Origin of the sequence: Pseudomonas sp. NPDC089758, assembly GCF_044748705.1 — a bacterium.
In the GTDB taxonomy this organism is placed as follows: Bacteria; Pseudomonadota; Gammaproteobacteria; order Pseudomonadales; family Pseudomonadaceae; genus Aquipseudomonas; species Aquipseudomonas putida_X.
The window spans coordinates 111,646-166,533 of record NZ_JBIVGN010000009.1 but is presented as its reverse complement, the minus strand read 5'-3'; the positions used below and the strand labels follow the sequence as shown (position 1 = coordinate 166,533).

Annotated in this window: 53 protein-coding genes, 4 tRNA genes and 1 pseudogene (2 of these 58 cut by a window edge); 35 read left to right on the top strand and 23 right to left on the bottom strand. The window is 63.3% G+C overall.

The genetic code is table 11. The features are described from left to right. The 3 genes in view from ACIPZH_RS14675 to ACIPZH_RS14665 are tightly spaced (at most 56 nt apart) and all read left to right on the top strand, a layout consistent with a single transcriptional unit that may run on beyond the window. A protein-coding gene (locus ACIPZH_RS14675; protein ID WP_241803177.1) for a lipoprotein-releasing ABC transporter permease subunit crosses the window boundary here: on the top strand, positions 1 to 447 show its final stretch. It extends 804 nt beyond the left edge of the window; 447 of the gene's 1,251 nt are visible here — the last part of the coding sequence; its start codon lies beyond the left edge, outside the window; the stop codon is at positions 445 to 447. Between the two features lie 7 nt (positions 448 to 454). Next, positions 455 to 1,138: a lipoprotein-releasing ABC transporter ATP-binding protein LolD gene (gene lolD, locus ACIPZH_RS14670; RefSeq protein WP_172655298.1), complete on the top strand. Its 684-nt coding sequence runs from the start codon at positions 455 to 457 to the stop codon at positions 1,136 to 1,138. Positions 1,139 to 1,194: 56 nt separating this feature from the next. Continuing rightward, entirely contained in the window at positions 1,195 to 2,436 is a 1,242-nt protein-coding gene (locus ACIPZH_RS14665) for a lipoprotein-releasing ABC transporter permease subunit (protein WP_241803178.1), read from the top strand. A gap of 41 nt (positions 2,437 to 2,477) precedes the next feature. On the opposite strand, the gene ACIPZH_RS14660 is transcribed toward ACIPZH_RS14665, so the two are convergent. Next, positions 2,478 to 3,815, bottom strand: coding sequence for a heavy metal sensor histidine kinase (locus tag ACIPZH_RS14660; protein ID WP_400636669.1), 1,338 nt, complete (start codon positions 3,813 to 3,815; stop codon positions 2,478 to 2,480). Next, on the bottom strand, positions 3,815 to 4,495 hold the full coding sequence (locus tag ACIPZH_RS14655) for a heavy metal response regulator transcription factor (protein WP_400636667.1): 681 nt from the start codon (positions 4,493 to 4,495) through the stop codon (positions 3,815 to 3,817). Before ACIPZH_RS14655 ends, ACIPZH_RS14660 begins: the two co-directional genes overlap by 1 nt. Before the next feature lie 151 nt (positions 4,496 to 4,646). Here ACIPZH_RS14655 and ACIPZH_RS14650 point away from each other — a divergent pair, with 151 nt between their 5' ends. Both ACIPZH_RS14650 and queF read left to right on the top strand, forming a co-directional pair. Next, a complete protein-coding gene (locus tag ACIPZH_RS14650) occupies positions 4,647 to 5,150 on the top strand; it encodes a plastocyanin/azurin family copper-binding protein (RefSeq protein WP_400636665.1) in 504 nt (167 codons plus the stop codon). A 68-nt stretch (positions 5,151 to 5,218) separates the two neighbouring features. Beyond that, a complete protein-coding gene (gene queF / locus ACIPZH_RS14645; protein WP_400636664.1) occupies positions 5,219 to 6,049 on the top strand; it encodes an NADPH-dependent 7-cyano-7-deazaguanine reductase QueF in 831 nt (276 codons plus the stop codon). Positions 6,050 to 6,124: 75 nt separating this feature from the next. Here the strand turns inward: queF and ACIPZH_RS14640 are convergent, their stop codons facing one another. Beyond that, a complete protein-coding gene (locus ACIPZH_RS14640) occupies positions 6,125 to 6,388 on the bottom strand; it encodes a DUF4404 family protein (protein ID WP_241803182.1) in 264 nt (87 codons plus the stop codon). 123 nt (positions 6,389 to 6,511) lie between these two features. Next, positions 6,512 to 7,075, bottom strand: a complete 564-nt coding sequence (locus ACIPZH_RS14635) for a phosphonoacetaldehyde phosphonohydrolase-related protein (protein WP_400627111.1) — start codon at positions 7,073 to 7,075, stop codon at positions 6,512 to 6,514. Positions 7,076 to 7,263: 188 nt separating this feature from the next. Between ACIPZH_RS14635 and ACIPZH_RS14630 the strand changes: the two genes are divergently transcribed. Beyond that, on the top strand, positions 7,264 to 7,971 hold the full coding sequence (locus ACIPZH_RS14630; protein WP_400627113.1) for a VacJ family lipoprotein: 708 nt from the start codon (positions 7,264 to 7,266) through the stop codon (positions 7,969 to 7,971). A gap of 291 nt (positions 7,972 to 8,262) precedes the next feature. Here the strand turns inward: ACIPZH_RS14630 and ACIPZH_RS14625 are convergent, their stop codons facing one another. Next, on the bottom strand, positions 8,263 to 8,562 hold the full coding sequence (locus ACIPZH_RS14625) for a PilZ domain-containing protein (RefSeq protein WP_267822315.1): 300 nt from the start codon (positions 8,560 to 8,562) through the stop codon (positions 8,263 to 8,265). 269 nt (positions 8,563 to 8,831) lie between these two features. Here ACIPZH_RS14625 and rssB point away from each other — a divergent pair, with 269 nt between their 5' ends. Continuing rightward, positions 8,832 to 10,016 (top strand): two-component system response regulator RssB, encoded by a 1,185-nt coding sequence (gene rssB, locus ACIPZH_RS14620; RefSeq protein ID WP_400636694.1) that lies wholly within the window; start codon positions 8,832 to 8,834, stop codon positions 10,014 to 10,016. Further along, positions 10,013 to 10,495, top strand: a complete 483-nt coding sequence (gene rssC / locus ACIPZH_RS14615; RefSeq protein WP_039602918.1) for an anti-sigma factor antagonist RssC — start codon at positions 10,013 to 10,015, stop codon at positions 10,493 to 10,495. The genes rssB and rssC overlap by 4 nt, the downstream gene beginning before the upstream one ends. 52 nt (positions 10,496 to 10,547) lie before the next feature. On the opposite strand, the gene ACIPZH_RS14610 is transcribed toward rssC, so the two are convergent. The 3 genes from ACIPZH_RS14610 to dusA form a co-directional block, all read right to left on the bottom strand. Continuing rightward, the gene (locus ACIPZH_RS14610; protein WP_400636663.1) at positions 10,548 to 12,407 is read right to left on the bottom strand and encodes an alkaline phosphatase D family protein; all 1,860 of its coding nucleotides are present in this window, start codon (positions 12,405 to 12,407) and stop codon (positions 10,548 to 10,550) included. A 143-nt stretch (positions 12,408 to 12,550) separates the two neighbouring features. Next, positions 12,551 to 13,477, bottom strand: a complete 927-nt coding sequence (tal, locus tag ACIPZH_RS14605; RefSeq protein ID WP_241803187.1) for a transaldolase — start codon at positions 13,475 to 13,477, stop codon at positions 12,551 to 12,553. A gap of 309 nt (positions 13,478 to 13,786) precedes the next feature. Next, a complete protein-coding gene (gene dusA / locus ACIPZH_RS14600) occupies positions 13,787 to 14,794 on the bottom strand; it encodes a tRNA dihydrouridine(20/20a) synthase DusA (protein WP_400636661.1) in 1,008 nt (335 codons plus the stop codon). A gap of 570 nt (positions 14,795 to 15,364) precedes the next feature. On the opposite strand from dusA, the gene ACIPZH_RS14595 reads away from it, so the two are divergent. From ACIPZH_RS14595 to ACIPZH_RS14555, 9 genes are all read left to right on the top strand, one after another. Then, positions 15,365 to 15,964, top strand: coding sequence for a DUF2491 family protein (locus tag ACIPZH_RS14595; protein WP_400636659.1), 600 nt, complete (start codon positions 15,365 to 15,367; stop codon positions 15,962 to 15,964). Between the two features lie 12 nt (positions 15,965 to 15,976). Then, on the top strand, positions 15,977 to 16,402 hold the full coding sequence (locus tag ACIPZH_RS14590) for a DUF350 domain-containing protein (protein ID WP_241803190.1): 426 nt from the start codon (positions 15,977 to 15,979) through the stop codon (positions 16,400 to 16,402). Positions 16,403 to 16,428: 26 nt separating this feature from the next. After that, on the top strand, positions 16,429 to 17,118 hold the full coding sequence (locus ACIPZH_RS14585) for a DUF1190 domain-containing protein (protein WP_400636657.1): 690 nt from the start codon (positions 16,429 to 16,431) through the stop codon (positions 17,116 to 17,118). Between the two features lie 2 nt (positions 17,119 to 17,120). Then, positions 17,121 to 18,278 (top strand): glutathionylspermidine synthase family protein, encoded by a 1,158-nt coding sequence (locus tag ACIPZH_RS14580; RefSeq protein WP_349974566.1) that lies wholly within the window; start codon positions 17,121 to 17,123, stop codon positions 18,276 to 18,278. A gap of 236 nt (positions 18,279 to 18,514) precedes the next feature. Beyond that, a complete protein-coding gene (locus ACIPZH_RS14575) occupies positions 18,515 to 18,997 on the top strand; it encodes a formate dehydrogenase subunit gamma (RefSeq protein WP_267822331.1) in 483 nt (160 codons plus the stop codon). Next, positions 18,991 to 20,550, top strand: coding sequence for a formate dehydrogenase beta subunit (locus ACIPZH_RS14570; protein ID WP_400636656.1), 1,560 nt, complete (start codon positions 18,991 to 18,993; stop codon positions 20,548 to 20,550). Before ACIPZH_RS14575 ends, ACIPZH_RS14570 begins: the two co-directional genes overlap by 7 nt. After that, complete coding sequence (gene fdhF / locus ACIPZH_RS14565; RefSeq protein ID WP_267822335.1) at positions 20,547 to 23,426, top strand: formate dehydrogenase subunit alpha; 2,880 nt, start codon at positions 20,547 to 20,549, stop codon at positions 23,424 to 23,426. The genes ACIPZH_RS14570 and fdhF overlap by 4 nt, the downstream gene beginning before the upstream one ends. Beyond that, positions 23,423 to 23,626 carry a formate dehydrogenase subunit delta gene (locus ACIPZH_RS14560; protein ID WP_241803196.1) on the top strand — a complete coding sequence of 68 codons (204 nt, stop codon included), beginning with the start codon at positions 23,423 to 23,425 and terminating at the stop codon, positions 23,624 to 23,626. The genes fdhF and ACIPZH_RS14560 overlap by 4 nt, the downstream gene beginning before the upstream one ends. Before the next feature lie 164 nt (positions 23,627 to 23,790). Further along, entirely contained in the window at positions 23,791 to 25,608 is a 1,818-nt protein-coding gene (locus tag ACIPZH_RS14555; RefSeq protein WP_400627131.1) for an ABC transporter ATP-binding protein/permease, read from the top strand. 16 nt (positions 25,609 to 25,624) lie between these two features. Here ACIPZH_RS14555 and ACIPZH_RS14550 read toward each other — a convergent pair whose 3' ends face one another. After that, positions 25,625 to 26,314, bottom strand: coding sequence for an SOS response-associated peptidase family protein (locus tag ACIPZH_RS14550; RefSeq protein ID WP_400636654.1), 690 nt, complete (start codon positions 26,312 to 26,314; stop codon positions 25,625 to 25,627). A gap of 138 nt (positions 26,315 to 26,452) precedes the next feature. Next, a complete protein-coding gene (locus tag ACIPZH_RS14545; protein WP_400636652.1) occupies positions 26,453 to 27,736 on the bottom strand; it encodes an arsenic transporter in 1,284 nt (427 codons plus the stop codon). 239 nt (positions 27,737 to 27,975) lie between these two features. Between ACIPZH_RS14545 and ACIPZH_RS14540 the strand changes: the two genes are divergently transcribed. The 4 genes from ACIPZH_RS14540 to ACIPZH_RS14525 all read left to right on the top strand — a co-directional run bounded on the left by ACIPZH_RS14540 (position 27,976) and on the right by ACIPZH_RS14525 (position 32,475). Then, complete coding sequence (locus ACIPZH_RS14540) at positions 27,976 to 30,216, top strand: TonB-dependent siderophore receptor (RefSeq protein ID WP_241803200.1); 2,241 nt, start codon at positions 27,976 to 27,978, stop codon at positions 30,214 to 30,216. Between the two features lie 125 nt (positions 30,217 to 30,341). After that, positions 30,342 to 30,629, top strand: coding sequence for an iron transporter (locus ACIPZH_RS14535; protein ID WP_400636650.1), 288 nt, complete (start codon positions 30,342 to 30,344; stop codon positions 30,627 to 30,629). After that, a complete protein-coding gene (locus tag ACIPZH_RS14530; RefSeq protein WP_400636648.1) occupies positions 30,626 to 32,146 on the top strand; it encodes a PepSY-associated TM helix domain-containing protein in 1,521 nt (506 codons plus the stop codon). Before ACIPZH_RS14535 ends, ACIPZH_RS14530 begins: the two co-directional genes overlap by 4 nt. Further along, positions 32,143 to 32,475, top strand: coding sequence for a DUF3325 domain-containing protein (locus tag ACIPZH_RS14525; RefSeq protein ID WP_400636647.1), 333 nt, complete (start codon positions 32,143 to 32,145; stop codon positions 32,473 to 32,475). Before ACIPZH_RS14530 ends, ACIPZH_RS14525 begins: the two co-directional genes overlap by 4 nt. 228 nt (positions 32,476 to 32,703) lie before the next feature. Here the strand turns inward: ACIPZH_RS14525 and ACIPZH_RS14520 are convergent, their stop codons facing one another. Continuing rightward, positions 32,704 to 33,303, bottom strand: coding sequence for a biliverdin-producing heme oxygenase (locus tag ACIPZH_RS14520; protein WP_400636645.1), 600 nt, complete (start codon positions 33,301 to 33,303; stop codon positions 32,704 to 32,706). Positions 33,304 to 33,444: 141 nt separating this feature from the next. Here ACIPZH_RS14520 and ACIPZH_RS14515 point away from each other — a divergent pair, with 141 nt between their 5' ends. Continuing rightward, on the top strand, positions 33,445 to 33,984 hold the full coding sequence (locus ACIPZH_RS14515; RefSeq protein WP_400636643.1) for a histidine phosphatase family protein: 540 nt from the start codon (positions 33,445 to 33,447) through the stop codon (positions 33,982 to 33,984). Positions 33,985 to 34,040: 56 nt separating this feature from the next. Here ACIPZH_RS14515 and ACIPZH_RS14510 read toward each other — a convergent pair whose 3' ends face one another. The 4 genes and pseudogenes from ACIPZH_RS14510 to ACIPZH_RS14495 all read right to left on the bottom strand — a co-directional run bounded on the left by ACIPZH_RS14510 (position 34,041) and on the right by ACIPZH_RS14495 (position 37,885). Next, a complete protein-coding gene (locus tag ACIPZH_RS14510) occupies positions 34,041 to 34,826 on the bottom strand; it encodes a sulfite exporter TauE/SafE family protein (RefSeq protein WP_241803206.1) in 786 nt (261 codons plus the stop codon). Between the two features lie 160 nt (positions 34,827 to 34,986). Next, positions 34,987 to 35,727: a methyl-accepting chemotaxis protein gene (locus ACIPZH_RS14505; RefSeq protein ID WP_372490481.1), complete on the bottom strand. Its 741-nt coding sequence runs from the start codon at positions 35,725 to 35,727 to the stop codon at positions 34,987 to 34,989. A gap of 114 nt (positions 35,728 to 35,841) precedes the next feature. Next, a pseudogene (mcpA, locus tag ACIPZH_RS14500) lies at positions 35,842 to 36,867 on the bottom strand (methyl-accepting chemotaxis protein McpA); the annotation flags it as partial. Between the two features lie 139 nt (positions 36,868 to 37,006). Then, positions 37,007 to 37,885: a LysR family transcriptional regulator gene (locus ACIPZH_RS14495; protein WP_400636642.1), complete on the bottom strand. Its 879-nt coding sequence runs from the start codon at positions 37,883 to 37,885 to the stop codon at positions 37,007 to 37,009. 102 nt (positions 37,886 to 37,987) lie between these two features. Between ACIPZH_RS14495 and ACIPZH_RS14490 the strand changes: the two genes are divergently transcribed. Further along, entirely contained in the window at positions 37,988 to 38,416 is a 429-nt protein-coding gene (locus ACIPZH_RS14490; protein ID WP_267822360.1) for a PACE efflux transporter, read from the top strand. A gap of 14 nt (positions 38,417 to 38,430) precedes the next feature. Here the strand turns inward: ACIPZH_RS14490 and ACIPZH_RS14485 are convergent, their stop codons facing one another. The 7 genes from ACIPZH_RS14485 to ACIPZH_RS14455 all read right to left on the bottom strand — a co-directional run bounded on the left by ACIPZH_RS14485 (position 38,431) and on the right by ACIPZH_RS14455 (position 46,167). Next, positions 38,431 to 39,492 carry a hypothetical protein gene (locus tag ACIPZH_RS14485; RefSeq protein WP_400636640.1) on the bottom strand — a complete coding sequence of 354 codons (1,062 nt, stop codon included), beginning with the start codon at positions 39,490 to 39,492 and terminating at the stop codon, positions 38,431 to 38,433. Between the two features lie 75 nt (positions 39,493 to 39,567). Continuing rightward, complete coding sequence (locus ACIPZH_RS14480; protein ID WP_400627153.1) at positions 39,568 to 40,248, bottom strand: GntR family transcriptional regulator; 681 nt, start codon at positions 40,246 to 40,248, stop codon at positions 39,568 to 39,570. Positions 40,249 to 40,264: 16 nt separating this feature from the next. After that, positions 40,265 to 40,969, bottom strand: a complete 705-nt coding sequence (locus tag ACIPZH_RS14475) for a FadR/GntR family transcriptional regulator (RefSeq protein WP_400636639.1) — start codon at positions 40,967 to 40,969, stop codon at positions 40,265 to 40,267. A gap of 42 nt (positions 40,970 to 41,011) precedes the next feature. Beyond that, positions 41,012 to 42,322, bottom strand: a complete 1,311-nt coding sequence (locus ACIPZH_RS14470; protein WP_241803213.1) for a C4-dicarboxylate transporter DctA — start codon at positions 42,320 to 42,322, stop codon at positions 41,012 to 41,014. Positions 42,323 to 42,609: 287 nt separating this feature from the next. Next, a complete protein-coding gene (locus tag ACIPZH_RS14465) occupies positions 42,610 to 43,095 on the bottom strand; it encodes an Lrp/AsnC family transcriptional regulator (protein WP_241803214.1) in 486 nt (161 codons plus the stop codon). A gap of 106 nt (positions 43,096 to 43,201) precedes the next feature. Further along, positions 43,202 to 44,266, bottom strand: coding sequence for an ornithine cyclodeaminase (locus tag ACIPZH_RS14460; protein ID WP_400636637.1), 1,065 nt, complete (start codon positions 44,264 to 44,266; stop codon positions 43,202 to 43,204). Between the two features lie 143 nt (positions 44,267 to 44,409). After that, positions 44,410 to 46,167, bottom strand: coding sequence for a sigma-54-dependent Fis family transcriptional regulator (locus ACIPZH_RS14455; RefSeq protein WP_400636635.1), 1,758 nt, complete (start codon positions 46,165 to 46,167; stop codon positions 44,410 to 44,412). Between the two features lie 223 nt (positions 46,168 to 46,390). Between ACIPZH_RS14455 and ACIPZH_RS14450 the strand changes: the two genes are divergently transcribed. From ACIPZH_RS14450 to ACIPZH_RS14425, 6 genes are read left to right on the top strand one after another with little or no spacing between them, the layout of a single operon-like run. After that, entirely contained in the window at positions 46,391 to 47,485 is a 1,095-nt protein-coding gene (locus ACIPZH_RS14450) for an ABC transporter ATP-binding protein (RefSeq protein ID WP_400636634.1), read from the top strand. Further along, on the top strand, positions 47,485 to 48,582 hold the full coding sequence (locus ACIPZH_RS14445) for an ABC transporter ATP-binding protein (RefSeq protein ID WP_400636632.1): 1,098 nt from the start codon (positions 47,485 to 47,487) through the stop codon (positions 48,580 to 48,582). The genes ACIPZH_RS14450 and ACIPZH_RS14445 overlap by 1 nt, the downstream gene beginning before the upstream one ends. Further along, entirely contained in the window at positions 48,579 to 49,442 is an 864-nt protein-coding gene (locus ACIPZH_RS14440) for a sugar ABC transporter permease (protein ID WP_349974545.1), read from the top strand. The genes ACIPZH_RS14445 and ACIPZH_RS14440 overlap by 4 nt, the downstream gene beginning before the upstream one ends. A 3-nt stretch (positions 49,443 to 49,445) precedes the next feature. Next, positions 49,446 to 50,246, top strand: coding sequence for a carbohydrate ABC transporter permease (locus ACIPZH_RS14435; protein ID WP_241803220.1), 801 nt, complete (start codon positions 49,446 to 49,448; stop codon positions 50,244 to 50,246). Positions 50,247 to 50,258: 12 nt separating this feature from the next. Continuing rightward, on the top strand, positions 50,259 to 50,531 hold the full coding sequence (locus ACIPZH_RS14430) for a DUF2160 domain-containing protein (protein WP_241803221.1): 273 nt from the start codon (positions 50,259 to 50,261) through the stop codon (positions 50,529 to 50,531). Positions 50,532 to 50,569: 38 nt separating this feature from the next. Further along, positions 50,570 to 52,309, top strand: a complete 1,740-nt coding sequence (locus tag ACIPZH_RS14425) for an ABC transporter substrate-binding protein (protein WP_241803222.1) — start codon at positions 50,570 to 50,572, stop codon at positions 52,307 to 52,309. Positions 52,310 to 52,407: 98 nt separating this feature from the next. On the opposite strand, the gene folD is transcribed toward ACIPZH_RS14425, so the two are convergent. Then, positions 52,408 to 53,262 (bottom strand): bifunctional methylenetetrahydrofolate dehydrogenase/methenyltetrahydrofolate cyclohydrolase FolD, encoded by an 855-nt coding sequence (gene folD, locus ACIPZH_RS14420; RefSeq protein ID WP_241803223.1) that lies wholly within the window; start codon positions 53,260 to 53,262, stop codon positions 52,408 to 52,410. A 259-nt stretch (positions 53,263 to 53,521) separates the two neighbouring features. Between folD and ACIPZH_RS14415 the strand changes: the two genes are divergently transcribed. The 6 genes from ACIPZH_RS14415 to tig form a co-directional block, all read left to right on the top strand. Beyond that, a tRNA-Arg gene (locus ACIPZH_RS14415) sits at positions 53,522 to 53,598 on the top strand. 42 nt (positions 53,599 to 53,640) lie between these two features. Further along, positions 53,641 to 53,716: transfer RNA gene (locus tag ACIPZH_RS14410), tRNA-His, on the top strand. A gap of 54 nt (positions 53,717 to 53,770) precedes the next feature. Continuing rightward, a tRNA-Leu gene (locus ACIPZH_RS14405) sits at positions 53,771 to 53,855 on the top strand. 50 nt (positions 53,856 to 53,905) lie between these two features. Continuing rightward, positions 53,906 to 53,981: transfer RNA gene (locus ACIPZH_RS14400), tRNA-His, on the top strand. 350 nt (positions 53,982 to 54,331) lie between these two features. After that, positions 54,332 to 54,631 carry a DUF6388 family protein gene (locus ACIPZH_RS14395; protein ID WP_241803225.1) on the top strand — a complete coding sequence of 100 codons (300 nt, stop codon included), beginning with the start codon at positions 54,332 to 54,334 and terminating at the stop codon, positions 54,629 to 54,631. 246 nt (positions 54,632 to 54,877) lie between these two features. Next, positions 54,878 to 54,888: the 5' end (the start) of a trigger factor gene (gene tig, locus ACIPZH_RS14390; protein ID WP_267822495.1), read on the top strand. Its footprint extends 1,303 nt past the window's final position; 11 of the gene's 1,314 nt are visible here — the first part of the coding sequence; it begins with the start codon at positions 54,878 to 54,880; the stop codon falls past the right edge of the window.

Below are 54,888 nucleotides of genomic sequence, written 5' to 3'. Positions count from 1 at the left end.
ATGGAAAAAGCCATGATCGGCCTGCTGTTGCTGCTGATCGTCGCGGTGGCGGCGTTCAACATCATTTCCACCCTGGTCATGGTGGTCAACGATAAGCGCGGTGACATCGCCATTCTGCGTACCCTGGGCGCCACCCCCGGGCAGATCATGGCCATCTTCATGGTTCAGGGCACGGTGATCGGCGTGATCGGCACCCTGATCGGAGCCGTGGTCGGTATCCTCGCTGCGCTCAACGTCAGCGCGGCGATTGCCGGCATCGAGAAATTGATCGGGCACAAGTTCCTCAACGCTGATGTGTATTTCATCGATTACCTGCCCTCGCAGATCCAGGCCCAGGACGTGTACATGGTCTGCGGTGCGGCGCTGGTCCTGAGTTTCTTCGCCACCCTGTATCCGGCCTGGCGTGCGGCCCGCACCCAGCCTGCAGAGGCGCTACGTTATGAGTGAGTCGCGCATGAGTGATAAAGCCGTTCTGAGTTGCCGCAATTTGGGCAAGTCCTACGACGAGGGCCCGGAGTCGGTGCAAGTGCTGGCCGGGCTCAACCTCGAGCTGCACGCCGGGGAGCGGGTGGCCATCGTCGGCAGTTCCGGTTCGGGCAAGAGCACCTTGCTCAACCTGCTGGGTGGCCTCGATCGGCCGACCCAAGGCAGCGTCTGGCTGGCCGGTGAAGAGCTGTCGGCGCTTGGCGAGCGGGCCCGCGGCCTGCTGCGCAACCGCGAGCTGGGCTTCGTCTACCAGTTCCACCACCTGCTGCCCGAGTTCACCGCCATGGAGAACGTGTGCATGCCGCTGCTGATCGGGCGCACCGCGATCCCCGAGGCCCGTGAGCGCGCCGAGGCACTGCTCAAGCGTGTCGGTCTGGGCCACCGCCTGCACCACAAGCCGGCCGAGCTGTCGGGGGGTGAGCGGCAACGGGTGGCCATTGCCCGCGCGCTGGTCAACCGGCCGGGCCTGGTCATGCTCGATGAACCGACCGGCAACCTCGACCACCACACCGCCCAAGGCATCCAGGAGTTGATGCAGGAACTGTCCAGCGCCTCGCGCACGGCATTTCTGGTGGTGACCCACGACCTCAACCTGGCACGGCAGATGGACCGTGTGCTGAAACTCGACGACGGTCATCTGGTGGCGATCTGAGCCGCGTGCACGGGGTGGCCTGAGCCGCCCCGCAACTTTTTCAGTGGGTGTTTTACATGTTCAGACCCTTGCCCTTGTTCATCGGTGCGCGCTACACCCGTGCCAAGCGCCGCAACCATTTCATCTCGTTCATCTCGATGACCTCGATGATCGGCCTGTCCCTGGGCGTGCTGGCGATGATCGTGGTGCTGTCGGTGATGAATGGCTTCCAGCGCGAGATGAGCTCGCGCATCCTCGGCCTGGTGCCACACGCCAGCATCCTCGGCGTGCAGCCGCTGGACGACTGGCGCAAGGCTGCCGATGCAGCACTGCAAAACCCAGCCGTGATGGCGGTTGCGCCGATCACCGAGATGGAGGGCATGCTCTCCTACAAAGGTGCAATGCAGCCCATCCAGGTCAGCGGCATAGACCCGGCCGAAGAAGGCAAGGTCTCGATCGTCGGCCAGCACATCGTGCAGGGGCGCCTGCAGGCCCTGCAGCCGGGTGAGTACGGGGTGGTGATCGGCGAGCTGACTGCGCGCCGGTTCCGTCTCAATACCGGCGACAAACTGACCCTGATCGTGCCGGAAATCAGCAAGGAGCCGGGCGGCATCACCCCGCGCATGCAGCGCCTGACCGTGGTCGGCATCTTCAAGGTGGGTGCCGAGCTGGACGGTTCGCAGGCTTACATGCATGTGGCCGACGCCGGCGAGATGCAGCGCTGGGCGCCCGGCCAGGTACAGGGCGTGCGCCTCAAGCTGCACGACCTGTATGCCGCGCCGCAAGTGTCCAAGGCCATTGCTGCCAGCCTGGGCGATGCCTACCGCGCCGATGACTGGTCGCACACCCAGGGCAGCCTGTTCAGTGCCATGAAGATGGAAAAGACCATGATCGGCCTGCTGCTCCTGATGATCATCGCCGTGGCGGCGTTCAACATCATCGCCACCCTGGTGATGGTGGTGAACGACAAGGGGCCGGACATCGCCATCCTGCGCACCCTGGGCGCTACCCCGGCGCAGATCATGGGCACCTTCATGGTTCAGGGCAGCCTGATCGGTATTGTCGGCACAGTGATCGGCGGCGTGCTCGGGGTGATCGCTGCGTTCAATGTCAGCCAGATCGTCGGCTGGCTGGAGCGGGTGAGCGGGCAGCACATCTTCACCTCGGATGTGTACTTCATCAGCAGTCTGCCTTCCGAGTTGCAGTGGGGGGATGTGGCGATCATCTGCACCGCCGGGCTGGTGATGAGCTTCCTGGCGACCATCTATCCGGCATACCGCGCTTCGCAGGTGCAGCCGGCGATCGGCCTGGCTGGCTGATCGGTCACTGAGATCATGGGGGTGCAATGCGCCCCCGGTCTCTATAGCGGCTCGCTGAACTCGATCAAAAACCGCGTCCAACCGTTATTGCACTGTGCCCGGATGCTCCCGCCATGTGCCTGGATGATCGACCGGGTGATTGCCAGGCCCAGCCCGGCATGTTCGCTACTGCTCTCGCGGCGCGCTGGGTCCACCCGATAAAACCGGTCAAACAGCCTGGGCAATGAAGCCGCCTCGATCGGCTTGCCGGTATTGGCCACGCACACCTGTCCACCAGGCCCCAGCGTCACGCATATCTGCCCGCCTGCCGGGGTAAACCGCAGCGCGTTATCGAGCAGGTTGGACAGTGCCCGGCGCAGCATATGCCGGTCACCCTTCAGCATCGCCTCACCCTCACGCAGCAGCTGCACTGCGTTGTCCTCGGCGAGGGGCGCGTAATACTCCAGCAGCGCGTCCACCTCGTCATGCAGCATCAGCATTGCCTGCCCTGGTGCCAGCAAGCCATGGTCGGCCTTGGCCAGGAAAAGCATGTCGTTGATCATCTGCGCCATCCACTGCAGCTCCTCGAGGTTGCCGTGCAGTGCTTCGCGGTACTGCTCAAGGCTGCGTGGGCGGGTGAGGGTGACTTGGGTGTGGGTCAGCAGGTTTGACAGCGGCGTGCGCAGCTCGTGAGCGATATCGGCCGAGAACGCCGACAGGCGCTGGAAGGCGTCATCCAGGCGCTGCAGCATGGCGTTCACGGTAGTGCCCAGTTCTGCCAGTTCTTCGGGCAGCTGCGCCACCGGCAGGCGGGTGGTCAGCGAGCGTGCTGACACGCTGGCGGCCACCTGGCCCATCTGCCGTAATGGCTTCAGTCCGCGGCGCGCGGCCCAGGCGCCAAGCAGTGCCGTGGCCAGCGCGGACAGGCCGACGGTGAACCAGATCAGGCGTTGCATGCCCTGCAGAAAATGCTGGTGATGGGTGATGTCGAGAAACAGCGTAAGGCGGGCGCTGTTGTTGAGCGGCACGGCCAGGCTGCGGTAGTCGATACCGTCGGCATGGAGCGTTGCCAGTCCCGGGTTGGCCGGCGCGTCTGGCAGCGCGCGGCGGCTGGCGTACCAAGGGCTGCCATCGCTGCCATTGATACGCAAGGCCAGGTCGGCCTGGTGGCTGAGCTCGTGGCGCAGGGCTGCCAGCTGCGCGTGCAGGTCGGCAGGGCGTTGCAGGCCGGAAAGCCGGGTGCGTAACAGCGACAGGCGTGATTCGAGCAGTTGCTGGTCCAGCTCGACGAAATGTTGCTCGCTGGCACGGTTGAACAGCAGCCCCGCCCCCAGCGAAACGGCAGCGGTACACGCGGCGAACAACAGGGCCAGGCGGCTGCCAAGGGAAAGCCTGCGCATCAGTCCTGGCGCTCTTCGAGCACATAACCCATGCCGCGTACGGTGTGAATCAGCTTGTTGCGGTGCTGGTCGTCGATTTTCAGGCGCAGGCGGCGGATGGCGACCTCGATGACGTTAGTGTCGCTGTCGAAATTCATGTCCCACACTTGCGAGGCGATCAACGATTTGGGCAACACTTCGCCTTGCCGACGCAGCAGCAATTCAAGCAGGGCGAACTCCTTGGCGGTCAGGTCGATGCGTTGGCCGGCGCGCTCTGCCCGGCGGCGCAACACGTCCAGGCGCAGGTCGGCCAAGGCCAGGTGTGTCTCTTGGCTGGGGCTGGCACCGCGGCGTAGCAGGCTGCGAACCCGGGCCAGCAGTTCGGAAAAGGCGAAAGGCTTGACCAGGTAATCGTCGGCACCCAGCTCCAGGCCGTGCACACGGTCCCCCACTGCGTCGCGAGCAGTGAGGAACAGCACCGGCGTGTCCAGGCCCGCCTGGCGCACCGCCTGGAGGATCTGCCAGCCGTCACGACCCGGGAGCATCACATCGAGGATCAGCAGGTCGTGGTCGCCGGTAAGCGCCAGGTGCTGCCCGGTTTCGCCGTCTGCGACCAGCTCGGTGGCGAAGCCGGCTTCGCTGAGGCCTTGGCTCAGGTACTGGCCGGTGCGGGCCTGGTCTTCGACAATCAGCAGTTTCATGCGGCGTCCAGATGGGCGGTGTAAGGGCTGAAATGATACGTGACTATGTCGGCCGCCGCCCAAGCTGACAAACTTGTAATCTTGCCGTCAGGTCGCTGCCAGTCAGCCCCTTCTAAAGTGGCCTCATATCCGCTGCAAGTCTGGAGTCATCATGAAACGCCTGTTCATCGCCGCTGCGCTTGCCCTGGTAAGCCTGCCCAACCTCGCCGACACCGGCAAAAGCTTCGCCTTCGGCGAGCCGGCCCCGGCGGCCAAGGCCACACGCACGGTCGAAGTTGTGCTCAAGGACATCGCCTTCGAGCCCGCCAACCTGCACGTCAAGGCGGGTGAGACGGTACGGTTCGTCCTGATCAACGAGGGCAAGCTGCCCCATGAGTTCAACCTGGGCGACAAGGCCATGCACGCCCAGCACCAGAAAGAAATGATCGCCATGCAAGGCAAGCTGTTCACCGCTGGCATGAATCACGAAGGGACGGGCCACGGCCAGGTGGACCATGGTGCCCACGGCCATGATGCTGGCAACACAGTCCTGGTGCAGCCCGGCCAGCGCGCCGAGTTGACCTGGACCTTCCGCCAGTCGGCGCCCATCGAATTCGCCTGCAACGTACCTGGGCATTACCAGGCCGGCATGGTCGGGCCATTGACCATCGAGTGACTGGCGCTCCAAGGCGGGCTGTAAAACCGGTAGACTAAGGGCATTTCCGAACCTTCAGGTCAGTTTCCATGCATCCCGCCGCCGAACATTCCCCGCTGGGCAAATCCAGCGAATACATTGCCACCTACACACCTTCGTTGCTCTTCCCTATCCCGCGCACGGCCAAGTGGGCCGAGCTGGGTGTGACCGCCCAGACCCTGCCGTGGCACGGGGTGGATTACTGGAACTGCTTCGAGCTGTCCTGGCTGTTGCCGTCCGGCAAGCCCGTGGTGGCGATAGGGGAGTTCGCCATCCCTGCCGATTCGCCGAACATCATCGAATCGAAGTCGTTCAAGCTCTACCTGAACTCACTGAACCAGACGGTGTTCGCCACCCTCGGCGAGTTGCAGGCATGCCTAGCGAAGGACCTGTCGGCCGCCGCTGGCAAGCCTGTGAGCGTGCAGGTGCGCAGCTTGGCAGAAGTAGAGGCGCAAGGCGTGGTGGCGCTGCCGGGGCAGTGCATCGATGCATTGGATGTGACCATCGATAATTACGAGCAGCCGCAACCAGAGTTGCTGCGCTGCAACCCTGAGCGGGTGGTCGAAGAAACCCTGCACAGTCACTTGCTCAAGTCGAACTGCCCGGTAACCGGCCAGCCGGATTGGGGCAGTGTGGTGGTCGAGTACAAGGGCAGGGCGCTGGACCATGCGAGCCTGCTGACCTACCTGATCAGCTTCCGCCAGCATGCCGATTTTCATGAGCAGTGTGTAGAGCGGATCTACCTGGACCTCAAGAAACTGCTTGAGCCGGAGCATTTGACGGTTTATGCACGCTATGTGCGGCGTGGCGGGCTGGATATCAACCCATACCGCAGCACCGGGGTGATCAGCCCTGAGAACGTGCGCCTGGTGCGCCAGTAAGGTTCGAGTGATTGGGGCCGCTTCGCACCCCATGCCGGCTTGCCGGCATGGGGTGCGAAGCGGCCCCTTGCAGTTTCAGATCCCCATACTGTGCAGCGAGTTGGCGATGCTGCGCAGGGTGGCGGTGAGGTCGGGATGCTCGGCCTCGAAACGCTCTATGGCCAGGTTCACACCATCGACCAGGTTGTTGTCTGGTGTGGCTTCTTCAAGCTTCAGTTGCGCCTCGATCTGTCTGGCTTCCTCATGCAGCGCGGCCAGCTCCTCATCGGTAAGCGGTACGTTTCGATCCAGTTGCTCGCGCAAGCTGTTCAGGCGCTCTTGCAATTCGCGGGCAGGCATTGGCTGTTCTCCATCAATGGCTTGGCAAGGCATGGACCTCAGCGAAGCGGCAAAGGTTCGCACCTGTCTTCTAGCGTAATCCACCCGCTGTTGCTTTGCATGATCCGTGTCAACGCTGCTGTATCAGGGTTTTTCACCCTTTCCGCGGCGCTGGGCGATGTCGGTCAGGCAGGTGTCTAGCGCTTCGAGGTGGTCGATCACCGAGTGCACGCCCAGACGGAACAGCTCCAGCGTGGCCTTGCCCCGTGCCAGCTCCTGCTGCTGCGGGGTCATGGCTTGCCATTGCTGCGAGCCGAGGTCGCAGGATGGGCTGCAGGCGGCCAGGCCGACTGTCCACAGCCCGGCGTTGAGGCCCGATTGCAACAGCCGCGGCTCGCCGCTGACCAATACGCAGCCGTCCAGGCGTTGGCTGTCCAGCGCCATCAGAGCCTGCCAGCAGGCATTGGGCGCCGGCCATCGCACGCCATTGGCCGTGTGCCCCGGTAACCAGTCCGGCAGCACGCTGGCCAGGCGTTTGCCCTGTGGGCTGCTCAGGTCATCGAGCCAGATGCATGGCACCTGTTGGCGGCGCAGGCCGGCCAGGGTATCGAGGGCGCCGGGTGCGGGTGAGGGGTCGCCATTGGCAGCCTGGACCAGGCAACCACGCAGGCCGAACAGCACAGCGGTGAAGGCAGGTGCGTCATGCATGTTAACCTCCCCAAATATGCCGCAGGCTATTCAGCGATTGTTACGTCTCTGTGACTTGTAGTAACTGCTCACAATTATTTAGGAAAACTGTGTAAGGGTGTTTATCAGCGCGCAAGCCTCTATACTGCCGCCTTACCTGCGGCGCATGCGTTGCGCCAGCGGCCGAGAAATTCGATGGAGAAACATCTATGCGTAGGATCGGTGCCGGTGTGATCGAGCGAGTCACCCAGGCCTGTGTCTGTGCCAGCTTGCTGCTGGCGCCTGTGGCGGCTACCCAGGCGGCCACCGAGGACGATCCCTGGGAGGCGGTCAACCGGCCGATCTTCCGCTTCAACGATATCCTCGACACCTATGCCCTCAAGCCATTGGCCCAGGGCTACCAGGCTGTCACCCCCCAGTTCCTCGAAGATGGCATCCACAATATCTTCCGCAACCTGGGCGATGTCACCAACCTGGCCAACAATGTGCTGCAGCTCAAGCCGCATGCGGCCGGCGTTGATACGGCGCGGCTGATAGTCAATACCACCTTCGGCCTGGGCGGCTTCTTCGATGTGGGCACCAAGATGGGCCTGCAGCGCAGCGACGAAGACTTCGGCCAGACGCTCGGTTACTGGGGTTTGCCCAGCGGTCCGTACGTCGTGATTCCGCTGTTGGGCCCGAGCACCGTTCGCGATGGCCTGGCGAAATACCCGGACGGCTACACCAAGCCGTACCGCTACATCGACCATGTGCCGACCCGCAACTCGATCTTTGCCCTGGATGTGGTCGATACCCGGGCCAGCCTTTTGTCGGCTGAAAAGCTGATTCAGGGCGACAAGTACATCTTCATTCGCAATGCCTACCTGCAGAACCGCGAGTTCAAGGTCAAGGATGGCGAGGTCGAAGACGATTTTTGATTGAGGAACACGAGGTCGGCGACCATCGGGTGATGGCTGTCAGCCGAGGGGCCTGGGGCCGCTGTGCGGCCCCATCGCCGGCAAGCCGGCTCCCCCAGGGATCGCGCCAGCTTTATAAGTTGAGCAAGACAATTGCTTCCACAGCTAAAGCGCAGGCCTGAAGCACTGCACGGTCGTGGTGGGAGCCGGCTTGCCGGCGATTGGGGTGCGCAGCAGCCCCACAGCAGCGCTGCAATAGCCCGGGCAGCGAGTATCTGGCATCAACCTCCGGCTCGCCTTTTTCGTAACAGATCAATGCATGGCCAAGATGCGCAGGCCAAATTTCTGCTGCCCGCCGGGTTGGTCGGCGATCCACACCACTTCGGCGCTGGCATGCAGGCCCTTGAGGGCAGGGTGGTCGGAATCGATCCGGACCTCCAGGGTGTCGCCTACTTGAAAACGCTGCGGCGCCTGCACCTGCATGCCGCTGCTGGACAGGTCCAGGCATACCGCTGCGATCACCTGGCCGGCATGCAGCAGGCTGACTTCGGTGTCGATGCGCATGCGAATGAAGTCGCGTTTCTCGCTGTGATTGGAGGGCGTGGTAGGCATGCTGCATCCTTCTCATCGGGTTGCACAGGTCGCTTTCTTATAACTCTCGGTGATTTCGCCTGTAAAGAGCACCGAACTCGACCCACGCATGCTTGAAACGCCTGGCGGATGGGAGTACCGTCTGCGCCTTAGACAGTACCTCTGCCGGTTGCCTGGGCCGTCTTCTTGGCCTACAACTCAAGTAGAGTGTCACCGCAGAGTATTCCAGCAGTCGGATGTCAGCCTTGCAGACGCCCCTGCACCAACCTAAATCGGCGCCGTTCGCCCACATGCAGAAAATCAGTGCAACGCTGCTGATCATCGATGATGACGACGTGGTCCGTGCGAGCCTCGCCGCCTATCTGGAAGACAGTGGCTTCAGCGTCCTCCAGGCCGGTAATGGCCAGCAGGGGCTCCAGGTCTTTGAAGAACACCAGCCCGACCTCGTGATCTGCGATCTGCGCATGCCGCAGATGGGCGGCCTTGAGCTGATCCGCCAGGTCAGTGAGCGGGCGCCGCAGTTGCCGGTGATCGTGGTATCGGGTGCTGGCGTGATGAGCGACGCGGTCGAGGCCTTGCGCCTGGGTGCTGCCGATTACCTGATCAAGCCGCTGGAAGACCTTGCCGTGCTCGAGCATTCGGTGCGCCGTGCGCTTGATCGTTCGCGTCTGGTAGTGGAAAACCAGCGTTACCGCGACAAGCTCGAGGCAGCCAACCGGGAACTGGAGGCCAGCCTGCACCTGTTGCAGGAGGACCAGACTGCCGGTCGTCAGGTGCAGATGAACATGCTGCCAGAGAGCCCCTGGGTTGCCGGGGAGTTCGCCTTCGAGCACCAGATCATCCCGTCGCTGTACCTGTCTGGCGACTTCGCCGACTATTTCCGCGTGGATGAACGGCGTATTGCCTTCTACCTTGCCGATGTCTCCGGGCATGGCGCGTCGTCGGCGTTCGTCACCGTGCTGCTGAAGTTCATGACCACCCGGCTGATGTTCGAATTCAAGCGCAGCAGCAAGCTGCGTGAATTCAAGCCTTCGCAAGTGCTCGGCCACATAAACCGTGGCCTGATCAACTGCAAGCTGGGCAAGCACGTGACCATGGTCGGTGGTGTGATCGATGAAGAAACCGGCCTGCTGACCTATGCCGTGGGCGGCCACTTGCCGCTGCCGGTGCTGTATACCCCAGGCCAGGCCCGCTACCTGGAAGGCCGTGGCCTGCCGGTGGGCCTGTTCGATGAGGCCACCTACCAGGACCTGGTGATGGAACTGCCCCCGCAGTTCAGCCTGACACTGATGTCAGACGGCATCCTGGACCTTTTGCCAGGGGACACGCTCAAAGATAAAGAAGCCGCCTTGCCGGAGATCGTCAAGGCAGCGGGTGGTAGCCTGGATGGGCTGCGCCAACGATTTGGATTGGCTACGCTTGGGGAGATGCCGGATGATATCGCCCTATTGGTGTTAAGCAGGAACCTTCAATGAGTACCGGTAGAATCCAGTTCGCCGAGCAAAGCGGTACCTTCGTGCTGAAATTCGTCGGTGAAGTGCGCCTGACCTTGTGTTCGGCACTGGATGCGACGATCGAGAAAATCTTCACCGCGCTGAATTTCTCGGCCATCGTCATCGACCTCACCGAAACCGAGAGCATCGACAGCACCACCCTGGGGCTGCTGGCCAAGCTGTCGATCCTGTCGCGGCAGAAGGTCGGCCTGCTGCCGACCGTGGTCACCACCAACCCGGATATTTCGCGCCTGCTGCAATCGATGGGCTTCGATCAGGTGTTCAACATCGTCGATCGCCCGGTGCCTTGCCCGGAATGCCTGACCGACCTGCCATCCCAGGACCAGAACGAAGAGGTGGTGCGCTCCAAGGTGCTGGAGGCGCACAAGATTCTGATGGGCTTGAATGACTCCAACCGTGAAGCCTTCCATGACTTGGTGAATGCGCTGGAGCGCTCCTGACCTGGCGGCTGTCTGGGCCCTTGGCGGGTAACCCGCCACAGGGCCGCATCAGCTAGTCCGGCCGCGCAAACTCCGTAGCCTCACCCCCCTTGGCATCCAGCTGAAACACCCGTGCCGGGCGCCCCTGCTCATCGAAGAACACCTGCCCCAGCCCCGCCCCATTCCACAGGCGCTCCCCAGCCTTGCTCTGGCTGGGCGTGCGCGGCACCACCTCCATCTCGCGCCGCCGGGTAAACCAGTTCAGCGGCGAGCGCGGCGAGTAAAGCCAGCGGTTGAGCCGGTCCAGCACGTCCAGCAAGCGGCGGGGGAATTCATTCTTGATCCCGCTACTGGTGACCTGCCACAAGTGCGGGCTGCGCTGGCGTTGGCGAATCAGCACCTCGTACACGAACGAATAATGCACGTCCCCTGACAGGATCACGTAGTGCCCCGGTGTGCGCGAGTGGCGGAAGATATTCAGGATCACCTGGGCGGCACCGCGGTGGGCCATCCAGTTCTCGGCATCTACCAGCAGCGGGTGGCCCAGCCAGCTGAACACTTTCTGCACCGTCTCGATCAGCTTTACCCCGAAGATCGGCGCCGGTGACACGATGATCGCCGAAGGGTGGTCGAGCAACGCTTGCTGCAGTTCGCACAACGCCTCCCAGTCCAGTAAGCCGGAAGGCTTGGCCAGGTCGCTTTCGCTGCGCCAGCGCCGGGTGCGGGTGTCCAGCACCAGCAGGGGCGGGTTGCTCGGCAGGTTGAACTGCCAGCCCTGAAAACGCAGCAGTTCACCGATCAGGTGGTCGTGTTGCTGGCTGTCCAGTTGCGGGCTGGCCAGCGCCTGGCACTGCCCGACCAACGCCTTGCAGCCTTGCGGGTCGTTGCCCCAGGCCTGACACAGCAGGTAGCCGAGCAGGGCATTGCCGATGATGCGTCGCGAGAATGGGTGGCCGTAGGCTGTTTCTTCCCACTGCGCCGACAGGTTCCAGTCATCGGTGATGTCGTGATCGTCGAAGATCATCAGGCAAGGTAAGTGCGCCATCACCCGCGCCACCTGGCCCAGGTTGTCGGCGAACGCCTGGATCAGCGGCAGTTCCTTGCGGTAGCGCGCCTGGTGCGGGTCGGCAAGGCCCGCAGGCATGTCGAGCGCTACCAGTTGCCAAGGGGTGGGTGACCAGACCAGCAGGTACATGGCCATGACCTCGGCGAACGTCACCAGATGGTTGTCGGCATTGCTTGAGGAGAAGATGGGTTTGCGCTTGCCGCCGAAGAATCGCTCGCGCAGGGTTTCGTTACGTTCCTGGGCCGGCAGCAGGTCGGCGCGATGGTAATAGCTGGCCGGGTGGTCATACAGCGACCTGCTGTCGGCCACGACTGCGCCGTCCAGGTGTTCATCGAACAGGCCTAGGCGCTCGATCAGCGAATGAATGGCCCGTAGCATCGGCCCTGCTACATCATCGGCGTAGACTTGGTCCCCGGTCATCAACAGCACGGCCGGGCGCTCTTCGGGGCGCGTACAGGCCTGTAGCAGCCTGTCTGCGCAGAGCAGGCCATCGGCAGCGGGGTGGTGCGGTTTGCGGCAAGAGCCGTGCAGCAGCTGATCCAGGCGGTCGCGCAGCACCAGGCTTGGCCGCTGGCGGCCTGGGTAGAGCAGGTGCGGCGCCCAGTCAGCGATACCTTGGCCGTCGATCAGCAGGTCGTATTCGAGTTCGACGTTGCAGGGCAGCGGTTGGGCAAAGTCGATGTCAAGCAGGTGGATGAAGGCGTGCTCACCGATCGGTACGACCTGGCAATCCACTTTGGCCGCGCCGTCCAAGCTGAACGCGAGGTGCAAGGGTTGGCTGCCGACCAGCCAGATGGCCAGGCGCTGAGGCTCCAGGCGGCGCAGTACAGGGCCGGCGAGAACAAGGGGCAAAGGGGAGGAAGTCATGGACAGCTCTGGTGGCTAATCGGCCCAGTCACGGCGAACCGTCGCGAACAGGCCTTTGAATTCAGAACGCTTGTTGCAAGGCTAAAGCAAAGCGGGCGGAAAATGCTGAACATTCACCGCCCGCCTGGCAAACCTAAAATGTATCAGGCTTTGTCAGCCATCAGCTTTTCCAGCTTCTCCTGGTCACGGGCGAACTGGCGAATGCCCTCCGCCAGTTTCTCGGTACCCATGGCGTCTTCGTTCATCGCCCAGCGGAACTGGCTTTCGCTGAGCACCTGCTTGGCCTCGCCGGCATTGCCCGGCTTGAGTACCTGCGGCAGCTCGCCCTGGTCATCGCTCAGTTGCTGCAGCAGCTCCGGGCTGATGGTCAGGCGATCGCAGCCAGCCAGTTGCTCGATCTGGCCGATGTTGCGGAAGCTGGCGCCCATGACCACGGTGTCGTAGCCGTTGGCCTTGTAGTAGTTGTAGATGCGTGTGACCGACTGGACGCCAGGGTCATCGGCGCCCACGTACTCTTGGCCGGTGCTCTTCTTGTACCAGTCATAGATACGGCCCACGAACGGGGAAATCAGGAACACACCGGCATCGGCGCACGCCTGTGCCTGGGCGAAGGAGAACAGCAGGGTCAGGTTGGTCTGGATGCCTTCCTTCTCCAGCTGCTCGGCGGCGCGGATGCCTTCCCAGGTGGAGGCCAGCTTGATCAGTACGCGGTCTTTGGAGATGCCGGCGGCCTGGTAAAGCTCGATCAGTTGGCGGGCCTTGCTCAGCAGTGCCGGTTCGTCGAACGACAGGCGTGCATCCACTTCGGTGGAGATGCGCCCAGGGATCACTTTCAGAATGCCCGCGCCCACCGCCACGGCGAACTTGTCGCACGCCAGGTCGACATTGCCCTTGGCATCGCTTTTGACCTGCTTGAGCAGGTCGGCATAGCCCGGGATGGCGGCAGCCTTGAGCAGCAACGACGGGTTGGTGGTGGCATCGACCGGCTTGAGGCGGGTGATGGCGTCCAGGTCCCCGGTGTCGGCGACCACGGTGGTGAACTGCTTGAGTTGTTCCAGCTTGGAAGTCATGGCGTGCTCTGTCCTGTGCGATGTCTCGACATTACCCGAGCCCCGACGGCCGCTCAAGGGGCCAGCGGGGCGGTGGCGAATTGTCTGGGGTGATGATTCGAGTCACCCGCCAGCACGAGGTTCCCCATCACCTTGAAAGCTTCACCCGCGATCTGTGGTAGCCGGCTTGCCGGCGATGGGCCGCAAATCGCTCGACTGAATGGCATCTGGGCTTCAATCCATTTTCTCCCACAGTTACAGCGCAGCGCTCGAAAACTGCACGGTCCCGGTGGGAGCCGGCTTGCCGGCGATAGGGCCCGCCAGGCCACCTTACCGCCCCTGCAACAACTCCGCCGCTTGGTCGAACACCGCCAGCGGCTCAGGCGCCTTGTGAATATCCGCCGACAGCAACTGCCGGAACCGCCGCGCCCCTTTGAAGCCCTGGCCCAACCCCAGAATATGCCGGGTGACGTGATGCATCGCACCGCCACTTTCCATATGCGCCACGATATACGGCCGCAACTGCGCCATCGCCTCGCTACGGCTGACCACCGGCGCAGCACTGCCAAACAGCAGCTGATCCACCTCAGCCAGCACATACGAGTTGTGGTACGCCTCGCGCCCCATCATCACCCCATCGAACGTCTCCAGGTGCATCTGGCACTCGGCCAAGGTCTTGATGCCACCGTTGAGCACGATCTCAAGGTCCGGAAAGTCCGCTTTCAGCTGCGCAGCCACGTCGTAGCGCAGCGGCGGGATCTCACGGTTTTCCTTGGGCGAAAGCCCTTCGAGAATCGCGATGCGCGCATGCACGGTGAAACTGCGACACCCGGCGTCCCGTACCTGCCCGACGAAGTCGCACAGTTCTGCATAGCTGTCACGGCCATTGATACCAATGCGGTGCTTCACCGTCACCGGCGTCGACACCGCATCACGCATGGCCTTGACGCAATCGGCCACCAGCGCCGGGTGGGCCATGAGGCAAGCGCCGATCATGTTGTTTTGCACCCGATCGCTGGGGCAGCCGACGTTGAGGTTTACCTCGTCATAGCCCGCTTGTTCGGCCAGGCGCGCGCAGGTCGCCAAGTCGGCTGGCACACTGCCGCCCAGCTGCAGGGCAAGCGGATGTTCGGACACATCGTGGCGCAGGAAACGGTGCGCGTCGTTGTGCAGCAGGGCACCGGTGGTGACCATTTCGGTGTAGAGCAAGGTGTGCCGGGATAGCAGGCGCAGGAAGAACCGACAGTGGCGGTCGGTCCAGTCCATCATGGGTGCAACGCTGAAGCGGCGTGACGGCTCAGGGCGCGAAGTTTGTGGGGTTGCAGTATCTAGGAGCATTCAGGTCTACGCATTTTTGTACCAATTTATTCGGGCTTTTGCTGTGAATCAGCCTCATTCACCTGGGTAACACCGAAAAAATGGCAAGGAATACAAGCAAGGAACAAGGCGGATGTGGCGGTGAGCGACCCCGTCAATACCAGCCTCATAAAAAGGATGTCCTAGTTTACCAAGAGCGCTGGATGTTCGCCTTTCATAGGCAAGTGAGGGCCGCGGAAAACGTGAGTGAACGATGTGAAAGGTCTCTGCCCATCTTCCCGCAGGATGGTTTTTAACGGTTTCCTACAGATACGGGATGCTAGCTTGTAGTCCGTTTCTGAATCAGCCTCTCAACACCCTTGAGCCATTGCAATGGAAATCCGAGCTCCCTAGTCTTGCTGGGCCGCTGCAAAAACTGCGGCCGGGCCTGCAAGCCCGAACTTGGATTTGACCGCTACCCAGCGATGAGACCAATAGGCCCCACCCATCACTAGCGTCAAACCTCCACACAGGGTCAGCCTTGGTCTTGGCACTGAAACCCGCTAATGTGCCGCCCTCAGCAAGGATAGCCGCGACCCCAGGGAGCTCTCTATGTCGCTTTTACACCAGGCCAGCCTGCCATTTGGCCTGCGCAGTGGCAGCACCTTCACGCCTGCCCCTTCACTGAAACCGTTGCTGGACGGCATCTCAGAGCTTCAGGTACCTGGCCCGGAAACAGTCTGGGCCGTTGGCGAGGTCGACCTCGGCCAATCGGTGCGCCTGGTGCGTTTTTACCTGGACAACCAAGACTACTGGTTACAGGTGCTGATGAACGGCGCCGAACCGGGCGATATCGTGCTGTTCGGCTACCACAGCGCAGTCGCCGTCAATGACCAGGAGCACCTGCAAAGCCTGACCGGTAGCGCACCGAAGGCCGGCATGCCGATCTTCGAACACGACGGTAATTTGTATTCCCGGCAATGGGGCCGCGAAGCAGGGCTCGCCGAATGGGTTGCGCTGTGCGAGGCGGTTACCAGCCCCGAAGCACGGTACCGCATCCAGCACCTGTGCATGCTCTATGCCCGTGACACCGGTTTGCCGTACCGGCGCGAATTTCTGCTGCTGTCGGTCGAAGAAGATGAGTACGGTGCGCTCACCTACACCACCTCGCTGGGTGTGACCCTATTCCCCACGGACTTTCACGTAACCTGACAAGGATTTCCCATGCTCGACGCTTTGCGCCTGTCCCTCAACGCCACGGCGGTGACTGGCTTCATCCTCTATATCAGTGTGGCCCTGCTGATGTTCTGGCTGTTCCAGTTCATCTACACCCGCCTTACGCCGCACCGCGAGTTCGCCCTGATCCGCCAGAACAACCCTGCAGCCGCTATTGCTCTGGGTGGTTCGCTGATCGGTTTTTCGCTGCCGGCCAGCAATATCATCGCCTACAGCGTCAGCATTCTCGACTTCGTCGCCTGGGTGGTGATCGCAGCGGTGGTGCAGTTGATCGCCTTCGGCCTGACCAGCCTGGTGCTGCGTGGCCTGTCCCAGCGCATCGCCCAGGGCGAGCTGGCAGCTGCCATCTACGCCGCAAGCGTGGCCATCAGCGTCGGTTTTCTGAACTCGGCCTGCATGACGCCTTCGGCCTGAGCAGGAGGGTGCCAATGAAATCGCCGATGAAACGCAGTTCCTTCAAGCTGGTACTGGCCGGTTCGTTACCACTGGCGCTGACGGCCTGTGGTCCGCAGGAAGAATTGTATACGGTCAGCCAAAAGACCAATTACGACAACGTTGCTGCCTGCGTAAATGACTATATGCCGATCGCTGTCTGCACCGATGCCTACCAGCAGGCGCACAGCGACTATCTTCGCCAGGCGCCGACGTTTGCGTTCCAGAGCGCATGTGAGGCGCAGTTCGGTGCAGACAATTGCCTGACCACCGTCGATGGGCGGTACATGCCCCGCATGAACGGGTTCGAGCTGGAAAGTGCCGTTGAGGTGACCCAGTCACAACTGGATGCTGGCTACGCTCAGGGTGGGGGCTATGGGCATATTGCCAGCGCCGCGGTGGCCGGTATGCTGCTCGGGCAGGCCCGGAGCCGCGACCGTCGTTTCCGCGCACAGCCTGTGTACGCCAACGGCAGTGCAACGCGCCCTGGGCTGCACAATGGGGCCTTGGGTGAAATCCAGCGTGCCAGGGAGGATGAACAAAGCAGCAGCGCAGGTTCGTCCGGCGGTGGCGGCAGATGGAGCCGCAAGGATCCTCACGCAGCCTCATCAGGGTCGATCACCCGGGGTGGCTTTGGCAGCCAGGCCACAGCCCGTAGCGGCTGGAGTGGCAAGTCCGGTAGCTTTTTCGGGGGGTGAGCATGCGCAAGGTAGAGCTGGCAGAGCGCCCCGACTGGCGCGCGACTGCCGAGCGTGAGGGGTTCGCCTTCCACACCATCGAAGGCCAGCGTTACTGGGACGAGAGCGGCTACTACCAATTCAGCGAAGCTCAGGTGGTTCGAGACCTGCAAGCGCCGACCGAAGCGCTGCACGCCCTGTGTCTGGAGGCGGTCGGGCGCATCGTCGACAGCGAAGCGCTCATGGCCCGCCTGGCCATCCCACCGGCCTTCTTCGACCTGGTGCGTAGGTCCTGGAAGCAGGCACAGCCGCACCTGTACGGGCGCTTTGACTTCAGTTACGACGGCAATGGCCCGGCGAAGCTCATCGAAGCCAATTACGATACGCCAACCTCACTGTACGAGGCGGCCGCCTTCCAGCTGATCTGGCTGGAGGAGCAGATAGCGCGCGGGCTGTTGCCTGCGCACGCCAGCCAGTTCAATACCCTGGCCGAAGACCTGGTGCAGGCGTTTGCCGCGATGCCGGGGCAGGGGACGTTCTATTTCTCGACCATCTCAGGCTCGCTGGAGGACCGTGGCACCACTGATTTCCTGCGCAGGATGGCTGAGCATGCGGGTGTCCGCACACGGCATATCGACCTGGAAGACATCGGCCTGCACGACAATGGCCGGTTCGTCGACCTCCAAAGCCAGCCCATCCAGCGCCTGTTCAAGCTGCATGCGTGGGAGCACATCTTCCATGAGGATTTCGGCCAGGCGATTACCGGCTGCGACACGCAGTTTGTCGAGCCGCCCTGGAAGGCACTGATCTCCAACAAAGGCATCCTGCCGTTATTGTGGGAGTGGTTCGAAGGCCATCCGAACCTGCTGCCGGCCTTTGTCGACGACAATCCACAGGCCCCTGTGCCCAAGGGCTGGGTGCGCAAGCCGTACTTCTCCCGTGAGGGCGCCAACGTGGATATCCATACCGAGGATGGGCGGCGGGTCTTTGCAGACGGGCCCTATGACGATGCGCCCTATATTCTGCAGGCTTTTGCACCTTTGCCGAAGTTCGCTGACAGTTACACGCTGATTGGTTCGTGGGTGATCGGCGACAAGGCCTCAGGGCTTGGCATTCGTGAAGATGATTCGCTTATCACCAAGGACAGTTCACGCTTCTTGCCGCATGTGGTTTTGGGCTGACCGCCCCTCTGGTCGGTTTCAGGATGCGCCTGGTCGCTCGCGTGCATCCGTTCGGCGCCACAAGTGCCATGCTTGTGAAATGCCCTTGAGCCCAGTGCGCGCAGACGCACGGCCAGCGGCAAGGAGGCCACCGACAACCACGCGACCGTGACGTGGGCGGTGTGCCGCAGCAGAACACGCCGGTCACCTGCCTACTACAACAATCTGGCGGGGGCCGTGATGCCGAGGTCCGCTGTATGCCTGATCAATTGCTTCACCTGCCCGTTATCCACGATATCCTGAGCCGCCACCAGGACACTCCTGGCGCACTCTTGCCGATCCTGCATGCCGTGCAGGAAAGCATCGGTTTTATCCCTGATGCCGCCGTCGCCGACATTGCCCATGCCCTCAACCTCAGCCTGGCCGAGGTGCGCGGGGTGATCAGCTTCTACCACGATTTCCGTACCGCGCCGCCGGCACGCCATACCCTGCGCTTGTGCCGCGCCGAATCGTGCCAGAGCCGTGGCAGCGAGGCACTGGCCGCACAGCTGCGTGAACAGCTGGCACTGGACGACCATGGCACCAGCGCCGACGGCGCCATCAGCCTGCGCCCGGTGTACTGCCTGGGCGCATGCGCCTGCTCGCCGGCCCTTGAACTCGATGGCCAGGTGCATGCGCGCCTGACCCCTGAGCGCCTTCGCGCGCTGGTCAACGGTTGCCTGGAGGGCACAGCATGCTGAAGCTGTTCATCCCCTGCGACTCGGTGGCCCGCGCCGTGGGTGCCGACCAGGTTGTCGAGGCGTTGCTGCGCGAGGCTGAGCAACGGCAGGTGGCGCTGGACATTCAGCGCACCAGTTCGCGTGGCCTGTATTGGCTCGAACCACTGGTAGAGTACGAGCGCGCTGATGGGCGGCAAGGTTTCGGCCCGGTCACCCCTGAGGATGTGCCTACGCTGCTCGATGCATTGGCGGCCGAGCCCGGCAGCCATTCGCTGGCGCTCGGGCCCGTGGAAGCGCTCCCTTACCTCAAGACCCAGCAACGCCTGCTGTTCGCCCGCGCCGGCATCACCCGGCCATTGTCGCTGGATGACTACCGCGCCCACGGCGGCTTTGCCGGCCTTGAGCAAGCCGTTGCGCTGGGCGGCGCCGACGTGGTGGCCGCCGTGCTCGATTCCGGCCTGCGCGGCCGTGGCGGTGCGGCGTTCCCGGCGGGTATCAAATGGCGCACCGTGCGTGACGCCGGGGCAGGGCAGAAGTACGTGGTGTGCAACGCCGACGAAGGCGACTCCGGTACCTTTGCCGACCGCATGCTGATGGAAGGTGACCCCTTCCTGCTGATCGAAGGCATGATCATCGCCGGCCTCGCGGTGGGTGCCGACAAGGGCTATATCTACGTGCGCTCGGAATACCCCGACGCGATCCGCGTGCTCGATCAGGCCTTGGTCATCGCCCGCGACGCCGGTTATCTCGGTGCCGACGTGGCCGGTAGCGGTCAGGCCTTCGACCTGGAAGTACGGGTGGGTGCCGGTGCCTATATCTGCGGTGAGGAAACCGCGCTGCTCGAATCTATCGAGGGCAAGCGCGGCATCGTCCGCGCCAAGCCGCCACTACCGGCCCTGCAGGGCCTGTTCGGCCTGCCGACGCTGGTGCACAACGTGCTCACCCTGGCTTCGGTGCCCACCATTCTGGCCAAGGGTGCGGCGTTCTACCGCGATTTCGGTATGGGGCGTTCGCTTGGCACCATGCCGTTCCAGCTGGCCGGCAACATCCGCCATGGCGGCCTGGTAGAGCGCGCCTTCGGCCTGACCCTGCGGGACCTGGTGGAAGGCTACGGTGGTGGCACCGCCAGTGGCCGGCCGCTGAAGGCCGCCCAGGTCGGGGGCCCATTGGGTGCCTGGGTGCCGCCCAGTCACTTTGACACCCCACTGGACTACGAGGCCTTCGCCGCCATGGGGGCGATGTTGGGCCACGGCGGCGTGGTGGTGGCCGACGACACCTTGAACATGGCCAGCATGGCGCGCTTTGCCCTGCAGTTCTGCGCCGAAGAGTCCTGCGGCAAGTGCACGCCCTGCCGCATCGGTTCTACCCGCGGGATGGAGGTGGTCGACCGCCTGATTGCCAGCAGCGACCTCACCGAGCGCCATGACCAGGCGCTGCTGCTGCGCGACCTGTGCGACACCCTGCAGTACGGCTCGCTGTGCGCCATGGGCGGTATGACCGCCTACCCGGTGGCCAGCGCCCTCAAGTACTTCCCGGCCGATTTCGGGCTGACCACCACGGAGGCCGCGCAGTGATCAATTACTTCGACCCCGAGACCGATCTGGGTACCCCTGAACGCCACAGTGATGTGCAGATCAGCCTGAACATCGACGGGCGCAGTGTCAGCGTACCGGCGGGCACCTCAGTGATGCGCGCCGCAGCCCTGCTGGGTACCAGCATCCCCAAACTGTGTGCCACCGACAGCCTGGAGGCCTTCGGCTCCTGCCGCATGTGCATGGTCGAGATCGATGGCATGCGCGGGTACCCGGCGTCCTGCACCACGCCTGTCAGCGAAGGCATGGTGGTGCGCACCCAAACGCCACGCCTGGCCGACCTGCGCCGCAACGTCATGGAGCTGTACATTTCCGACCACCCGCTCGACTGCCTGACCTGCTCGGCCAACGGCAACTGCGAACTGCAGACGGTCGCCGGCCAAGTCGGCCTGCGGGAGGTGCGCTACGGCTATGACGGCGCCAACCACCTGGCCGAGCAGAAGGACGAGTCCAACCCGTACTTCGATTACGAGCCCAGCAAGTGCATCGTCTGCAGCCGCTGCGTGCGTGCCTGCGAGGATATCCAAGGCACCTTCGCCCTGACCATCACCGGGCGCGGCTTCGAGTCGCGGGTGGCGGCAGCCGGTGGTGACAACTTCCTCACCTCCGAATGCGTGTCGTGCGGTGCCTGCGTGCAAGCCTGCCCGACGGCCACACTGACCGAAAAAAGCCTGGTGCAGATCGGCCAGCCGGAACGCGCGGTGATCACCACCTGCGCTTACTGTGGCGTGGGCTGCTCGTTCCGTGCCGAAATGAAGGGTGACCAACTGGTCCGCATGGTCCCGGACAAGAACGGCGGCGCCAACCACGGCCACGCCTGCGTCAAGGGCCGCTTCGCCTGGGGTTATGCCACCCACCCTGACCGAATCACCAAACCGATGATCCGCAAGCACCTGGATGACCCGTGGCAGGAAGTCAGCTGGGATGAGGCCGTCACCTACGCGGCCAGCGAGTTCCGCCGCATCCAGCTCAAGTACGGGCGCGATTCCATCGGTGGCATCACCTCCAGCCGTTGCACCAACGAAGAAGCCTACCTGGTGCAGAAACTGGTGCGCACGGCGTTTGGCAACAATAACGTCGACACCTGCGCGCGGGTTTGCCATTCGCCCACCGGCTACGGCCTCAAGCAGACCCTCGGTGAGTCGGCGGGCACCCAGAGTTTCGATTCGGTCATGCAGGCCGACGTGATCCTGGTGATCGGTGCCAACCCCACCGACGCCCACCCGGTGTTCGGCTCGCAGCTCAAGCGCCGCCTGCGCCAAGGCGCGCGGCTGATCGTGATCGACCCGCGGCGCATCGACCTGGTGGATTCGCCCCACGCCCGTGCCGAGCTGCACCTGCAACTGCGCCCGGGCACCAACGTGGCCATGCTCAACGCCTTGGCCCATGTGATCGTTAGCGAGGGGCTACTGGCCCAGCGCTTCATCGATGAGCGCTGCGAGAGTGAGGCCTTCGCCCGCTGGCGCGACTTCGTCAGCCTCCCGGAAAACGCCCCTGAAGTGCAGGGCCCCGTGTGCGGCGTGCCCGCCGAGCAGATCCGCGCCGCCGCCCGGCTGTATGCCACAGGCGGCAACGCAGCGATCTACTACGGCCTGGGCGTGACTGAACACAGCCAGGGCAGCACCGCGGTGATGGGCATCGCCAACCTGGCCATGGCCACCGGCAATATCGGCCGTGAAGGGGTGGGCGTAAACCCGCTGCGGGGGCAGAACAACGTGCAGGGCTCGTGCGACATGGGGTCGTTCCCCCATGAGCTGCCAGGCTACCGGCATATCTCCAACGAGGCCGTGCGTGCCGAGTTCGAGCAGGCCTGGGGCGTAACCCTGCAGCCCGACCCGGGCCTGCGCATCCCCAACATGTTCGAAGCGGCGCTGGACGGCAGCTTCAAGGCGCTGTACTGCCAGGGTGAGGACATCGCCCAGAGCGACCCCAATACCCAGCACGTCACGGCCGCGCTGCGGGCCATGGAGTGCGTGGTGGTGCAGGACATCTTCCTCAACGAGACGGCCAAGTTCGCCCACGTGTTCTTGCCGGGCAGCTCGTTCCTGGAAAAGGACGGCACCTTCACCAATGCCGAGCGCCGCATTTCGCGGGTTCGCAAGGTGATGCAGCCGCTGGCCGGCAAGGCGGACTGGGAGGCCACCGTCGCCTTGGCCAATGCCCTGGGCTACCCGATGAGCTACCGCCATCCGTCCGAGATCATGGACGAAATCGCCCGCCTGACGCCGTCCTTCCACCGCGTCAGCTACGCCGAGATCGACCGCCATGGCAGCCTGCAGTGGCCCTGCAACGAGGCCGCGCCCGACGGCACGCCGACCATGCACATCGATCAGTTCGTGCGGGGCAAGGGGCGCTTCATGCTCACCGGCTATGTGCCCACCGACGAGAAGGTCAACAGCCGCTACCCCCTGCTGCTGACCACCGGGCGCATTCTCAGCCAGTACAATGTCGGTGCCCAGACCCGGCGCACCGCCAACGTCGCCTGGCATGCTGCCGACTGCCTGGAACTGCACCCCACTGACGCCGAAAGCCGCGGCATCCATGACGGCGACTGGGTCGGCATCGGCAGCCGTGCGGGGCAGACGGTACTGCGCGCCAAAATCAGTGAGCGTGTGGCACCGGGGGTGGTGTACACCACCTTCCACTTCCCCGAGTCCGGCGCCAACGTGATCACTACCGACAACTCCGACTGGGCCACCAACTGCCCGGAATACAAGGTAACGGCGGTGGAGGTGGTCAAGGTGTTCCACCCGTCGCAGTGGCAAAAGCGCTACCAGGACTTCAGCGATGAACAGCGGCGCCTGCTCAAGGAGCGGCGCACGGCCGGCAAGCCTGAACAGGCCGAGGTGCGCCGATGAGCAGCGAAAACCTGGTCAAGATGGCCAACCAGATTGCCCATTACTTCGACAGCGAGCCTGATCATGCGTTGGCGGTGAAAGGGGTGCAGCAGCACTTGCAGAACTTCTGGACCCCAGCGATGCGCAGGCAGTTGGGGGAATGGGCCCAGGCCCATGCCGGTGAGGGCTTGGACCCCAAGGTGATGGAAGCCTTGGCTTAAGCGTTCGTCTGCGCGGCCCCGTCGCTAGCAAGCGCTTGCACCCCTGGGGTGCCGGCTTGCCGGTGATAGGGGCAGTGCCGACAACATGAAATGTCCGTCATGAATGCCTGACGACTGCCTGCGCAATGCTACGCTCGCGGAAACACTCGTTACGGGTATGCACCATGGACATGAACTGGCACCAGGCCCTGCAAGAGAGCCTGAGCTGGCTTGCAATCGCTTCACTCATCACCCTGATCGGCTTCACTGCCGCCGCTGCCTTGGCTGTGCGCTACACGCGCTGGGGCAGCCAGTTCTGGCAGCTTGCCGGGCCCTATTTCAGCTTCAGGCGCAGCTGGCGGCCGTTGCTGGTGTTTGCCGCACTGCTGGTGCTGACGCTGTTTTCGGTACGCATGAACGTGCTGTTCTCGTTCTGGTACAACGGCTTCTACAGTGCCCTGCAGGCCCTCGACCAGACCGCCTTCTGGTACTTGCTGGGCGTGTTCGCGGTGTTGGCCACCCTTCACGTGCTTCGTTCACTGTTCACCTTCTACGTGACTGAGGCGTTCAGCATCCGCTGGCGGGTCTGGCTGACCGAGCGCCTGACCAATGACTGGCTGCACGGTGACGCCTATTACCGCGGCCAGTTTCTCGCCGAGCCTGTAGACAACCCCGACCAGCGCATCGAACTGGACGTCACCGCCTTCGTCACCAACTCGGTAACCTTGGCGCTGGGCGCGGTCAGCGCGCTGGTGTCGCTGGTGGCCTTCACCGCCATCCTCTGGGGCCTGTCGGCGCCGCTGGCGGTAGCGGGTGTGGAAATCCCCCGGGCCATGGTGTTCGCCGTCTATGTATACGTGCTGATCGCCACCTGGATTGCCTTTCGCCTCGGACAGCCGTTGATCCGCCTGAATTTTCTCAACGAAAAACTCACGGCCAACTTCCGTTATGCGCTGATGCGCGTGCGGGAAAACGCTGAGAACATCGCGTTCTACCAGGGTGCGCAGGTGGAGCGGGGGACCTTGCTGGGGCGCTTCGGGGCATTGATCGTCAATGTCTGGGCACTGGTGTTCCGGAACCTGAAGTTCAGCGGTTTCAACCTGGGCGTCAGCCAGGTGGCAGTGGTGTTCCCGTTCATCCTCCAGGCACCGCGCTTCTTCAGTGGCGCGATCAAGCTGGGCGATGTCATGCAAACCTCCCAAGCGTTTGGCCAGGTGCAGGATGCGCTGTCGTTCTTCCGTGAGTCCTACGACACCTTTGCCCAGTACCGCGCCACGCTCGACCGTCTGACCGGTTTTCTCGATGCCAATCAGCAGGCCAGCACGTTGCCGCGGGTCAGCACTCAGCAGCAGGCGCATGCCCTGGATATCTCGGGGTTGCAGGTGATGCGCCCCGATGGCTACGCGCTGATCGCCGACCTCGACTTGCGCCTGCAGGCCGGCCAGGCGCTGCTGATCAAAGGCCCTTCGGGCAGTGGTAAAACCACCTTGCTGCGCGCCTTGGCGGGGCTTTGGCCGTACGCCGAGGGTGAGGTCAGGCGGCCCACCGCTACCGAGGCGCTGTTCCTCTCGCAGCGCCCGTACCTGCCCCTGGGCGACCTGCGGACCGCCATTGCCTACCCAACCGACAGCAAGCCTGAGGACGAAGTGCGCATGCAGCAGGCGCTGCGCCAGGTCAACCTGGCCCACCTGGCTGAGCGGCTGGCGGTCAGTTGCGACTGGTCGCATATCCTCTCGGTGGGTGAGCAGCAGCGGCTGGCGTTTGCGCGGGTGCTGTTCAACCGGCCGCAAGTGGTGTTCCTCGACGAATCCACCTCGGCGATGGATGAAGGCCTGGAACATGCGTTGTATTCGCTGCTGCGCAATGAGATGCCGCAGACCTTGCTGGTGAGTGTCGGCCACCGCAGCACGTTGGCCGGGTTCCATACCCACAGGCTGGAAGTGGACGGGCAGGGCGGTTGGTCGCTGCTGGAGCAGAAACCGGAGGTGGAATTGCAGGTCTAGGCGGCCCGCATTCTGTTCAGGGCTGCATCACGATCAACTGCGGCCCTTCATCACGCTCATCCGACACGTCCTTGCCTACCGCAAACCATTCAAAGGCCTCCACCGGCAGGCACCGCTCCCGTGCCAGCCGCTCGGCCTCCTCGGCAGGCACTTGCAGGTCGATCCACGTCCATGCATCCGCCGGCGCCAGTACCAATGGCCGGCGGTCGTGGCTATCGACCATTCCCGCTTCACTCGCTGCGGTCACGATGACGAACCCATCCCCTTCGTTCGGCTGCGATCCTGCACGTACCTGAGCCAGCGCAGCCATGAACATCGGTGCCTGGCTTTGCAGGCGGATGAAATAGGGCTGCTTGCGCTCGGGGTCGTGCGGGTCGCTCACCCATTCATACCAGCCGTCGGCCATGACCAGTGCCCGCCCTTGAGGCCAGAACGCCTTGAGAAACGTGCCGGTGGTCACGGCTTCTACCGGTGCGGTAGTCGGCGCAGGTTGCGGGCCCTTGGCCCAGAACGGTGCCCAACCCCAATGGCAGGGGTCGATGCGCAGGCCATTGCCCGGGTTGTGCATAACCAGTACGCGGCTGCCAGGGGCCACGTTGTAACGGCCAATGGGCATGTTGTCGTAACCGCTTATCACCTCCTGCCCGGCCGCCAGTTCACGCAGGTAATCGGCCTGGCCCTGATACTGAGCGAAGCGTCCGCACATGGCATGTCCCCCCATTGGTCGATATGGCGTGCACGCGACCGACGCAATCGGGGTCCCAACATCCCATCCCGCGGGGGGCGTTGTTCAACCTGCGTGCGCCGCACAGTCACCTGGTCAGGATAGACGGCGACAGCGTTTTCACAGGCTCAGGCGCAACGCCAACGCTGCCAAGGTCACCAGTAGCACCGGCACCGTCAACAGCACCCCTACCTTGAAGTAATACCCCCAGCCGATGCTCACGCCCTTGCGCGCCAGCACATGCAGCCACAACAGCGTAGCCAGGCTGCCGATCGGGGTGATCTTCGGCCCCAGGTCGCAGCCGATCACGTTGGCATAGATCATCGCCTCGCGCACCACACCCTGCGCCTCGCTGGCCTCGATCGACAGCGCGCCGATCAGCACGCTGGGCAGGTTGTTCATGGCCGACGACAGCAGCGCCGCAATCAGGCCGGTCCCCAGCGAGGCTGCCCACAGCCCTTGCCCCGCCAGCCAGCTCAACAGGTTGCCGAGCGAGTCGGTGAGGCCAGCATTGCGCAAGCCGTAGACCACCAGGTACATCCCCAACGAAAACACCACGATCTGCCACGGAGCCTCGCGCAGCACGCGGCGGGTGGAGATCACGTGGCCGCGGGCGGCGACGGCGAACAGTACCGCTGCGCAGGCTGCGGCCACGGCACTGACCGGGATCCCCATGGGCTCGAGCACGAACAGACTGGCCAGCAATGCCAGCAGCACCGCCCAGCCGACACGGAACGTTGCCCGGTCGCGCACGGCCATGGCCGGCACCTTGAGGTCTTCGGTGGCGTAGCGCAGCGGAATGTCGCGGCGAAAATACAGCCACAGCACCAGCAGCGTGGCTGCCACGGCCACCAGGTTCACCGGCACCATCACCGAGGCATAGGCGTTGAACCCCAGGTCGAAGTAGTCCGCCGAGACGATGTTCACCAGGTTGGACACCACCAGCGGCAGGCTGGCGGTGTCGGCGATGAAGCCTGCACCCATGACGAAGGCCAGGGTCGCCGCCGGGGAGAAGCGCAGCGCCAGCAGCATCGACATGACGATCGGGGTAAGGATCAGCGCTGCGCCGTCGTTGGCGAACAGCGCCGATACCGCTGCGCCCAGCAACACCATGAAGGCGAACAGGCGGCGCCCGTCCCCGCGGGCCCAGCGCGCCACATGCAGCGCTGCCCATTCGAAAAAGCCCGCTTCGTCCAGCAGCAGGCTGATGACGATGAGGGCGATGAAGGTGGCGGTGGCGTTCCAGATGATGGCCCAGACCGTGGGGATGTCATGCAGCGATACCACGCCGAACACCAGGGCCAGCACGGCGCCGAGCGTGGCGCTCCAGCCAACCCCCAGGCCTTTGGGCTGCCAGATGACCAGGGTGAGGGTGAGCAGGAAGATCAAAGCGGCTGGGAGCATGGAAACGCTGTCTCGTCTCATGGCGGGGCAGAAGTGACTGTACACGGGCTGATTACGCGTAGGAAAAGTTCCGGTGCAAACATGTAAGTTTCGTAAATAAGATTTAAACCCATTTGAGAATCACTATATTTACCAACCCTGTTGGCCCCCGAACAGTGTTTGCGAGGCCGGTGGGCGTGGGCCCTCCGGCTTCCTGGCAGGGATGTGCCCTTCGCTTACCCATCGCAGGAGATGTGTCAATGCAGTGCAGAACTTCACCCAACAGCCTGGCCCTGGCGTTCGTCGCGTTGGCGTCACCGGCCATGATGGCGAGCGCCGCCGAAACAGTGGAGCGCAGACCTGGTGAGGTGCTGGAGATGCCGGTGGCGGACGACGCACTGGTGATCCAGGACACCCTGGTCACTGCAGAACGCGAAGCGCGTCAGGCGCTGGGTTCGTCGATCATCACTGAAGAAGACATCAAGCGTCGCCCGCCGGCCAATGACTTGTCCGACATCATCCGTCGTGAGCCGGGGGTCAACTTGACTGGCAACAGCGCCAGTGGTGCGCGTGGCAACAACAGGCAGATCGACCTGCGCGGCATGGGGCCGGAAAACACCCTGATCCTCATCGACGGCAAGCCATCCAGCGCACGCAACGCGGTGCGCTACGGCTGGAACGGCGACCGCGACACCCGCGGCGAAACCAACTGGGTGCCGGCCGAGGCGGTCGAGCGCATCGAAATCCTGCGCGGCCCGGCGGCGGCGCGCTACGGCTCGGGTGCGATGGGCGGGGTGGTCAACATCATCACCAAGCGGCCCACCGAGGCGTTCAAGGGCAGCCTCAACCTGTTCACGCAAATGCCCGAGGACAGCGCCGAGGGTGCCAGCCGTCGTGCCAACTTCAACCTCAGCGGCGGGCTTACCGACAACCTCGGTTTCCGTTTGTACGGTGGCCTGGCCAAGACCGACGCTGATGACCTGGACATCAACGCCGACCACGCCAACAGCACGTTGGCCGCCGGCCGTGAGGGCGTGCGCAACAAGGACATCAACGGCCTGCTGAGCTGGAGGCTCAACGACGAGCACCGCCTGGAAGCCAGCGCCGGTTACAGCCGCCAGGGCAACCTCTATGCCGGCGACACCATGAACAGCAACGGCGGCAGCAATGTCGACCTGATCTCCAGCCTGTATGGCCACGAGACCAACGTCATGCAGCGCAACACGTATGACCTGACCCACCTGGGCGATTTCAGCTGGGGCACCAGCAAGACCAGCCTGGCTTACGAGTACGTGCGCAACTGGCGCCTGAACGAAGGGCTGGCCGGTGGCCCGGAAGGTGCGATCAACGACAGCGGTGCAGCCATGTCGCGGCTGCGCAACACTCGCCTGAGCAGCGAGGTGAACCTGCCGTTGGCCTTGGGCAATACCGAACATGTGCTGACCTTGGGCGGCGAGTACCTGTATGAATCGCTCAACGACCAGGGCTCGTTCCGCCCGCAGAGCTTCGACCCCAGCGGCGGTGGCAGTGACGTCATCAGTGGCTTCGACCGCAGCGATTCGAAGATGACCGCCAAGAGCTACGCGCTGTTCGTCGAGGACAACATCGTGCTTGGCGACACCACTGTCACCCCGGGCCTGCGCTTCGACCACCATGAAACCTTTGGCGACAACTTCAGCCCCAGCCTCAACCTGTCGCACAAGCTGACCGATGCGCTGTCGGTCAAGGGCGGTATCGCACGGGCCTACAAGGTGCCGAACCTGTATCAGTCCAACCCCAATTACCTGCTCTATAGCCGCGGCAACGGCTGCAGCATTCAGCAGAGCAACTCCGGTGGCTGCTACCTGCAGGGCAATGCCGACCTCAAGCCGGAAATCAGCGTCAACAAAGAAATCGGCCTGTTGTATGACCGCGGCACCTGGCGTACCAGCGCGACGTATTTCCGCAACGATTACAAGAACAAGATCATCGGTGATACCGATGTGCTCTACACCATCAACAGCGGCCGCCGTGTGACCCAGTGGGAGAATGCTGGCGAGGCGCGGGTGGAAGGCATCGAGGGCAACCTGTTCGTCGAACTGACGCCGGTGCTCGACTGGAACACTAACCTGACCTGGATGCTCGACAACGACAACCGTGAGACGGGCGAGCCGCTGTCAGTGATCCCCGAGTACACGGTCAACAGCACCCTGGACTGGCGCGCCACCGACAAGCTTTCGTTCCAGCTGGCCGGCACCTACTACGGCAAGCAGAAGTCGCCGACCTACAACTACCGCACCGAGGAAGACTACGACGCCGAGGCGCAGCAGGATGTCGAGGCCTACGGGCTGGTGGATGTCAGCGCCGGGTACAAGTTCAACGCCAACTATGACGTGCGGGTGGGCGTGAACAACGTGTTCGACAAGCAGATCTATCGCGGTGGCAATGCCAGCAGCTCGGGCGCCAACACCTATAACCAGCCGGGGCGTGCGGTGTTCGCCTCCCTGAATATCTCGTTCTGATGCTGGGGCCGCATTGCGGCCCATTCTCGGCGCAAGCCCGCTTCTCCAGATACCCCACTGGCACAACGCAAGTGGGGTGAATGGGGGGCGGGCTTGGCTCGATGCGACTACCAGGAAATGTGCCCATGAACACTAAACCCGCCTGGCTGCTGATCCTCTCGCGCAGCAGCGCCGCGCTGGTCGGCGGCTACGCACTCACCTATGCCGCCAGCGCCTGCCTGGCCCGGCTGTTGCCGCTGTCTCCCGCCGATGCGGTCATCGTCGCGACCCTGCCGGCCTTCGTTTTCTACACCGCAGTCATCCTTTGGGCCTTCGCCAGCCGTGACGCGGTGCGTGCCTGGCTACCGCTGGCCTTGGCTGCGCCCTTGGCGTTGATCGGCTTCTGGCCCCAGGTACTGGAGTGGCTGGCATGAAGAACACGTTCACCCAATCGATGGCCTGGCTGCACACCTGGGGCGGGCTGGTTTTCGGCTGGCTATTGTTCGCCATCTTCGTCACCGGCACCCTGGCGGTGTTCGACAAAGAGCTCAACCACTGGATGCAGCCGGAAATCCCGGCCAATGCAGTGACCCAGGCCGATGCCGCGCAGCGCGCCATTGCCTACCTGCAGGCCCATGAACCGCAGGCCGGTAACTGGGGCATCAGCCTGCCCACCGATCGCTCGCCCGGGCTGCGTGTGTCTACCGGGGAGCGGCGCCATGGCGGTGGCGTACAGCTCGACCCGCAGACCGGCGAGGCCATCGAGGTACGCGACAGTGTTGGCGGCAACTTCTTTTTCCGCTTCCATTTCACCCTCGACCTGCCGCGCAACTGGGGCATTTTCGTGGTCGGTGCATTGGCGCTGGTGATGTTGGCGGCGCTGGTCACCGGCATTGTCATCCACAAGAAGATCTTCAAGGAGTTCTTCACGTTCCGGCCAAACAAGGGCCAGCGCTCCTGGCTGGACTTTCACAACGCCAGTGCCGTGCTGTTGCTGCCGTTCCACCTGATGATCACCTACACCGGGCTGGTGATCTTCATGCTCATCTACATTCCTGCAGGTGTCGATGCGCTGTTCGCCGGGGACAGCCGGGCCTACTTCAAGGCCCAGGGCAACGCCCGCCTGGAGCAGCCGAGGGCCTTGGCCAGGCAGCCCGCGGCGCTGGTCGATGTGGTGCCGCTGCTGGCCCAGGCGCAGGCACGGTTGGGGCCCATAGCCGGTTTCAATATCCGCAACCCCAATACCGCTGGGGCGCGTATCGAGATTCGCCCTGAGCTGGGTAATCGCATCGCGCTGTCGAAGGGGCAGGCCATGGTATTCGATGGTGTCAGCGGGCAGTTGCTCAGCGATGTGACTGAGTGGCGCGCGGCTCCCCTGACCCAGCGGGTCATGGTCGGCCTGCATTTTGCCCAGTTTGGCGGATACCCGATGCGTTGGTTGTACTTCGTGTGTGGGGTCATCAGCTGCGTGATGATCGCCAGCGGCCTGGTGCTGTTTTGCGTGAAGCGTGGGCGTAAGTACGCCAGCACCAGCGCGCAGTTGTCGGCGCGGCGTTGGTACCGGGTTGCCGAGGTGTGCAATGTCGGTTTCGTCACCGGTTTGCTGCTGGCCTGTGTCGGCTTGCTGTGGGCCAGCCGCCTGCTGCCGGTCGAACTGGTACAGCGCGAGGCCTGGGAGGTGCGGGCATTCTTTGGTACATGGCTGCTGACGCTGTTGCATGCGGGTATCAGGCCTGCGCGCCGGGCGTGGGTGGAGCAGCTGGGGCTGACGGCACTGCTGTGCATGGGCCTTGGGCTGTTCGGTGGGCTGGGGGATGCCTTGCGTCTGGGCGTGGTGGCTTGCGCAATGGTGCTGGGGGTGTTGTTCGGTGTGGTGGCGTGGCGCGTGCAGCAAGGCGGGCGAATGCTGCATGCACTCAGGGCAGGGCGCAGCGTGGAGGCAGGCGTATGATGATGTTGATCGCGGGCGGCGCGCTGTTCGCCTATGCCGGTATGCTTGGCCTTTGCCAAGGCCTGGAACGGCACTATAAACAGGTATGGCAGCGGCCTTGCCCGCGGCCACTGCGCAGGGTGCTGCGTGGCGCTGGCTGGCTGGCACTGATGATCAGCCTGCTGCTGTGTGCCCAGGTCTGGGGCTGGGCCATGGCGCCGGTAGCCTGGTTGGCGATGATGTCGCTCGGTGCAATGCTGCTGGTCGTGCAGTTGCCGTATTGGCCGCGGCTGGCGGTTGGGCTTGCAGGGCTGGTGCCAGTGTGGGGGCTGCTGCAACTGTTTGCCTGAGCAGGCCCTATCGCCGGCAAGCCGGCTCCCACATGGAATTTGCGCCGGCTTTCAGAAATTGGGCAAGACCGTTGCTTGCACAGGTAAAGCGCAGCCCTGAAGAGCTGCGCGGGCGTGGTGGGAGCCGGCTTGCCGGCGATTGGGCTGCGCAGCAGCCCCCATAGCAGAGCTGTAATAGCCCGAGCGCTCGACGGGACCAGCGATCACCGGTGAAACCGGGCCCATGCTTCAGCCAGGTATCTGGCCAAGCACGTTGCGTTGCTCAAGCCAGCGCTCGAAGCTCTGGAATGTTTCGATGGCCGCCTGCACGGTGGCGGCCTGCGCTGCAGGTGCGCTCGACGCCTGGCCAAGGCGGTCGAGGAAGCGGCGCCAGTAGTCGCCGGTCCGCGCACCGTACACATCGAAAAAGGCTGTGCCGTTGGCGGGGCCGAGCCCCAGGCGCTCGGCCATCGCCCTTTTCAGTACCTGGCCGCCCAGGGTGGAGCCCTCCAGAACGTACATCACACCCAGCGCCCCGGCCTCATCATCGATACCTGGCAGCGCCTGGCACAGGGGCAGGGCGTCGATGTCAGCGGCGCTCAGATGCAGGGCTTGCAGGTCCAGCGTGAGCGCGGGTGTCTTGGCCCTCACCGGTTCCTGGTAGTCGCCCAGGCGAGCTTCGAGGGGCGCGTGGAACCCATAGTAGGCTTGCAGGAGCCGGCTGTAGGCCGCGGCATCGAAGCTCGCTGCAAAGAATGGCAGGCGTGCTTCGAGCGACTTGTGGCAATCGCGGGTGCCCTCGCGCAGGGCTAGCAGCAACGGGCTGGGTGAGGAGGGACTGGCTGACATTCGGCTCGACTCTAGTGGCATTTCGCCTAATTTGGACTGACCATCGTAACGCAGTGTTCCTCCCCAGCCGCGACATTGTTGCGGAAAAAATAACCTCGGCGTGCTAAACCATTCGGCCGTCCTCCAACAGGAAGCCAGCTGGTGAAAGCCGTACACCTGACCCTGATCTGTCATGCCCTGACAACGGCCCAGAAGACCGGGCACCTGCACGGCCCCGACGACGTCATTCTGCCGATGCTCGCCCAACCGTTCGCCGTGGCGCCTGAAACGCGCATCCTCACCGCGCCGGAGCGGCGTGCGAGGGAAACGGCAGACGGGTTTTCGGCACTGGCGCAGGTCGAGCCGGCATTGGCCGATTGCGACCTGGGACGCTGGCAGGGGCAAGCATTGAAGCGGTTGCAGGCTGAGCACCCGCAGGCGCTGGCGTTGTGGCTGGACGACCCGCACAGTGCGCCACATGGTGGTGAGTCGTTCGCCGAGCTGTGCCAGCGCATGGCGGGGTGGCTGGCGGCCTTCGATGAGCCGGGCGAGTGGGCAGCGGTGACGCATCCCATGGTCATTCGCGCGGTACTGGTTCAGGTGCTGGGTTGCCCCTTGGCGGCCCATCGGCAGATGGATGTGCTGCCTTTGTCACGTGTGCAGCTGAGCTTTACCGGGCGCTGGCGCTTGCGGCTGGGGTGAGTCCGGCTTGCAATGGCCTGCACAACGGCCAACCCAGCTCACCGCAAAACCTTGCCTCAGAACGCCAGCTTGTACCCGATCAGCAACAGCATGCCCGCCAGGCAGGGCCGCAGCACGCGGTCGGAGATCTTCCCGGTGAGGTGGCTGCCCAGGTAGATGCCAGGCAACGAGCCCAGCAGCAGGTAGCCCAGCAGCGACCAGTCCATGTTGCCCATGCCCGCGTGGCCCAGGCCTGCGACCAGGGTCAACGGCACCGCGTGGGCGATCTCGGTGCCCACCAGGCGCCGGGTGACCAGGAACGGGTAGAGCAGGAACAGCGCCACGGTGCCCAAGGCACCCGCACCGATCGAGGTCAGGGTAACCATGACACCCAGCACCACACCGGTGAGTACGGTAAGGATGTTGAGGCTGCGGTCGCTGAGTTGGTAATGATCACCGGCATGGCGGTTGGCGAACGCTTGCAGGCGCGATTTGAACAGGATCGCCAGTGCAGTGAGGATCAACACCACCGCTAGGCCCTGCTTGATGATGGCATTGAGCGCCGAAGTGTCGGTGTGCAGGGTGCTCAGGAACCACAGGGTCAGCGCTGCGGCCGGGACGCTGCCCATGCTGAGCAGGCCGGTGATTTTCCAGTCGATGTTCTTGTTGCGGCTGTGCACCCAGACGCCACTGGCCTTGGTGATGGCGGCGTACAGCAGGTCAGTGCCCACGGCAGTGGCCGGGCTGATGCCAAACCACAGCAGGATGGGCGTCATCAGCGAACCGCCACCGACGCCGGTCATGCCGACGATGAACCCCACAACCAGCCCGGCTATGGTGAAACCGAAAGAACCTACATCCATACGCTACTCGACTGCCCAGCTTTGCCCGTGATCGGATGGGTGCCAGCATATAGGTAGTTTATATAGCCAAATAGACTTGTTCGTTATTAGGTTATAACCGCTGGCCTTCTACGCCGGCCCGCTCGCCCCCTGCATGAGACGAGCCTGCCGGCGTGTCACCTCAGATGCGGAAGCTGCCCACCAGTTGCTTCAAACGCCCAGCCTGCTGCGCCAGCGCATCGCAATGCTGCAACGTCTGGTTGAGGTTCTCCACCCCTTGCTGGTTCAGCGCATTGATCTGGGTGATGTCCAGGTTCAGGCTCTCGACCACGGCGGTCTGCTCTTCGGTCGCAGTGGCCACCGACTGGTTCATGCCATCGATTTCGCCGATGCGCTGGGTCACGCTGGTCAGACGTACACCGGCCTGGTTGGCGACCTGCACGGTCTGTTCGCTGGACACCTGGCTGGTGTTCATGGTGTGCACCGCCTCACGGGAGCCGACCTGCAGGCTGGTGATCATGCGGTGGATCTCTTCTGCCGATTCCTGAGTGCGGTGCGCCAGGTTGCGCACCTCATCGGCGACCACGGCAAACCCACGCCCGGCTTCACCTGCACGGGCCGCTTCGATCGCGGCGTTGAGCGCCAGCAGGTTGGTCTGCTGGGAAATGCCTTTGATCACGTCGAGGATCTTGCCGATTTCGTCGGTGCTGGCATTGAGCGTTTCGATCTGCTCGCACGACTCGCTGATGCGCTGCGACAGGGCGGTCATGGCGTTGATCGCTTCTTCCACCACTTCGCGCCCGCCATTGGCCTGTTCGCTGGCACCGCTGGCGTGTTGCGAGGCATGCGCAGCATTGCGTGCGATTTCCTGAGTGGCGGCACCCAGCTGGTTGATGGCCGCCGCGACACTGTTGGTGCGCATGCTCTGTTCTTCGGAACCGATGATCGATGCATTGGAGGCGTTGACCACCTTTTCCGACAGGTCGTGCACCAGCCGCGTAGCCGACGACACTTCGCTGATCGAGGCGTGAATGCGTTCTACGAAGCGGTTGAACGAGGTTGCCAGTTCGCCGAACTCGTCCTTGCGCGGTACCTCAAGGCGGCGGGTCAGGTCGCCTTCACCTTCGGCGATATCGCGCATGGCGCGGCCCATGGTGGTCAGTGGGCGCATCAGCACCGGGATCAGCAAGCCCAGCAGCCCGGCGATGGCCGCCACGGCAATGACCATGGCGATGATCGCTGAGGTGCGGAAATGGCTTAAGGCGGCGTAGGCCTTGTCCTTGTCGATCGACAGGCCGATGTACCACTGGGCAGACGGCAAGCCCGCCACCGGGGCAAAGGAGATCAACCGCTGCTGGCCATCGAGGGTGACATCCTGCATGCCGGCCGCCACGCGCAGGCCCGAGCCTGGGTAGATGTCGTTGAGGTTCTTCATCACCTGGTCTTTGTCGGGGCTGACGATCACCTGGCCGCTGCTATCGGCGAGGAAGGCGTGGCCGATGCCGCCGAAGTCGACCGAGTTGATGATCTGCACCAAGGTATCGAGGGTCAGGTCGCCGCCGACCACCCCGAGCATTTCGCCGTTACGCTTCACCGGCGTGGCGATGGTCACCATCAGGCCACCGACCGCGCCCTGGTAAGGGGCGGTGAGCACGGTCTGCCCGGCGCTGGCCGCGGCGCCGTACCATGGGCGCTGGCGTGGGTCGTAGCCGGCCGGCATTTGGGCGTCGGGGCGCTGGGTGAACACACCATTGGCCTGGCCCAGGTAGGTGAACAGGAAATTTTTCGTGTACGACGGCTGCTCGATCAGCCCGGCCAGGGTATCGCCCGCCCCTTGTTCAGCAATGTCCTGGGCCAGGTTCTCCAGCACCAGGATGCGCCCGCTCATCCAGTTCTGCACGCTGCTGGCAGTCAGCGCACCGGACTGCTGCATCGACGACTCGATGTTCTGGGTGATGGTCTTGCGTTGCAGGTAGTCGTTGTAAAGCGTGAACAGGGCAAAAGCCAGCACCACGACGCCGCATGCGCTGAGGAGGATCTTGTGGCGAAATTTCAGGTTCATGTTTCGAGACCTTGAGCCATGGAGGGAAGGGCACTGCACGCTTTTGGCGCGATGGGCCTGTCCACTCTGCTATCGGCAAATCCCACAAAAATTGAAGCACTTACGTCACTAGGCTGAGGCGATTTCGACGGACGGTGCGCTAGCATTTGGCTAGCTGTTCGATCAGCAGACGCGCCGCCTGGCGCAGCGGTTGCTGCCTGCGCCAGAAGGCATGAATCGGCAACTGTAGTTCGTTGCGGGTATTCGCAAATCGCAGACGTACCAGGCGCCCGTCAGCGATCAGCGGCGCCACCCTGGCCAATGGCAAATCGCCCCAGCCCAGGCCTGCTTCGACCATTTGTACGGCGAAGTCAAAACTGTCGGTGGACCAGTGCGTGGCGCCGATCAGCGCGCGCGGGTCGGCCAGCGGCAGGTCGCGGCTGCGCACCAGGATCTGGCGCACGTTGATCAGGTCTTCCAGGTAGCGGATGCGCCCGTCGCGCAGTGCCGGGTGCGCGGGTGACAGGGTGGCAACCAGCGACTCCGTACCAATGTGCTGGAACCCCCGGCTGGCATCGACGTGCAGGCCAGCGAAGGCCAGGCATAGGTCGGCACGGCCGCTGTCGAGCAACTGCAGTGCGTCTTCCTGTGGGGCACTGAGCAGCTGGATGTCCAGCAGCGGGTAGCGCTCGCCAAGCCTCGCGATGGCGGCAAACAGCGGCCGTTGATCTATGTCCGGGACCACGGCGAGGGTCAGGCTGCTCTCCAGCCCTTGCGACAACTCCAGTGCGTGCACCTGCAATAGCCCCAGTTGCTCGGCGATCAGCCTGGCGTGTGGCTCTAGCGCCAAAGCCTGAGCGGTAGGACGAACCTCGCGCGGGCCGCGCTCGAACAGCGGGTAGCCCAGTTCGGCTTCAAGGTTACCGATGGCCATGCTGACGGCAGAAGGTACCCGACCGAGGATGCGCGCCGCTGCGGAAAACGAACCCCGATCGAGCACGGCGAGGAACAGCTGGATATTGTCACTGGAAAAGTTCATGTCGGCCTCCTATCAGTAAATCTGAAAGCTACCGACTTTGTCTGTCAATATATTTGAAGCACTCTTGCGTCCTTCGCTTGATACCCAATGAGGTAAACCCCGGTGCAGGGATTGAAACGCAAACTGGTCTACGTGACGTTCTACGAGCTGATTGGCTTGTGCATGTCGACGTTGGGGCTGGCTTACTTGTCCGATACCCAGGCTTCGCATACTGGGCCGCTGGCGGTGATGATCACCACCATCGCCATGCTCTGGAACCTGATTTACAACAGCCTGTTCGAGTATTGGGAGAGCCGCCAGGCCAAGCGCGGCCGCAGCGTGGCGCGGCGGGTGGTGCATGCTGTCGGTTTCCAGCTGACCCTGGTGGTGTACCTGATCCCGCTGATCGCCTGGTGGCTGGGCATGAGTCTGGTCCAGGCGTTCCTGGTGGACCTTGCGTTCATCATCCTGGTGCCCTGCTACACCTTTGCCTACAACTGGGGGTTTGACCGGATCTTCGGTTTGCCGGCATCGGCCATGGCCACCGCCTGAGGGTGTCGGTGCCGCTATGGCGGCAGGCGAATCAACAAGGGTTCCTGGCGCGCGGGGGGTTGCGGTTGCACTGCCTGCTGCACGGGCCGCGGCGCACTGGCCAGCAAGCTGTCCTCGACCTGCCCTGACAGGTAGTACACCCCCGCCATGGCGCCGCTCTGGCGGTTCTCCATCAGCTCTTGCCATTCCTGATTGAGCGCCACGTTGAGGATCACCCGCAATTGCTCGACCATCTCCGGGTGATCGCGGTCGTGAGTGATCATGCCGTAGCCGGCGGCCGCCACCGAGATCATCGCCCCGGCCACCTTGCCCACCGCACTGGCCACTGCGCTGGCAATGCCGCGTGGGGCCAGGGTGGCGCCAAGCTTCTCGCTGGCGCGGGTCGCCACCGACGACAGGCCGATGTCGGTCTGCCCCGGGCCTTTGGCCGCTTGCTGGTGCAGGTGGTCGCGCAGGGCGAGCCAGGCGGGTTGCTGATCGAGCGGCTTGGCCTTGAGCAATTGATAAAGGCTGGCATTGCGCGCCGGCGGCGGCCCCAGGGCAATGGCCGGGATTCGGTTCAGGCGCTGGCTGAGCTGGTCGGGCGGGGCGTTGTAGCGCTGGATGATGGCTGGCAGTTGCTGGCCGAACAGCTGCACGTACAATTCGCAGGCGCGGTCGCGGATGACTTCGGGGTTGATCTGCTCGGCCACCGGCTCGATCACCCGCTTCTGGTACTGCTCCTGCAGGTACAGGGCCAGGCGTTTTTCCGCAGGCTCGCGGCCCTCGCCACTGTTGAGCTTGTACCAGGCGACCTTGAGGGTCAGCCATTGCTGGGTCCAGTAACCGGTGAACCAGGGAATGAAGTCGCTTTCGGTACGTTGCTGTACCTGTTCTTTCCACACTCGCATCGAGCGCCGTGCATAGTCGTTGGCCGAGCCAGCAGCGCCTACCGAGGCATCGATCAGTTCCTGGTCAATCCGTTGCCAGGCGGCGGGCGTGAGCACGGCGGGCGGCGGCGGGGCAGGCGGACGCTTGCCGGCGCAGCCGCCGAGGGCGAGCAGAAGGCAGAGCAGCACGAGGATACGTGGGTTCACACGACCGCCTCCCGGGTTTCGAGGCTAGGTGGTTAACCGAGTATAGGGCCGGCGATCGGCTGCGCCTGCGTCCTGTCAGGCCAGGTCTAGTTTTTCTTCCAGGCGGTCCAGGTGCTCGCCCATCAGCGCGAGCGCCGCTGCAGCGTTACCGGCCTCCACGGCATCGATGATCGCTGCGTGCTCTTGCCAGGCACAGTGCTCGCAGCAGGGTGATTCGTAGTGGGCGATGATCAGTGACGTCATCGGCACCAGGCCGTTGAGAAAGCGTGCCAGCGGTGCGTTGGCGGCCACCTGGGCAAGCTTGAGGTGGAACTCGCCGCCCAGGCGGATCGCTGCACAACGTTCGCCACGTTCGTGGTGCTGGCGCTCACGCTCCACCAGCGAACGCAATTGGCGGATCTGCGCCGGCCGCGCGCGTTGCGCCGCCAGGCTGATCAGGGTGGTTTCGGCCAGGCGGCGGGCGCTCAGTACCTGGCGCGCCTGGTGCGGGTCGGGGGCGGCCAGGTGCGCGGTGTGGCTCGGGCGCTGCACCACCACCTGCTGGTCCGAGAGGCGCCCCAGCACCCGGCGAATTACCGTGCGGCTGACGCCGAAGGCGTTGCCCAGTGCCTGCTCGGGCAGCAGGCTGCCGGGCGGCAGGCGCTGCTCGAGAATCGCGTCGAACAGGCGGGGGTAGATCTGCTCGGCCGACAGCCGGGTTTCGCCGGCGGCGAGCAGGGCAGGCAGGTGGGGGGCGGCTTGGGCGCAGGCGGTCATGGTCGCTCTCCTGGGGTCATTGGCGCGGATGCTCATCCGGGATGTTCAGTTCGATGCCCATGCGCTGCCCTTCGGCGAGGATGTGCTGGCGCATCTGGGCGCTGGCCTGGGCGCTGTTGCGCTCGCGAATGGCGCGTACCACGGCTTCGTTTTCCTTGAGCCGCGCAGCAAGGTGTTCGGGTGAGTTGCGCAGCATGTTGGCGCTTTGCTTGAGGGCATTGCCGGTCTGCTGTACCACGCTCTGGAAAATCGGGTTGGTGGTCAGCGCGAACAGTGCCTCGTGGAAGGCGATGTAGGCCTTGGCCCCGGCATCGCTGTCATCGGCATCCAGCGCTTCGCGCATGTCCATCAGGATCAGGCGGAGCTGGCCGATGTCCTGACTGTTGGCCGATTGCGCCACCAGGCCGACGATGAAGGGTTCGAGGGTGTAGCGCAGCTCCAGGACATCGGCCAGGCTGGCCGCGGCGCTGCCGTCGACGCCTGGTTCCAGCACGGCAGGTTCGGCATCGAGCACCAGCACGCCCTTGCCCGGCATGGAGCGCACCAGGCCGAGGGTCTCCAGCACGGTCACCGCTTCGCGCAGGCTGGGGCGGCTGATGCCCAGTTGTTCGGCCAGTTCGCGCTGGCCGGGCAGCATGTCGCCGGAGCGCCACTGGCCGCGGGCCAGTGCTTGGCGCAGTTTTTCCACCACTGAGTTGACGACGGTCGATGAGCTGATCACGGTTTTCTCCTGAGGGCCGGCGTCAACGCCGGCCACGTGGGCTCAGAATTCCTGTTGATGGGCATTGGGCTGCTTGCGTGGGGCGTGGGCAAAGCCGGGTTTGCCATCGAGCACATTCTGCGCACGTTCCAGATCGATGTCTTTTTCCCAGCGGGCGATGGCCACGGTGGCCACGCAGTTGCCGATCAGGTTGGTCAGCGCCCGGCCAATGCCCATGAACCAGTCCACTGCCAGCACCAGCACCAGGCCGACCACCGGGATCGCCGGCACGGCGGTGAGGGTGGCGGCAAGGATCACCAGCGCCGAGCCTGGGATGCCGTGAGCGCCTTTGGACGTCACCAGCGACACCAGCAGGATGGTCAGCAGGTCGGTCATCTCCAAGGGGGTGCCCGTTGCGTTGGCGATGAACACGATGGCCAGGGTCAGGTAGATGGAGAAGCCGTCGAGGTTGAACGAGTAGCCGGTCGGGATCACCAGGCCAACGGTGGAGCTGCCAATGCCCAGGTGCTCGAGCTTGCGCATGATCTGCGGCAGGACTGCATCGGAGGAGGCGGTGCCAAGCACGATGGTCAGCTCTTCACGCAGGTATTTGATGAACGGCAGCAGTTTCAGGCCGGAAAGGCGCATCACGGTGCCCAGGATAATCAGTACGAAGCCCGCGCAGGTCAGGTAGAACAACGCCACCAGGCCACCCAGGTGCTGCAGCGACTCCAGGCCATATTTGCTGGTCGTGAAGGCGATGGCGCCAAAGACACCGATCGGCGCCAGGCGCACGATCATGCCCATGATGCGGAAAATCACGTGGCTGAGTTCGTTGATCAACCGCGAAATGCCGGCGGCCGAGTCACCCACCAGGTTCAAAGCACTGCCGAACAGTACCGAGAACAGCAAGACTTGAAGGATGTTGTTGTCGGCGAAGGCGCCTACCACCGACGTGGGGATCAGGTCCATGAAGAACGCGGTGGCGCCATGGATATGCTGGCCGCGTTCGGCCAGGCCGTTGGCGTCGGCAGCAGAGAGCTGATCCAGGTGGATATTGGCGCCGCTGCCAATACCGCTGCTGAAGGCGAACACCAGGCCGATCACCAGGGCGATGGTGGTCAGCACTTCAAAGTAGATCACCGATTTGAGGCCGATGCGCCCGACTTTCTTCAGGTCGCCGGCACCGGAAATGCCGCTGACCACCACGCAGAAGACGATCAGGCCGATAAGCATCTTGATCAGCTTGATGAAGCCATCGCCTAGAGGCTTGAGCTGCAGGGAAAGGTCGGGGAAGCTGAGGCCGCAGGCGATGCCAAGGGCAAGGCCGAGCACGACTTGCAGGAAGATCGAACGCGAGCACCATTTGAGCATGGGAGTGATCTCTGATCGGTGTCCTTGCTTCGGTGCCGCACGGGGCGAAAGAGCGCAGGACTTATTTATTTTTGTGGTCTTACCGGTTTGTTCAGCGCGAGGTCATAAAAGCGCGAAAAATCCGAATATGCAAGGGTTTTTGGCCTTACCGGTCTGACCAGTTGTGGGGCATTTCGGCTTGCCAGGCTCTAGTTCGGTGCGTGCTGCCGATTGAGAGGGTGCGCCGTGGCCGGCAATTGCCAATACCTGATGGAGTGTTAGCAAGCTGCCTGCCAACTTCTGCCCGTTCAGGGCTGCGGGGCGCTGCTTTTGACCGACGCCAGTTCAGGGTGTGCCACGAGCTTATCGATGTGCAGGGCGCCGTCGTTCATCCAGCTTTCGCTCAGCACCCGGTAGTGCTCCATGTCCCGACAGCGCACGCGCAGGCTGTAGTCGAAATGGCCGCTGATCAGCTGGCATTCATGAACGTCAGGGCAGGCCAGCATCGTTGCCTCGAACGCCTTTTGCGAGGACCGCCCGCTCAGGTTGGACAGGGCGACGAGCACCAGCAGCGATAGCCCTGGTGCGACTTTCTGCAGGTCGATGATTGCGCCGTAACCGCGGATCACGCCACGCCGTTCCAGCTTGCGTACCCGTTCCAGGCAGGGGCGCGGCGTAAGGTGAACCAGGGTGGAGAGTTTTTCGAAGGTGATGCGACCGTCGACGCGCAGTATGTCGATGATGGCTTGGTCGATGCGGTCCAGCGGGGCAGAGGTGGCGTCCTTGGTGTCCATGCGCGGTGCTTCTTTGTTGAAAGCGGGGGGCATGAACAGGTTAGGCGTTTATCGGGGGATCGTCCTCACGCGCTGGCGAGTGGGCTGCCCAGCAGCCCAAGCTTCGTCAGGCGCAGGCGCTGTCGGCCCGGTGCACTGAGCGGGCCGCCACTACGCGAGGCTGCAGCAGTGCATACAAGTCCTTGGGGTTTTCCAGCATCGGCACCAGCCCGATCTCCTGGCCAATCCCCAACGCGAGCGCGGTATCGAGCACATAGCGCAGCGCCGAAAAATCTTCCAGTGCGAAACCTACCGAATCGAACAGGGTCACCTGGCCGGCGTTTTCACGGCCCGGCACAAGGCCTGCGACCACCTGCCAGAATGCGAAGACCGGCGAATCGGCCGGCATTTGCTGGATTTCGCCTTCCACACGGGTTTGCGGCTCGTACTCAACGATCACCCGGGCGCGCTCGACGATGTGCCGGTGCAGCTCGGTCTTACCCGGGCAGTCGCCGCCCACGGCATTCAGGTGCATGCCCGGTTCGATCATGTCCGGTGTGAGGATGGTCGCGTACGTCTTGTCCGCCGTGACCGTGGTGACGATATCGGCACCGCGCACGGCTTCAGCGACGCTATGGGCGACGATCACCTTGAGCCCGGGGCGGCCTGCCAGGTTGGCCACCAGCTTCGCGGTGGCTGCAGGGTCGATGTCATACAGGCGGATCTCGTCGATGCCCAGCAGCATCTTGAAGGCGATGGCCTGGAATTCGCTTTGCGAGCCGTTGCCGATCAGCGCCATGCTGCGGCTGTCTTCACGCGCCAGGTAGCGGGCGGCCAGGGCCGAGGTGGCGGCAGTACGCATCGCTGTGGTCAGGGTCATCTCGCTGAGCAGCAGTGGCGCGCCGGAGCCGACGTCGCTCAGCGCGCCGAAGGCCATCACCGTGGGCAGGCCGAGGCGGGTGTTCTTTGGGTGACCGTTGACATACTTGAAGGCATACCGGCCAGCGTCGGAAACGGGCATCAGTTCGATCACGCCGTCCTTGGAGTGGTTGGCCAGGCGCGGGCACTTCTCGAAATCGTGCCAGCGCAGGTAGTCCTGACGGATGTACTCGGCCATCTCCACCAGGCAGGTGGCCAGGCCTTTGCGGTTGACCAGGCGGGCGAGGTCTTGCACATCGATGAAGCGGGTCATGGCATCTCCCTGCAACGTGCGGGTTGGGCTGTAGGGATATTGTCGGGCGCGCAGGGGGGAAATGCCGGCTGAATGAGGCGTTGCGGGCAGCGGGTGCGGCTGACTTCGGGGCGCGGGCAGCCGAATCGGCTGCCGGCCACCGGTCATTGCTCGCGCAGGCGCTTGTACAGTGTCGTCCGGCTGATCCCCAGGCCCCGCGCCACGGCCGAGAGGTTGCCATTGGCACGTTTCAGCAGGCTGTGCAGGTCTGCTTCATGCTCACTGCCGCCGCTCGACAGCGGGCGCTCATGCGCTTCAGCCAGAAAGCCGCCAGGCAGATGCTCGACACTGACCGGCCCATCCCCTGCCAACGCCAGCGCAACCTGCATCACACTCACCAGCTCGCGCACATTGCCTGGCCAAGGGTGCCGGTCGAGCAGATCGAGGATGGGCAGCCCCAGGCACTGGGGTTGCTGAGGGTCGCGATAACGTGCGTGGATGTGTTCGATCAACGCTCGCCGGTCAGTGCGCTCGCGCAGCGCCGGCAACACGACTGCCATTGCCGCGATGCGGTAGTAGAGGTCTTGCCGAAAGCGCCCTGCACGCACCTCTTCGGCCAGGTCCCGATTGCTTGCAGAGACGACGCGGATATCCACCGCTACCGGTTCGCCGCTGCCCAGGGGTTGAATGCTGCGCGACTGCAGCACGCGCAGTAGGCGGGCCTGGGTCGGCAGAGGCATGTCGCCGATTTCGTCGAGGAACAGGATGCCCTGGTTGGCCTTGCGGATCAGCCCGGGGTTGCCCTTGTGATGAGCGCCGGTGAAGGCGCCTTTGTCGTAACCGAACAGCTCCGATTCCACCAGGTCTGCCGGGATCGCCGCACAGTTGACCGCGATCAACGGCTGGCGGGCACGGCTGCTGGCGCGGTGCAGGGTCTGGACGAAGACTTCCTTGCCGACGCCGGTTTCACCCTGAACCAGCAACGGGATGTCTTTTTCCAGCATCAGCCTGGCCTGGGCCAGGGCCTTTTCCATGCGTGGGTCGCCATTGCCAAGCGTTGAGCGTGGGGTGCTTTGCCGCGGTGCCTGCCACTGGCAGTGGAAGCGGTTGCGCCCGGCTGCCTGCAAGGCGAATGGCTGCTGCTGGGGGTGGGCAAGCAACTGGCACAAGGGGATCTGAAACAGTTGCTCGACGTTCTGCTGCAGCGGGTTGCCGCCCAGCAGGCTATCGGCTCGATGATTGGCGGCGAGCACCTGGCCACGTTCATCGAACACCAGCAGCCCGGCCCAAGGGCTGTCGAGGTTGTCGCAAGCGCTGTTGAACAGCAATTGGGCGTGCTGTTCGGCATGCTGCGCAAGGATCAGGCGGTTCTCCAGGCTCTGGCCCATCATGCGCACCAGGCCGAGGGTCTGGGAGGCGGGCAGGTAGCCGTCGCTGGCCACGTCGAGCACCCCGACCAGTTGCCGCTGGGCATCGTACAGCGGGGTGGCGGCGCTGGACATGTAGCGGTTCTGGCGCAGGTAGTGTTCGTCCTGGCCGACATGGACGGGCTCGGCGCAGACCAGCGCGGTGCCCAGTGCATTGGTGCCCACGCCCCGTTCGTGCCAGTGGGCGCCGGCACTGAAGCCGTGCTGGTGCTGGGGGCAGACGAAGCGGCGCGAGCCCCAGGTCTGGAGCAGGCAGCCGCTGGCGTCGGCGAGCATCACCAGGTAGCTGGCATTGCCCAGCAGGTGCGTGTACTGCGGCAGCACGGCATCGCGGGTGTGGTGCAACAGGGCCTGGCGCCGCTCCAGCAGGGCGCTGAGTTCGGCCCGGGTCAGGCAATCGAAGTCGGGTGCGCTCTGTGGCTGCAGGCCGTGATCACGGCAGCGCGCCCAGGAGGCCTGGATCAGTTGGGCATGGGGCGAAGGGGCGGTGGCCATGGGCCTGTCCTGTGTGATTGTTGTTATCAGCCGACCGCTGTTGAGTGTCGTCCACCGTTGTTCATTGTCAAACCCGCCACTGTTCAGGTGTTCAGCGAAAGTGTTCAGTTGTGAATCGCGGCTGGCCTGCCGCTACCGCCTGGGGCCCAGGCCAGAGCGGTGCGATGGAACTGGCACGGAACTGGCTATCTGTGCCGGACAACCACAATAACAAGGTCCTGCCATGTCCCTGGTGCTGGAACAGGTCAGCCGCAGCGTCGATAACCAGCCCTGGATCATCGACGCGTCGGTGCATTTCGAGCCTGGCTCGTTCAACGTGCTGCTCGGCCGGACCTTGGCCGGCAAGACCAGCCTGATGCGCCTGATGGCCGGGCTGGACCGCCCCGACCGTGGCCGCGTGCTGATGGCCGGTGAAGATGTCACGGGTGTGCCGGTGCGCCAGCGCAACGTGTCGATGGTGTATCAACAGTTCATCAATTACCCGACCTTGAGTGTCTACGAAAACATCGCCTCGCCCCTGCGTCAGGCGCGCATGGCCGAGCCCCAGATCCGTAGGCGGGTGCAGGAAACAGCCGAGATGCTACGCATCGAGACCTACCTGCAACGCTTGCCGCTGGAGCTTTCTGGTGGCCAGCAGCAACGCACGGCGATGGCCAGGGCGCTGGTCAAGGATGCCGGGCTGATTCTGTTCGATGAGCCGCTGGTCAACCTCGACTACAAGCTGCGCGAAGGGCTGCGACAAGAGCTGCGCGAGCTGTTCGCCGCGCGCAACTGCATTGCCGTGTATGCCACCACCGAGCCTAACGAAGCGCTGGCGCTGGGGGGCACCACTACCTTGGTGCACGAGGGGCGGATCGTGCAGAGCGGGCCCACGACCGAGGTCTACCAGCGGCCCGGCAGCGTGCTGGCCGCCGAGCTGTTCAGCGAACCGCCGATCAACCTGGTGCCGGGGCGTATCAGCGGCAACGAGGTGAGCCTGGCCCAGGCCGTGCACTTCGCCCGCAATGTCGACCTGCGCAGCCTGGGCGACGGCGACTACCGCTTTGGGGTGCGCCCCAGCCACATCACCCTGGTGCCGGCCCATGACGATGACCTGGAACTGGCGGTGCGGGTGGAACTGGCCGAGATCAGCGGTTCCGAGACATTCCTGCACGTGCGTAACGAGCATTGGCGGATGGTCCTGCATCTACCGGGGGTGCACGAGTATCAGGTGGATACGCCGATCCGGATCTTCATACCCACCCACAAGCTGTTCGTCTTCGACAGCGCCGGAGCACTGGTACAGGCACCGGGCCTGCGCCAGGCAAGGAGCGCCTGATGGCCGAAATCCGCCTGCACCAACTGGCGCACAGCTACAGCCGACAACCCGCCGGCGAGGGCGATTACGCGCTGCATCAACTGGAGCACGTGTGGGAGCAGGGCGGTGCCTATGCGTTGCTCGGGCCTTCCGGGTGTGGCAAGTCGACGTTGCTGAACATCATCTCGGGGCTGCTCACGCCTTCCCATGGCCAGGTGCTGTTCGACGGCAAGTCGGTCAATGACCTTTCACCGCAGCAGCGCAACATTGCCCAGGTGTTTCAGTTCCCGGTGGTGTACGACACCATGACGGTGTTCGACAACCTGGCGTTCCCGCTGCGCAACCAGGGCCTGGACGAGGGCAGGGTGCGCACGCGGGTCGAAGAGATCGCCGAAGTGCTCGACCTGGGCGCGCTGCTGAAGAAAAAGGCGCGCAACCTCAGCGCCGACGAGAAGCAGAAAGTCTCCATGGGCCGTGGCCTGGTGCGCGATGACGTCTCGGCGATTCTTTTCGACGAGCCGTTGACGGTGATCGACCCCCACCTGAAATGGAAGTTGCGGCGCAAGCTCAAGCAGATCCATGAGCAGTTCAACATCACCATGATCTACGTGACCCACGATCAACTGGAGGCTTCGACCTTCGCCGACAAGATCGCGGTGATGCATGGCGGGCGCATTGTCCAGTTCGGTACCCCGCGTGAGCTGTTCGAGCGGCCACGGCATACCTTTGTCGGCTACTTCATCGGCAGCCCGGGGATGAACCTGATCGACGTGCGCGCCGACGCGGGCGGGGTCGCGTTCGGCGATGTGCACCTGGCACTGCCCGACGGGCTGCGCGAACGCCTTGCTGCGACGAACGCCGGACGCCTGCAAGTGGGTATACGCCCGGAGTTCGTGCAAATGTGGGACGCCCCATTCGATGGGGCCCTGCCTGCCAGCGTGCTGGATGTCGAGGACCTGGGCACCTATCGCATCGTCACTCTCGTGCTCGGCGGCGTGTCGCTCAAGGCGCGCCTGGCAGAAGATCGCCCGGTGCCGGCGGCGCACGCCTGGGTCGGCCTGCCGATGCAGTGGCTGCTGCTGTACGTCGACGATGTGCTGCTGGAGGCCGTGCCATGAACAAGGTGCCGAACAATAAGGCCTGGTGGCTGGTGCTGCCGGTGTTCCTGCTGGTGGCTTTCAGTGCGGTGATGCCGATGATGACGGTCGTCAACTATTCGGTGCAGGACATTTTCGACCAGTCAAGCCGCTACTTCGTCGGCGCCGACTGGTACCGCCAGGTGTTGCGCGACCCGGCATTGCACGATGCCTTGCTGCGCCAGTTCATCTATTCCGCCTGTGTGCTGCTGATCGAAATCCCGCTGGGCATCGCCATTGCCCTGACCATGCCGACCAAGGGGCGCCTGGCGTCGGTGTGCCTGATCGTCATGGCCATCCCGCTGCTGATCCCGTGGAACGTGGTCGGCACCATCTGGCAGATCTTTGGCCGCGCCGATATCGGCCTGCTCGGGGCCACGCTGGCTAAGCTTGGCGTCAGCTACAACTATGCCGGCGACCCGTTCGACGCTTGGCTCACCGTGCTGGTAATGGATGTCTGGCACTGGACATCGCTGGTGGCATTGCTGTGCTACTCGGGGCTGCGGGCCATACCCGACGTGTATTACCAGGCCGCGCGCATCGACCGGGCTTCGGGCTGGGCCGTGTTCCGGCACATCCAGTTGCCCAAGCTCAAGAACGTGCTGCTGATCGCGGTGATGCTGCGCTTCATGGACAGTTTCATGATCTACACCGAGCCGTTCGTGCTGACCGGTGGCGGGCCGGGTAACGCCACGACCTTCCTGAGTCAGACCCTGACACGCATGGCGGTCGGGCAATTCGACCTGGGCCCGGCGGCGGCGTTTTCGCTGGTGTATTTCCTGATCATCCTGCTGGTGTCATGGCTGTTCTATACCGCCATGACCCACGCCGACAAGGACTAGGCCATGAGCACACGCAAGACGCTGGCCCTGCTGCTGTACTTCTTCTTCCTGCTGGTGCCGATCTACTGGCTGCTGAACATGTCGTTCAAGAGCAACACCGAGATTCTCGGTGGCCTCACCTTATGGCCGCAGGCGTTCACCCTCGACAACTACCGGGTGATCTTCACCGATGCCAGCTGGTACAGCGGCTACATCAATTCGCTGTACTACGTGTGCCTCAACACACTGATTTCGCTGCTGGTGGCGTTGCCGGCGGCTTATGCGTTCTCACGCTACCGTTTTCTCGGTGACCGCCACCTGTTCTTCTGGTTGCTGACCAACCGCATGGCGCCGCCTGCGGTGTTTCTGCTGCCGTTCTTTCAGCTTTATTCGTCCATCGGTCTGTTCGACACCCACATTGCCGTGGCCCTGGCCCACTGCCTGTTCAACGTGCCGCTGGCGGTGTGGATTCTCGAGGGGTTCATGTCGGGCGTGCCGAAGGAGATCGATGAAACCGCCTACATCGATGGCTACAGCTTCCCGCGTTTCTTCTTGAAGATCTTCATCCCGCTGATCGGTTCCGGCATCGGCGTGACGGCGTTTTTCTGCTTCATGTTTTCCTGGGTCGAACTGTTGCTGGCGCGCACCCTGACGTCGGTGAACGCCAAGCCGATCGCCGCCGTGATGACCCGCACGGTGTCTGCTTCGGGCATCGACTGGGGCGTGCTGGCGGCGGCAGGGGTGCTGACCATCCTGCCGGGCATGCTGGTGATCTGGTTCGTTCGCAACCATGTGGCCAAGGGCTTTGCCCTGGGCCGGGTGTGAGGAGGGCGACGCATGGAGTGGATGGCCTGGACCTTGCCCACCGCGCTGTTCTTCGCCGCTGTGGGCGTTCTGCTGGTGTGCATGACCCTGTTCGAGCTGCGCCGCCCTTGTGTGGAACGACGTGGCTTCCTGCCGATCGTCACCAGCCGTGGCGACCGGTTGTTCATCGGCCTGTTGGTCAGCGCCTACCTGCACTTGTTGGTAGTCGGGGTCAGCGACTGGCCTTTGTGGGTGGCCTCGCTGCTGTCGCTGGGCTGGCTCGTGGTGGTGCTGCGCTGGGGCTGAGCGACGGCTCCGGGGAATAACTCAATCGGGAGATGACAATGTTCCATGACAAACATAACCGGCGACATTTGACCCTGGCCGCGTTGCTGGTATTGGCCGGTGTACCTAGTGCGGCGTGGGCCGATCAGTATGAGGATGCGGCATCGAAGTGGATCGCCAGCGAGTTCAAACCGTCGACCCTGACGCCGGAGCAGCAGTTGGCGGAGCTCAAGTGGTTCATCAAGGCCGCCGAGCCGTTTCGGGGGATGAAGATCAATGTCGTATCGGAAACCATCACCACCCATGAGTACGAGTCCAAGGTGCTGGCCAAGGCCTTCAGCGAGATCACCGGGATCCAGCTGACCCACGACCTGCTGCAGGAAGGCGACGTGGTGGAGAAGCTGCAGACGCAGATGCAGTCGGACAAGAACATCTACGACGGCTGGGTCAACGACTCTGACCTGATTGGTACGCATTTTCGCTACGGCAAGGTGGAGTCGATCACTGACATGATGGCCAACGAAGGCAAGGCCTACACCTCGCCGACCCTGGACCTCAAGGACTTCATCGGCATTTCGTTCACCACCGCGCCGGATGGCAAGGTTTATCAGTTGCCCGACCAGCAGTTCGCCAACCTGTACTGGTTCCGCGCTGACTGGTTCGAGCGGCCCGAGCTCAAGGCCAGGTTCAAGGAAAAGTATGGTTATGAACTGGGCGTGCCGGTGAACTGGTCGGCCTATGAAGACATCGCCAAGTTCTTCACCGAGGACGTCAAGGAAATCGACGGCAAGCGCGTTTATGGTCACATGGATTACGGCAAGAAGGACCCTTCACTGGGGTGGCGCTTCACCGATGCCTGGTTCTCCATGGCCGGCGGCGGCGACAAAGGCCTACCCAATGGCTTGCCCGTGGACGAGTGGGGCATCCGCGTGGAGGATTGCCACCCGGTGGGCTCCAGTGTGACCCGCGGCGGCGACACCAACGGGCCGGCGGCGGTCTATGCCACGCAGAAGTATGTCGACTGGATGCGCGCCTACGCGCCCAAGGAGGCGCAAGGCATGACCTTCTCCGAGGCCGGGCCGGTGCCGGCGCAAGGCAACATCGCTCAGCAGATTTTCTGGTACACCGCCTTTACCGCCGACATGACCAAGCCGGGGCTGCCGGTGGTCAATGCCGACGGCACCCCGAAGTGGCGCATGGCGCCCTCGCCCAAGGGGCCTTACTGGGAGGAGGGAATGAAGCTGGGCTATCAGGACACCGGTTCCTGGACCTTCTTCAAATCCACCCCCGAGAAGCAGCGCCTGGCCGCTTGGCTGTACGCCCAGTTCGTCACCTCCAAGACGGTGTCGTTGAAAAAGACCATCGTTGGCCTGACGCCTATCCGCGAATCGGATATCAACTCCCAGGCCATGACCGACCTTGCGCCCAAGCTTGGCGGGCTGGTGGAGTTCTATCGCAGCCCGGCGCGGGTGCAGTGGACCCCGACCGGTACCAATGTGCCGGACTATCCTCGCCTGGCTCAACTGTGGTGGAGCCATATCGCCGAAGTGGCCAGTGGCGAGAAAACGCCGCAAGAGGCGCTGGATGGCTTGGCCCGGGATCAGGATCGCATGATGGAGCGGTTGCAGCGGTCCAATGCCCAGGCCACCTGCGCGCCTAAGCTGAACCCGGAAAAAGACGCACAGTACTGGTTCGACCAGCCAGGGGCGCCAAAACCGAAACTGGCCAACGAGAAGCCCAAGGGCGAGACGGTCAGCTATGACGAGCTGCTGAAATCGTGGGAGGCGGCGCGCAAGTGACCGGCTAGAGGCCGAAGCCGATACACCGCCGGCAACGTGAGAAATCCAAGGCAAAAAAAACGGCACCTGCCAGAGGTGCCGTTTTCATGCAGGCCAACTTACTTATGCAGCTCTTCTGCCGCATACAGCGTGTTTTCCAGCAGGCAGGCCCGGGTCATCGGGCCGACGCCGCCCGGCACCGGCGTGATCCAGCCGGCGCGGGGCAGGGCGGTCTCGTAGACCACATCGCCGACCAGCTTGCCGTCTTCCTGGCGGTTGATGCCCACGTCGATGACGATGGCGCCTTCCTTCACCCACTCACCCTTGACCAGCCCAGGCTTGCCTGCAGCCACGACCACCAGGTCGGCGCGGCCGACATGACCGGCCAGGTCCTTGGTGAAGCGGTGGCAGACGGTCACGGTGCAGCCGGCCAGCAGCAACTCCATGGCCATCGGGCGGCCCACGATGTTGGAAGCGCCGACGATTACGGCGTCCATGCCGTACAGGTCCTGACCTGTGCTTTCGAGCAGGGTCATGATGCCTTTGGGGGTGCACGGGCGCAGCAACGGAATACGCTGGGCCAGGCGGCCGATGTTGTACGGGTGGAAGCCATCGACGTCTTTGTCCGGGCGGATACGCTCGAGCAACAGCGATGCATCCAGGTGCGCCGGCAGCGGCAATTGCAGCAGAATGCCGTCCACTGCCGGGTCGTCGTTGAGGCGGTCGATCAGCTCGGTCAGGGCTTGCTGCGTGGTTTCGCTGGGCAGGTCGAAGGCCTGCGAAATGAAGCCGACCTCTTCGCAGTCCTTGCGCTTGTGCGAGACATAGACTTGGGAGGCGGGGTCGGTACCGACCAGGATCACCGCCAGGCCCGGCGTGCGCAGGCCTTGCTGGCGACGCTCCACGACACGTTGAGCGATCTGCTTGCGCAGGTTGGCGGCGATCGCCTTGCCATCGATTAGGTGTGCAGTCATAGACGCGTGATTAACCATCGAGAAAGGAACAATAAAGAGGGCGCATTCTCGCACGACACGGCCCGAGGGCAAAGGCGGGTGGTCGGGCAAATCCCCTAACCCCTTAAATAATTTAAATTTTTTATAGAAAGGTGTTGACGCTTATACGGGTCGCCTATAAGATTCGCCGCACTTGTCGGGCACAGCCTAGCACTGGTTGGCGAAGTCGGGCAGAATGAGTGGTTTTCATATTGCTCATTCGGTTAGGCTTTACGCTTATGCGCCCGTAGCTCAGCTGGATAGAGCATCCGCCTTCTAAGCGGATGGTCGCAGGTTCGAGTCCTGCCGGGTGCGCCATTAGGCAGCTTGGGCAAGCAAGTAAGGCAGTAAAGCGATATGGTGGGCGTAGCTCAGTTGGTAGAGCGCCGGATTGTGATTCCGGTTGTCGTGGGTTCGATTCCCATCGTCCACCCCATATTCTTCAGAGGCGCCTTGATTGTAGATCTGGCGCCTTTGTTTTAAGCGTTATGCGGACGTGGTGAAATTGGTAGACACACTGGATTTAGGTTCCAGCGGCGCAAGCTGTAAGAGTTCGAGTCTCTTCGTCCGCACCATGTTTTTGTAAGCACGTTTTTGTAAAGTTGTACCGTTGCACCGCACTATGGTGGGCGTAGCTCAGTTGGTAGAGCGCCGGATTGTGATTCCGGTTGTCGTGGGTTCGATTCCCATCGTCCACCCCATATTTTCGAAGGCGCCTTGATCGTATGATCAGGCGCCTTTGTTGTTTCTGCGTTATGCGCAAGAGCGCGTACCAATTCGGCCATCGCCGGCAAACCGGCTCCTGCAGGTATCGCATAGCCCTCAAGAGCTGCGCGGTCCCGGTGGGCGCTGGCTTGCCGGCGATGGGTCGCAAAGCGGCCCCTCATTGCCTGGCTGGCTGGTGAATGCCTGAGGTGTAGTGCCTTTGCGTGCTACAACTTCGTGACTTGCTCTGCCAGCCCTTGCAATCCTCTGGTGACACCCCAATAAAAACTGATAGATTTCAGTCGGTTGAAACTCCGGCTGGATTAGGCCGGCAAAGGATCTATCCATGATTGCAAAAGAAGCCCGTCAGGCGCTGGCGCTTCAGCGTTTCGCCGAGGCCAATCCGCAACTGCTCGAGGAAATCCGAGCGCTGGATGCGCGTGAGCAGGCCCAGCAGATCGAATGGGCGTTCGAGGATGCCGCCGACGAGCAGGGCATCCAGCCTTGGGAGCTGGCGCTGCAGTTGATCGCCGAAAGCCCTGAACAGTTGCAGGCCATGCGCCTGGAAACCCATCGCGAAGTGGCCGAAGCGCTGGGTATGGCCTGGGAAGAGTACTGCCAGTTCAATGAACTCGACCCTGAATGAACGCGTTTTTTTGGGTTGTAGTTGTTTGACAAGGTATTACGGTTGCGTGCCGCCGCTGGCGTTGCGCAGCCTGCTTATATATAGAGGCCCGGCGATACGCCGTGCGGGCCTTGCAAGCTAATCGACCGGCGTGGTTTCCCGTCGTCCCGAGTGGGGTGACTTCTGGTGCGTGACTCACTAGAATGCTTGCCCTTGATTCTGGAGTCGGGCTAACGCCGGCTAACGTCTGTGCAACGAGGAATATCCATGCAAGTTTC

What these genes read in the sequence shown, in the direction of transcription:
- lolD (WP_172655298.1), top strand. Translation starts at nt 455, where the DNA reads ATGAGTGATAAAGCCGTTCTGAGTTGCCGCAATTTGGGCAAGTCCTAC.
- ACIPZH_RS14665 (WP_241803178.1), top strand. Translation starts at nt 1,195, where the DNA reads ATGTTCAGACCCTTGCCCTTGTTCATCGGTGCGCGCTACACCCGTGCC.
- ACIPZH_RS14660 (WP_400636669.1), bottom strand. Translation starts at nt 3,815, where the DNA reads ATGCGCAGGCTTTCCCTTGGCAGCCGCCTGGCCCTGTTGTTCGCCGCG.
- ACIPZH_RS14655 (WP_400636667.1), bottom strand. Translation starts at nt 4,495, where the DNA reads ATGAAACTGCTGATTGTCGAAGACCAGGCCCGCACCGGCCAGTACCTG.
- ACIPZH_RS14650 (WP_400636665.1), top strand. Translation starts at nt 4,647, where the DNA reads ATGAAACGCCTGTTCATCGCCGCTGCGCTTGCCCTGGTAAGCCTGCCC.
- queF (WP_400636664.1), top strand. Translation starts at nt 5,219, where the DNA reads ATGCATCCCGCCGCCGAACATTCCCCGCTGGGCAAATCCAGCGAATAC.
- ACIPZH_RS14640 (WP_241803182.1), bottom strand. Translation starts at nt 6,388, where the DNA reads ATGCCTGCCCGCGAATTGCAAGAGCGCCTGAACAGCTTGCGCGAGCAA.
- ACIPZH_RS14635 (WP_400627111.1), bottom strand. Translation starts at nt 7,075, where the DNA reads ATGCATGACGCACCTGCCTTCACCGCTGTGCTGTTCGGCCTGCGTGGT.
- ACIPZH_RS14630 (WP_400627113.1), top strand. Translation starts at nt 7,264, where the DNA reads ATGCGTAGGATCGGTGCCGGTGTGATCGAGCGAGTCACCCAGGCCTGT.
- ACIPZH_RS14625 (WP_267822315.1), bottom strand. Translation starts at nt 8,562, where the DNA reads ATGCCTACCACGCCCTCCAATCACAGCGAGAAACGCGACTTCATTCGC.
- rssB (WP_400636694.1), top strand. Translation starts at nt 8,832, where the DNA reads ATGCAGAAAATCAGTGCAACGCTGCTGATCATCGATGATGACGACGTG.
- rssC (WP_039602918.1), top strand. Translation starts at nt 10,013, where the DNA reads ATGAGTACCGGTAGAATCCAGTTCGCCGAGCAAAGCGGTACCTTCGTG.
- ACIPZH_RS14610 (WP_400636663.1), bottom strand. Translation starts at nt 12,407, where the DNA reads ATGACTTCCTCCCCTTTGCCCCTTGTTCTCGCCGGCCCTGTACTGCGC.
- tal (WP_241803187.1), bottom strand. Translation starts at nt 13,477, where the DNA reads ATGACTTCCAAGCTGGAACAACTCAAGCAGTTCACCACCGTGGTCGCC.
- dusA (WP_400636661.1), bottom strand. Translation starts at nt 14,794, where the DNA reads ATGCTCCTAGATACTGCAACCCCACAAACTTCGCGCCCTGAGCCGTCA.
- ACIPZH_RS14595 (WP_400636659.1), top strand. Translation starts at nt 15,365, where the DNA reads ATGTCGCTTTTACACCAGGCCAGCCTGCCATTTGGCCTGCGCAGTGGC.
- ACIPZH_RS14590 (WP_241803190.1), top strand. Translation starts at nt 15,977, where the DNA reads ATGCTCGACGCTTTGCGCCTGTCCCTCAACGCCACGGCGGTGACTGGC.
- ACIPZH_RS14585 (WP_400636657.1), top strand. Translation starts at nt 16,429, where the DNA reads ATGAAACGCAGTTCCTTCAAGCTGGTACTGGCCGGTTCGTTACCACTG.
- ACIPZH_RS14580 (WP_349974566.1), top strand. Translation starts at nt 17,121, where the DNA reads ATGCGCAAGGTAGAGCTGGCAGAGCGCCCCGACTGGCGCGCGACTGCC.
- ACIPZH_RS14575 (WP_267822331.1), top strand. Translation starts at nt 18,515, where the DNA reads ATGCCTGATCAATTGCTTCACCTGCCCGTTATCCACGATATCCTGAGC.
- ACIPZH_RS14570 (WP_400636656.1), top strand. Translation starts at nt 18,991, where the DNA reads ATGCTGAAGCTGTTCATCCCCTGCGACTCGGTGGCCCGCGCCGTGGGT.
- ACIPZH_RS14560 (WP_241803196.1), top strand. Translation starts at nt 23,423, where the DNA reads ATGAGCAGCGAAAACCTGGTCAAGATGGCCAACCAGATTGCCCATTAC.
- ACIPZH_RS14555 (WP_400627131.1), top strand. Translation starts at nt 23,791, where the DNA reads ATGGACATGAACTGGCACCAGGCCCTGCAAGAGAGCCTGAGCTGGCTT.
- ACIPZH_RS14550 (WP_400636654.1), bottom strand. Translation starts at nt 26,314, where the DNA reads ATGTGCGGACGCTTCGCTCAGTATCAGGGCCAGGCCGATTACCTGCGT.
- ACIPZH_RS14545 (WP_400636652.1), bottom strand. Translation starts at nt 27,736, where the DNA reads ATGCTCCCAGCCGCTTTGATCTTCCTGCTCACCCTCACCCTGGTCATC.
- ACIPZH_RS14540 (WP_241803200.1), top strand. Translation starts at nt 27,976, where the DNA reads ATGCAGTGCAGAACTTCACCCAACAGCCTGGCCCTGGCGTTCGTCGCG.
- ACIPZH_RS14535 (WP_400636650.1), top strand. Translation starts at nt 30,342, where the DNA reads ATGAACACTAAACCCGCCTGGCTGCTGATCCTCTCGCGCAGCAGCGCC.
- ACIPZH_RS14530 (WP_400636648.1), top strand. Translation starts at nt 30,626, where the DNA reads ATGAAGAACACGTTCACCCAATCGATGGCCTGGCTGCACACCTGGGGC.
- ACIPZH_RS14525 (WP_400636647.1), top strand. Translation starts at nt 32,143, where the DNA reads ATGATGATGTTGATCGCGGGCGGCGCGCTGTTCGCCTATGCCGGTATG.
- ACIPZH_RS14520 (WP_400636645.1), bottom strand. Translation starts at nt 33,303, where the DNA reads ATGTCAGCCAGTCCCTCCTCACCCAGCCCGTTGCTGCTAGCCCTGCGC.
- ACIPZH_RS14510 (WP_241803206.1), bottom strand. Translation starts at nt 34,826, where the DNA reads ATGGATGTAGGTTCTTTCGGTTTCACCATAGCCGGGCTGGTTGTGGGG.
- ACIPZH_RS14505 (WP_372490481.1), bottom strand. Translation starts at nt 35,727, where the DNA reads ATGCGCACCAACAGTGTCGCGGCGGCCATCAACCAGCTGGGTGCCGCC.
- ACIPZH_RS14495 (WP_400636642.1), bottom strand. Translation starts at nt 37,885, where the DNA reads ATGAACTTTTCCAGTGACAATATCCAGCTGTTCCTCGCCGTGCTCGAT.
- ACIPZH_RS14480 (WP_400627153.1), bottom strand. Translation starts at nt 40,248, where the DNA reads ATGACCGCCTGCGCCCAAGCCGCCCCCCACCTGCCTGCCCTGCTCGCC.
- ACIPZH_RS14470 (WP_241803213.1), bottom strand. Translation starts at nt 42,322, where the DNA reads ATGCTCAAATGGTGCTCGCGTTCGATCTTCCTGCAAGTCGTGCTCGGC.
- ACIPZH_RS14465 (WP_241803214.1), bottom strand. Translation starts at nt 43,095, where the DNA reads ATGGACACCAAGGACGCCACCTCTGCCCCGCTGGACCGCATCGACCAA.
- ACIPZH_RS14460 (WP_400636637.1), bottom strand. Translation starts at nt 44,266, where the DNA reads ATGACCCGCTTCATCGATGTGCAAGACCTCGCCCGCCTGGTCAACCGC.
- ACIPZH_RS14455 (WP_400636635.1), bottom strand. Translation starts at nt 46,167, where the DNA reads ATGGCCACCGCCCCTTCGCCCCATGCCCAACTGATCCAGGCCTCCTGG.
- ACIPZH_RS14450 (WP_400636634.1), top strand. Translation starts at nt 46,391, where the DNA reads ATGTCCCTGGTGCTGGAACAGGTCAGCCGCAGCGTCGATAACCAGCCC.
- ACIPZH_RS14445 (WP_400636632.1), top strand. Translation starts at nt 47,485, where the DNA reads ATGGCCGAAATCCGCCTGCACCAACTGGCGCACAGCTACAGCCGACAA.
- ACIPZH_RS14440 (WP_349974545.1), top strand. Translation starts at nt 48,579, where the DNA reads ATGAACAAGGTGCCGAACAATAAGGCCTGGTGGCTGGTGCTGCCGGTG.
- ACIPZH_RS14435 (WP_241803220.1), top strand. Translation starts at nt 49,446, where the DNA reads ATGAGCACACGCAAGACGCTGGCCCTGCTGCTGTACTTCTTCTTCCTG.
- ACIPZH_RS14430 (WP_241803221.1), top strand. Translation starts at nt 50,259, where the DNA reads ATGGAGTGGATGGCCTGGACCTTGCCCACCGCGCTGTTCTTCGCCGCT.
- ACIPZH_RS14425 (WP_241803222.1), top strand. Translation starts at nt 50,570, where the DNA reads ATGTTCCATGACAAACATAACCGGCGACATTTGACCCTGGCCGCGTTG.
- folD (WP_241803223.1), bottom strand. Translation starts at nt 53,262, where the DNA reads ATGACTGCACACCTAATCGATGGCAAGGCGATCGCCGCCAACCTGCGC.
- ACIPZH_RS14395 (WP_241803225.1), top strand. Translation starts at nt 54,332, where the DNA reads ATGATTGCAAAAGAAGCCCGTCAGGCGCTGGCGCTTCAGCGTTTCGCC.